The organism is Prosthecobacter gellanilyticus, assembly GCF_007992435.1.
Taxonomy (GTDB): domain Bacteria; phylum Verrucomicrobiota; class Verrucomicrobiia; order Verrucomicrobiales; family Verrucomicrobiaceae; genus Prosthecobacter; species Prosthecobacter gellanilyticus.
On record NZ_BKAG01000016.1, the window covers coordinates 57,672 to 115,342 of the forward strand.

The 57,671-nt window shown below is 60.4% G+C and carries 45 protein-coding genes (2 of these 45 cut by a window edge); 18 read left to right on the forward strand and 27 right to left on the reverse strand.

Features of this window, described 5'->3' with window-relative positions; genetic code table 11:
- Positions 1 to 527: the 5' end (the start) of a phosphoenolpyruvate--protein phosphotransferase gene (gene ptsP, locus BGE01nite_RS12780; RefSeq protein ID WP_146850861.1), read on the reverse strand. It extends 1,234 nt beyond the left edge of the window; only the first 527 of its 1,761 coding nucleotides appear in the window; it begins with the start codon at positions 525 to 527; the stop codon falls past the left edge of the window.
- A gap of 250 nt (positions 528 to 777) precedes the next feature.
- On the opposite strand from ptsP, the gene fbaA reads away from it, so the two are divergent.
- The gene (fbaA, locus tag BGE01nite_RS12785) at positions 778 to 1,809 is read left to right on the forward strand and encodes a class II fructose-bisphosphate aldolase (protein WP_146850862.1); all 1,032 of its coding nucleotides are present in this window, start codon (positions 778 to 780) and stop codon (positions 1,807 to 1,809) included.
- 138 nt (positions 1,810 to 1,947) lie between these two features.
- On the opposite strand, the gene BGE01nite_RS12790 is transcribed toward fbaA, so the two are convergent.
- From BGE01nite_RS12790 to BGE01nite_RS12835, 10 genes are all read right to left on the reverse strand, one after another.
- A complete protein-coding gene (locus tag BGE01nite_RS12790; protein ID WP_146850863.1) occupies positions 1,948 to 2,697 on the reverse strand; it encodes a formylglycine-generating enzyme family protein in 750 nt (249 codons plus the stop codon).
- Between the two features lie 3 nt (positions 2,698 to 2,700).
- Positions 2,701 to 5,541 carry an immunoglobulin domain-containing protein gene (locus BGE01nite_RS12795; protein WP_146850864.1) on the reverse strand — a complete coding sequence of 947 codons (2,841 nt, stop codon included), beginning with the start codon at positions 5,539 to 5,541 and terminating at the stop codon, positions 2,701 to 2,703.
- Between the two features lie 97 nt (positions 5,542 to 5,638).
- Complete coding sequence (locus BGE01nite_RS12800) at positions 5,639 to 8,023, reverse strand: PVC-type heme-binding CxxCH protein (RefSeq protein ID WP_146850865.1); 2,385 nt, start codon at positions 8,021 to 8,023, stop codon at positions 5,639 to 5,641.
- A gap of 167 nt (positions 8,024 to 8,190) precedes the next feature.
- A complete protein-coding gene (locus tag BGE01nite_RS12805; RefSeq protein ID WP_146850866.1) occupies positions 8,191 to 8,394 on the reverse strand; it encodes a hypothetical protein in 204 nt (67 codons plus the stop codon).
- Positions 8,395 to 8,396: 2 nt separating this feature from the next.
- A complete protein-coding gene (locus BGE01nite_RS12810) occupies positions 8,397 to 11,129 on the reverse strand; it encodes a PVC-type heme-binding CxxCH protein (RefSeq protein WP_146850867.1) in 2,733 nt (910 codons plus the stop codon).
- A gap of 209 nt (positions 11,130 to 11,338) precedes the next feature.
- Positions 11,339 to 12,118, reverse strand: coding sequence for an MlaA family lipoprotein (locus BGE01nite_RS12815; protein ID WP_146850868.1), 780 nt, complete (start codon positions 12,116 to 12,118; stop codon positions 11,339 to 11,341).
- Positions 12,115 to 12,693 carry an MlaC/ttg2D family ABC transporter substrate-binding protein gene (locus BGE01nite_RS12820; RefSeq protein ID WP_146850869.1) on the reverse strand — a complete coding sequence of 193 codons (579 nt, stop codon included), beginning with the start codon at positions 12,691 to 12,693 and terminating at the stop codon, positions 12,115 to 12,117. The genes BGE01nite_RS12815 and BGE01nite_RS12820 overlap by 4 nt, the downstream gene beginning before the upstream one ends.
- Positions 12,690 to 13,187, reverse strand: a complete 498-nt coding sequence (gene mlaD / locus BGE01nite_RS12825) for an outer membrane lipid asymmetry maintenance protein MlaD (protein ID WP_146850870.1) — start codon at positions 13,185 to 13,187, stop codon at positions 12,690 to 12,692. The genes BGE01nite_RS12820 and mlaD overlap by 4 nt, the downstream gene beginning before the upstream one ends.
- Complete coding sequence (locus tag BGE01nite_RS12830; RefSeq protein WP_146850871.1) at positions 13,184 to 13,996, reverse strand: ABC transporter ATP-binding protein; 813 nt, start codon at positions 13,994 to 13,996, stop codon at positions 13,184 to 13,186. Before BGE01nite_RS12830 ends, mlaD begins: the two co-directional genes overlap by 4 nt.
- On the reverse strand, positions 13,996 to 14,772 hold the full coding sequence (locus tag BGE01nite_RS12835; RefSeq protein WP_146850872.1) for an MlaE family ABC transporter permease: 777 nt from the start codon (positions 14,770 to 14,772) through the stop codon (positions 13,996 to 13,998). The genes BGE01nite_RS12830 and BGE01nite_RS12835 overlap by 1 nt, the downstream gene beginning before the upstream one ends.
- 146 nt (positions 14,773 to 14,918) lie before the next feature.
- On the opposite strand from BGE01nite_RS12835, the gene BGE01nite_RS12840 reads away from it, so the two are divergent.
- The 3 genes from BGE01nite_RS12840 to BGE01nite_RS12850 all read left to right on the forward strand — a co-directional run bounded on the left by BGE01nite_RS12840 (position 14,919) and on the right by BGE01nite_RS12850 (position 17,373).
- The gene (locus tag BGE01nite_RS12840; RefSeq protein ID WP_146850873.1) at positions 14,919 to 15,467 is read left to right on the forward strand and encodes a dihydrofolate reductase family protein; all 549 of its coding nucleotides are present in this window, start codon (positions 14,919 to 14,921) and stop codon (positions 15,465 to 15,467) included.
- 74 nt (positions 15,468 to 15,541) lie between these two features.
- On the forward strand, positions 15,542 to 16,201 hold the full coding sequence (locus BGE01nite_RS12845; protein ID WP_146850874.1) for an ABC transporter ATP-binding protein: 660 nt from the start codon (positions 15,542 to 15,544) through the stop codon (positions 16,199 to 16,201).
- On the forward strand, positions 16,198 to 17,373 hold the full coding sequence (locus tag BGE01nite_RS12850; protein ID WP_146850875.1) for an ABC transporter permease: 1,176 nt from the start codon (positions 16,198 to 16,200) through the stop codon (positions 17,371 to 17,373). The genes BGE01nite_RS12845 and BGE01nite_RS12850 overlap by 4 nt, the downstream gene beginning before the upstream one ends.
- Before the next feature lie 203 nt (positions 17,374 to 17,576).
- On the opposite strand, the gene BGE01nite_RS12855 is transcribed toward BGE01nite_RS12850, so the two are convergent.
- Entirely contained in the window at positions 17,577 to 19,832 is a 2,256-nt protein-coding gene (locus BGE01nite_RS12855) for a serine/threonine-protein kinase (RefSeq protein WP_146850876.1), read from the reverse strand.
- 411 nt (positions 19,833 to 20,243) lie between these two features.
- On the opposite strand from BGE01nite_RS12855, the gene BGE01nite_RS12860 reads away from it, so the two are divergent.
- Positions 20,244 to 20,543 carry a GYF domain-containing protein gene (locus BGE01nite_RS12860; RefSeq protein WP_146850877.1) on the forward strand — a complete coding sequence of 100 codons (300 nt, stop codon included), beginning with the start codon at positions 20,244 to 20,246 and terminating at the stop codon, positions 20,541 to 20,543.
- 90 nt (positions 20,544 to 20,633) lie between these two features.
- Here BGE01nite_RS12860 and lpxA read toward each other — a convergent pair whose 3' ends face one another.
- Together lpxA and BGE01nite_RS29285 are read right to left on the reverse strand one after the other, a co-directional pair.
- Entirely contained in the window at positions 20,634 to 21,431 is a 798-nt protein-coding gene (gene lpxA / locus BGE01nite_RS12865) for an acyl-ACP--UDP-N-acetylglucosamine O-acyltransferase (RefSeq protein ID WP_146850878.1), read from the reverse strand.
- Between the two features lie 81 nt (positions 21,432 to 21,512).
- Positions 21,513 to 22,232: a hypothetical protein gene (locus BGE01nite_RS29285; RefSeq protein WP_176601359.1), complete on the reverse strand. Its 720-nt coding sequence runs from the start codon at positions 22,230 to 22,232 to the stop codon at positions 21,513 to 21,515.
- 516 nt (positions 22,233 to 22,748) lie between these two features.
- Here BGE01nite_RS29285 and BGE01nite_RS12875 point away from each other — a divergent pair.
- From BGE01nite_RS12875 to BGE01nite_RS12890, 4 genes are read left to right on the forward strand one after another with little or no spacing between them, the layout of a single operon-like run.
- Positions 22,749 to 23,336: an RNA polymerase sigma factor gene (locus BGE01nite_RS12875; protein ID WP_146850879.1), complete on the forward strand. Its 588-nt coding sequence runs from the start codon at positions 22,749 to 22,751 to the stop codon at positions 23,334 to 23,336.
- The gene (locus BGE01nite_RS12880) at positions 23,333 to 26,275 is read left to right on the forward strand and encodes a DUF1549 domain-containing protein (RefSeq protein ID WP_170266765.1); all 2,943 of its coding nucleotides are present in this window, start codon (positions 23,333 to 23,335) and stop codon (positions 26,273 to 26,275) included. Before BGE01nite_RS12875 ends, BGE01nite_RS12880 begins: the two co-directional genes overlap by 4 nt.
- Before the next feature lie 17 nt (positions 26,276 to 26,292).
- Positions 26,293 to 27,603 (forward strand): DUF1501 domain-containing protein, encoded by a 1,311-nt coding sequence (locus tag BGE01nite_RS12885; RefSeq protein WP_146850881.1) that lies wholly within the window; start codon positions 26,293 to 26,295, stop codon positions 27,601 to 27,603.
- A gap of 30 nt (positions 27,604 to 27,633) precedes the next feature.
- Positions 27,634 to 28,677, forward strand: coding sequence for a hypothetical protein (locus tag BGE01nite_RS12890; RefSeq protein ID WP_146850882.1), 1,044 nt, complete (start codon positions 27,634 to 27,636; stop codon positions 28,675 to 28,677).
- 213 nt (positions 28,678 to 28,890) lie between these two features.
- Here the strand turns inward: BGE01nite_RS12890 and BGE01nite_RS12895 are convergent, their stop codons facing one another.
- Positions 28,891 to 29,562: an urease accessory UreF family protein gene (locus BGE01nite_RS12895; protein WP_146850883.1), complete on the reverse strand. Its 672-nt coding sequence runs from the start codon at positions 29,560 to 29,562 to the stop codon at positions 28,891 to 28,893.
- 136 nt (positions 29,563 to 29,698) lie between these two features.
- On the opposite strand from BGE01nite_RS12895, the gene BGE01nite_RS12900 reads away from it, so the two are divergent.
- The 3 genes from BGE01nite_RS12900 to BGE01nite_RS12910 all read left to right on the forward strand — a co-directional run bounded on the left by BGE01nite_RS12900 (position 29,699) and on the right by BGE01nite_RS12910 (position 34,579).
- Complete coding sequence (locus tag BGE01nite_RS12900; protein WP_281292052.1) at positions 29,699 to 29,995, forward strand: YkgJ family cysteine cluster protein; 297 nt, start codon at positions 29,699 to 29,701, stop codon at positions 29,993 to 29,995.
- A 168-nt stretch (positions 29,996 to 30,163) separates the two neighbouring features.
- Positions 30,164 to 31,390 carry a deoxyguanosinetriphosphate triphosphohydrolase family protein gene (locus BGE01nite_RS12905; RefSeq protein ID WP_218032979.1) on the forward strand — a complete coding sequence of 409 codons (1,227 nt, stop codon included), beginning with the start codon at positions 30,164 to 30,166 and terminating at the stop codon, positions 31,388 to 31,390.
- A 252-nt stretch (positions 31,391 to 31,642) separates the two neighbouring features.
- A complete protein-coding gene (locus BGE01nite_RS12910) occupies positions 31,643 to 34,579 on the forward strand; it encodes a M28 family peptidase (protein ID WP_146850886.1) in 2,937 nt (978 codons plus the stop codon).
- A gap of 43 nt (positions 34,580 to 34,622) precedes the next feature.
- Here BGE01nite_RS12910 and BGE01nite_RS12915 read toward each other — a convergent pair whose 3' ends face one another.
- The gene (locus BGE01nite_RS12915; protein ID WP_146850887.1) at positions 34,623 to 36,143 is read right to left on the reverse strand and encodes a DUF1549 domain-containing protein; all 1,521 of its coding nucleotides are present in this window, start codon (positions 36,141 to 36,143) and stop codon (positions 34,623 to 34,625) included.
- A gap of 73 nt (positions 36,144 to 36,216) precedes the next feature.
- Positions 36,217 to 37,344, reverse strand: a complete 1,128-nt coding sequence (gene lpxB, locus BGE01nite_RS12920; RefSeq protein ID WP_170266766.1) for a lipid-A-disaccharide synthase — start codon at positions 37,342 to 37,344, stop codon at positions 36,217 to 36,219.
- Between the two features lie 164 nt (positions 37,345 to 37,508).
- Here lpxB and BGE01nite_RS12925 point away from each other — a divergent pair, with 164 nt between their 5' ends.
- Complete coding sequence (locus tag BGE01nite_RS12925; RefSeq protein WP_174770048.1) at positions 37,509 to 38,537, forward strand: sugar phosphate isomerase/epimerase family protein; 1,029 nt, start codon at positions 37,509 to 37,511, stop codon at positions 38,535 to 38,537.
- A gap of 105 nt (positions 38,538 to 38,642) precedes the next feature.
- Positions 38,643 to 39,077, forward strand: coding sequence for a MotA/TolQ/ExbB proton channel family protein (locus BGE01nite_RS12930; RefSeq protein ID WP_146850890.1), 435 nt, complete (start codon positions 38,643 to 38,645; stop codon positions 39,075 to 39,077).
- A gap of 18 nt (positions 39,078 to 39,095) precedes the next feature.
- Here BGE01nite_RS12930 and BGE01nite_RS12935 read toward each other — a convergent pair whose 3' ends face one another.
- From BGE01nite_RS12935 to BGE01nite_RS12980, 10 genes are all read right to left on the reverse strand, one after another.
- Positions 39,096 to 39,488, reverse strand: a complete 393-nt coding sequence (locus BGE01nite_RS12935; RefSeq protein WP_146850891.1) for a hypothetical protein — start codon at positions 39,486 to 39,488, stop codon at positions 39,096 to 39,098.
- A 67-nt stretch (positions 39,489 to 39,555) separates the two neighbouring features.
- The gene (locus tag BGE01nite_RS12940; RefSeq protein WP_146850892.1) at positions 39,556 to 40,737 is read right to left on the reverse strand and encodes a ribonuclease D; all 1,182 of its coding nucleotides are present in this window, start codon (positions 40,735 to 40,737) and stop codon (positions 39,556 to 39,558) included.
- Between the two features lie 5 nt (positions 40,738 to 40,742).
- Positions 40,743 to 42,239, reverse strand: a complete 1,497-nt coding sequence (gene rho / locus BGE01nite_RS12945; RefSeq protein WP_246145721.1) for a transcription termination factor Rho — start codon at positions 42,237 to 42,239, stop codon at positions 40,743 to 40,745.
- A complete protein-coding gene (coaE, locus tag BGE01nite_RS12950) occupies positions 42,236 to 42,844 on the reverse strand; it encodes a dephospho-CoA kinase (RefSeq protein ID WP_146850893.1) in 609 nt (202 codons plus the stop codon). The genes rho and coaE overlap by 4 nt, the downstream gene beginning before the upstream one ends.
- Positions 42,845 to 42,909: 65 nt before the next feature.
- Complete coding sequence (locus BGE01nite_RS12955; protein WP_308741215.1) at positions 42,910 to 45,417, reverse strand: Amuc_1098 family type IV pilus outer membrane protein; 2,508 nt, start codon at positions 45,415 to 45,417, stop codon at positions 42,910 to 42,912.
- Between the two features lie 96 nt (positions 45,418 to 45,513).
- Positions 45,514 to 46,485 (reverse strand): Amuc_1099 family pilus-like system protein, encoded by a 972-nt coding sequence (locus BGE01nite_RS12960; protein ID WP_146850895.1) that lies wholly within the window; start codon positions 46,483 to 46,485, stop codon positions 45,514 to 45,516.
- Between the two features lie 28 nt (positions 46,486 to 46,513).
- On the reverse strand, positions 46,514 to 47,500 hold the full coding sequence (locus BGE01nite_RS12965; RefSeq protein ID WP_146850896.1) for an Amuc_1100 family pilus-like protein: 987 nt from the start codon (positions 47,498 to 47,500) through the stop codon (positions 46,514 to 46,516).
- Positions 47,501 to 47,504: 4 nt separating this feature from the next.
- Positions 47,505 to 49,238 (reverse strand): Amuc_1101 family PilM-like pilus complex protein, encoded by a 1,734-nt coding sequence (gene mul2B, locus BGE01nite_RS12970; RefSeq protein ID WP_146850897.1) that lies wholly within the window; start codon positions 49,236 to 49,238, stop codon positions 47,505 to 47,507.
- Between the two features lie 51 nt (positions 49,239 to 49,289).
- A complete protein-coding gene (locus BGE01nite_RS12975; protein WP_146850898.1) occupies positions 49,290 to 49,904 on the reverse strand; it encodes an Amuc_1102 family pilus-like protein in 615 nt (204 codons plus the stop codon).
- 96 nt (positions 49,905 to 50,000) lie between these two features.
- Positions 50,001 to 50,954, reverse strand: a complete 954-nt coding sequence (locus BGE01nite_RS12980; protein ID WP_146850899.1) for a UDP-glucuronic acid decarboxylase family protein — start codon at positions 50,952 to 50,954, stop codon at positions 50,001 to 50,003.
- Between the two features lie 175 nt (positions 50,955 to 51,129).
- Between BGE01nite_RS12980 and BGE01nite_RS12985 the strand changes: the two genes are divergently transcribed.
- From BGE01nite_RS12985 to BGE01nite_RS13000, 4 genes are all read left to right on the forward strand, one after another.
- The gene (locus BGE01nite_RS12985) at positions 51,130 to 52,038 is read left to right on the forward strand and encodes a metallophosphoesterase family protein (RefSeq protein WP_170266767.1); all 909 of its coding nucleotides are present in this window, start codon (positions 51,130 to 51,132) and stop codon (positions 52,036 to 52,038) included.
- 53 nt (positions 52,039 to 52,091) lie between these two features.
- Positions 52,092 to 52,799, forward strand: a complete 708-nt coding sequence (locus BGE01nite_RS12990; RefSeq protein ID WP_146850901.1) for an RNA polymerase sigma factor — start codon at positions 52,092 to 52,094, stop codon at positions 52,797 to 52,799.
- Positions 52,800 to 52,837: 38 nt separating this feature from the next.
- On the forward strand, positions 52,838 to 55,948 hold the full coding sequence (locus BGE01nite_RS12995) for a WD40 repeat domain-containing serine/threonine protein kinase (RefSeq protein WP_146850902.1): 3,111 nt from the start codon (positions 52,838 to 52,840) through the stop codon (positions 55,946 to 55,948).
- A gap of 185 nt (positions 55,949 to 56,133) precedes the next feature.
- On the forward strand, positions 56,134 to 57,671 hold the start of the coding sequence (locus BGE01nite_RS13000) for an Ig-like domain-containing protein (protein WP_146850903.1). 2,650 nt of this gene lie beyond the right edge of the window; only the first 1,538 of its 4,188 coding nucleotides appear in the window; its start codon is at positions 56,134 to 56,136; the stop codon falls past the right edge of the window.

The following is a 57,671-nucleotide window of genomic DNA, read 5'->3' on the forward strand; positions in this document are numbered from 1 at the left end:
TCTGAAGGTGTGAGGTCATGCGCCACGATGATGACCGGGTCATCAAACATGGGATGATCCAGCATCTCACCGCGCAGGTGGCGCATCACACGATGGGTCACATCCTTGATGTCCAGATAGCGCTCGCGCAGATAGGAGTCTGAAAGGCCGCGCAGGGCATCCATGTGCTTGCACATGAGACGGTAGTAAACGGCATCCACGCAGATGAGCAGGTCACGCACGGTGCGCTCCACCTGCTTGCGGATGGAGTTGTCATTCAGGATCAGCAGATGCGCTTCAAAGATCTCCGCCTCGCCACTGCCCTGCTCATTGATCATGGCCGCCTGCAGCGCCTCGATCTCGGTCTGCGTGACCTCCAAAGCTTTCCTCCACCGCGCCAGGTCCGCCTCCACCTGATCGGGCTCGATCGGAGTGGCGTCCGGCTCGTCGAAATGGTCCTTCAGCACGTGCACGATGGCATGCGCCACCCCTGGAGACACAGCGAGGCCTTTCCAGATTTGTTCAGCAGCAGAGGGCAATTCGGACATTCAAGAGAGATGATGGAAAGTGGAGGGGCGATTAGCAATCAGGAAACCCGCAGGCTCTTACGAAAACAGAGCGGTTCCGGTCTCTTTGAATACCGAAGTTCGCCCATCTTGTGAGGCTCGAAATGGTCGCAGCGGCGAAAAACCTGCCCCATCTGCCCTCGGAGAACCCAGATGGGGTGAGACAACCCTTGCACCCGGCCCCTTTCTTGCTCCCCTCAGCGGCCCGAACCCCTAACACACTCACTACCAGATGCCCGTCGCCACCCCCGCCCAGTATCGTGCCATGCTTGATGCCGCCCAGAAAGGTGGCTATGCCTACCCGGCCATCAACGTCACCTCCCTGCCCACGATCAACGGCGCGCTGAAGGCTTTCGCGGAGTCCAAGAGCGACGGCATCATCCAGGTGTCCACCGGTGGTGGTGAGTTCGCCTCCGGCACTGCCGTCAAGGACATGGCCCTGGGTGCCATCGTGCTGGCGGAAGCCGTGCACATCCTCGCGGCCAAGTATGACGTCCTCGTGGCCCTGCACACGGACCACTGTCATCCGAAGAACGTGGAGAAGTTCCTGAAGCCTCTCCTCGCTGCCACCAAAGCCCGCCGTGAAGCTGGCAAGGGCAACCTCTTCAACAGCCACATGTTCGACGGCTCCGAGCTGAGCCTGGAAGACAACATCAAGACCTCCACCGAGCTCCTCAAGGAGTGCGCAGCCCTGGACATCATCCTCGAAGTCGAAGCCGGCGTCGTGGGCGGTGAGGAAGACGGTCACGACACTTCTGGTGTGTCCAACGACAAGCTCTACACCACGCCTGAAGACATGCTCGCCGTGTATGAGGCCCTGAACGGCCTTGGCCGCTACATGTTCGCCGCCACCTTTGGCAACGTCCACGGCAGCTACAAGCCCGGCGCGGTGAAGCTGAAGCCCACCATCCTCAAAGATGGCCAGGCCGCCGTCACCGCCAAGTATGGCGCGGCTGCTGAGATGGACCTCGTCTTCCACGGCGGTTCTGGCACCCCTCTCGAAGAGATCCGCGAGACCCTGGACTACGGCGTCGTGAAGATGAACATCGACACCGACACCCAGTATGCCTTCACCCGTCCGCTGGTGGATCACATGTTCAAGAATTACGCTGGCGTCCTCAAGATCGACGGCGAGATCGGCGACAAGAAAGCCTACGATCCACGCAGCTACCTGAAGAAGGGTGAGCAGGGCCTGTGCGACCGCATGAAGGAAGCCTGTGATGACCTCCGCAGCACCGGCCAGACCATCTTCGGCAAGGTCTGATCTTATTTCACTCTAAGTGATCAAAGCCCATGCGTTGAAAAGCGCATGGGCTTCTTTTTGGGGTATTGCGAACCGGAGGCTCGTCAATCCACCAACACCCGAGGCACCTCCCCACCTCCAGACCTCCTGTTAAAAAACTCAGGGCTCCAGGACGATTCGAAAACCCGCGCTGTCGATCCGGCAGCCGGGTGGATCCGGACCGCCATAGCTGGCCCAGATCCTCTCCGGATTCCCCGTGCGCCATGAGGCACCGCGCAGGACCTTGAGCGTGTTCTTCGGCGGATCATACCAGTCCACGCACCACTCCCAGACATTGCCGGAGAGATCGCAGAGGCCATTCGCATCTGCCTTGAAGGAACCGACTGGCGCCGTCGCAGCATAACCATCATTGCAATCACTGATCCAGCGGGCTTCATAGCCCTCGCCGAACTCGCTTTTGCCAAACGCGGTGTCACAAAGATTGGCATCACCCGCCGCGAGAGGTCTTTTCCCAAAGGGATGACGCCCCGGCAGCTGCGGCTGCACCTTCGGTGACACACCGCGAGGCTCCAGGTGCCGCACACCTGCCAGCGTGCTCCATTCCGCATCCGTGGGCAGGCGGTAGCGGCGGCCCTCACGAGCACTAAGCCACTCACAAAAAGCCTGCGCATCCCGCCAGCTCACATTCACAGCCGGATGAGTGTCGGTTTGATGGAAACCCGTCCGCGGCCATTCACGCCTGGTCTCACGAACAAAGACCCGGTAATCACGAACGCGTGTCTCATGACGGCAGACCTGCAGATTCGCTGCCGGAACATGCACCAGCTCCATGCCGAGACTGTTGTGCAACGCTGCCTGCCGGGAAGACGCACAGCTAACCAAAAAGAGGACAAGAAGCAGCCGCCACATCACTCAGTCCGACTGCGCCTCCCAGGTCACCTGCCCTGATTTAATGGGGGTGTTGGCCGGTGTTTCCCCCGGTGCGTCAGGACGCTCCGGCAGCAGATAATAGCCAAACCCCTTGGAGAGACGCTGCACAAACACGCCCATGAACGTCGCCGGACGCGGCGCGCTGCCGACCGGGTCAATGACACTGAATGACCCCGCAAACAGCCCGTTCGCGGGAGTCAGCGAAGTCACCTTCACCTGGTTCGGATTCAGATTCACACTGGTGGCGATCTGCGCTTTGTTCGCGGTGGTCAGCGTGAGTGCCTGCTGAAAATAGAAGGCGGGAATAAGGCCATCGAAAAAAGAAAGGACACAGGCAGGTGGCAGCCCAATGACGATATGATCCTTCACCGGAGCCGTGTAGACCCCGCCGACGACTGTCAGCTCATGCCGCTCGAAACCATCCTTGTAAATGCGTGAGGTGCTGCTCGGCAGGTATTTTTTGATCCAGAAAACGTAGCCATCCAGGTGGTTTCCTGCGATCTGGCTCGAGCCCTGCACACAGCCGGTATTGCCATACAGCAGCAGGCGCAGAGGCACCCGCCCGCCGTAAGCATAGTGACCGCCAGCCGTGACAGTCGTTCCATCCGCCAGCCTTCCGCCCCAGGTCGCCATGCCTGTTTTCGTCACCGACAGCGTGAGGAAACCATGCCCCTGCGGATAGCCGGACGAACCCCTCGGGTCATTGGTGTATCCCCCCGTGATCTCCAGCTCGGCTGTGTAAGCGGTCGTTGCGGCAAAGCCGGGCACCGCATCCGGCCAGGCGTCAAAGTTGAAAGCATTGACGATGCTGTCGTTGTCGAGATTTCCATACATTCCTCCATCCGTGACATCCATCCAGAAGCTGAGAGTGAGCCCGGCGGATTTGATGAGGATCGTCCCTGTGGGATCGCCCGTCATGGGCACCTCCAGCACACCGCCGCTGAAGGGATGCGACTTCGTGCCCAGAGTCAGGCTGCCGCTGAAGACTCCGCCGCTGGTCGTGGTCACGACGAGCTTGCCGCCGAGATTGCCATTGATGCCAGGATCCATGCCGATGATGCCAACGAAGTTTCCCAGCGCCTTGGGCGGCAGCGGCAGGATCTCCATCTTCACCTTCACCATCGGCGAACCAAATTTGTTGGTGACTTTGATGGTGAACTCGAAGGGTTTGCCTGGCGGTGAAGCCTTGGTGGGCTTGCCCGTGATGATGCCCGTGAGTGGATTCATCTTCAAACCAGCGGGCAAGGGCGTCGCGGTATAAATGGTGGGCAGGTGGTCCTCACCCTCCAGGATCGGAATCGGATCACCTGTGTAGGTACCGCCGACAATTCCGCCCCGCAGCAGGGTGCCTTCGGCAAGCTGGATCTGCGGCCCGGCATTGTACACACGCACGCGTTTCGCACTGGTGGGCAGCGTGCGGTTGCCCAGCCGAACCACACAGCAATACTCGCCGCGATCTCCAATCATCGCGCCCTTGATCGTCAGCGTGGCCGTTTTTGTGCCCTTGATGCTGCGCAGAGCGGAAACACTCTCATCCTGGATGTCTTCGCCCGCCTTCTGCCACTGGTACAGCAGTCCCGCGCCTGCGGTCACAGCCTTCAGAGTCACTGTGTCTCCCTGCGCGGCGATGACGTCCGGTGATGGAGCGGTATCCACCACGGCCAATCTGGCTCCAGCACTGATGACCGAGCCAACACCATTCTTCACAAGCACGCTGTAGGTGCCGGCTAGCGCCAGCGTGGCATCAAAGCCATAGCTGTTTGAGTTCGGTGCCGTTTTGATTTTCACACCGTCCTTCCGCCACTCGAAAAGCAAGGTGGGTGCGCCAGCGGCAGGAGCGTAGAAGCCGGCATTGTCACCCGCCGCCACCAGCACGGAGACAGGCTGTGGATCGATCAATGGCAGGCCCGTGACATTAGCCGCCAGCACCGTGAGAGCCACTGCATCACTGGTCGTGCTGCCCAGCCCGTTGCTCACGACCACATTGTAAGTCGCTGCGTCGGCCTTTTGCGCGGAGGCGATGGTGAAGCTGGGGGTGGTCGCTCCCACAATCGGTTTGGTTCCCTTTCGCCATTGATAGGTCAGTGCATGGGCCCCAGTGGCACTCACACTGAAGGTCGCCGAAGCGCCGACAGCGACGGTGCGCGGTGCTGGCTGAGTCACAATGGCAGGCGCGCCACCAAACACCTGCACCAGGACCGGTCCCCCAATGGCATCACCGACGAGGTTCGTGACCACGACATCATAGTACCCCGTGTCCGTGGTCTGAACATTGGTTCGCGTGAGCGTGGTCTCCGTGGCGGACTCGATCGGCACCAAGTTCCGCCGCCACTGGCAGGTGAAAAGCGAAGAGGATGAAACCTCGATCGAGAGCGAGAAACTGCCTCCGGCGCTCGCGGTGACATTCTCCGGACCCGAGGTGATTTCCGGAAAGTTACGATCGATGGTCACATGACTGCCATTCGTGGTGGTTGATACCGGCGATCCAGGGTCACCTTCCAGATTGCTGTAGCTGATGACAAAGCTGACGGGACCTGAGGGATCCTCCTCACTCACAGGAATGGTGGCCGTCCACTGCAGGCCGGAGCCATTGGTGTTCGCCGACTTGCCGAGAATCAGCACGTCCGGTGTCTGCAGCAGCTGATCCGCTGTGAACGTGAGAGCGATGGTGTCTCCCGTCGTCGCATACAGTCCGTTTCCACGAGAGGAAGCGATGCTGACCGAGGTGAGCTGCGGCGGAACGACGACCTGTGCCGAAACATTCACTCCTGGCAGCAGGAGCAGCCAGAGCAGCGACACGAAGTGAAAAAGGCGGCAGGCCATAAAATCGTGGCCCGAGTGTCTCCGGTTCTGTTTCGCGGAGCAATGCTCATTTTTGATGCCGTGGGTGTGGGCGTGTAAATGTTGCGTCAGGGCCAGTCTACCGTCCGGTGATCTTGGCGAGCAGGTCGGCAGCTTCCTGCGGAGTGATGACACTCTCCAGTCCTTCCGGCATGAGGGAGGTGGTGAGGGTTTTCATCTCGCGGATGGAGGCGCGGGGTATGGGCATGTCCACGCCGCCGGGGAGACGCAGGCTGATGCTGGCGGGTGTCTCGGCACTGATGAGGCCTGCGATGGTGGTGCCATCGGTGCGGGTGATCTGCGTGGCGGCATTGCGCGTCTCGACCGCGCGGTTCGGATCAAAGATGGCTTCGAGAATCTGATCCGCGGGCTTGGCGGCGATGGTGGCGAGGTCGGGTCCGACTTCGACGCCTTGCCCACCGAGCTTGTGGCAGGCCATGCAGGCTTTCGCGAAGACGGCTTGGCCTCTACTGGCATCACCACGCAGGGCGCTGACCTCACTGACATAGCGCTTCACGATTTTCTGGCGATCGGCGTTCGTGTTGGTGATCATGGGCACGGTTGCGACGGGCTTTTGATCCGTCTTTTTCGGGAACCACGACTCCAGTTCCTTTGGATCAATGTCATTACTGCCTGCGGCGACCAACGATGCGCCGCGCACCTGTGGGAAGCTGGACTTCATGAGTGAGATCAAAGCAGGACGTTGAGCTTCATCGAGCAAGGATGCGGTCCATGCGGCTTGCAGACGCACATTGAGAGAAGCTTTTACATCACTGGCGATGTCCACCAAAGCAGGCACGGCAGACTTGTCCTGCTTCTCCAAGAGCAGACGCTGGGCTGTATCGCGTGTCCAGCGATGAGCGGAACGCAAGGCGCTGACTGGCTTGGCGAGCGAGGCGACTTCACTCTTGATCGATGTGGGGCCGCTGAGGCGGTAGATGCGGCCTTTGTCTTCTCCAGCACGCACATCGAGACCGCGCACAATATCGGTCGGAATCCACTCGGGGTGCTCGAGCACAAGGCGGTACATGTCGACAACATAGATGGCACCATCGGGGCCGGGCCTTGCCATGGAGGGACGGAACCAGTTGTCAGCACTGGCGAGGAACTCGCTGTCTTTGTCATCAGGATGACGCGCGCTGGTGATGGGCAGTGCGGTGAGGTCTAACAACTCGCGATGCACAAGGTTGTTGGCGGGCTCGCAGATGAGCAGCGTTTGATCCTTGCCATCAAGCCATGGCATGGGTGAGCAACCGGAGGTGAGTGTGTTCACGGCAGCGGCCCAGTTGAAGCGGCGCACGGGCGGGCTGACGGGATAGACCGTTTTCTCCTCATTCGTCACTGCGCGCACCGTGGCGGCAATCTTGTCAGGATGCGCTTCCATCCAGCGCATGGGCAGGAAGTAGTGCCAGGCGATGGTGCTGTTGTTGTTGCCGAACCAGTTGCCGAAGTCGTCGCGCCACTTGCCATATTGCGTGCGGCCGAGTTCGCGCTCGAACTTGCCGGTGATAGGATGGAAGCGGAAGTCGTTGGTGCCGAGCTTGATCTTCTCCTTGGTTTTCTCGACGATCACGTTGCCGCCGCTGTCGCCATTGGCACCGTAGATCCAACCATCGAGTCCCCAGCAGAAACCGTTGATGAGATGCTGAGGATTGCCGGCGGTGAAACCAGAGTACCAAGTCTCGCGCTCATCACAGCGGCCATCGCCATCGGTATCGCGGGCATAGAAGATGTCCGGGATTCCACTGACAAAGACACCCCCTTTCCAGCAGATGAGGCCGGTGGGATGCAGCAGACCATCAAGGAAGAGGGAGGCCTTGTCATACACGCCATCACCATCGGTATCTGTGAGCACTTTGATGCGGCCCGCTTGAAGGTCGGAAACCTTACCCTGGCTGATCTTGCCGTCGTTGGTCTTCTCGCCTGGAGCAAAAGGGTAGTCGCCCATCTCCACGACCCAGGCGCGGCCTTGCTCATCCCAATCAATGAACACCGGATCCTGCACCAGAGGCTCATGGGCGACGAGGCTGATGCTCCACCCCGGCTTGGTGCGCATGGTCTTCAGCGAGTCTTGCGGCGAGAGAGGGGCCGGACCTGGAACTCGTAAGAGCTCGCTTTTGGTTAGGCGTGTTTTACCATCGGCGGTGATGAGGGTGCCATCGCGGAAGATCGCGCCGTCAAGCAAGGGCAGGCTGTTGGCATCCCCCGCCCTGCCTTCACGCAGGACGTTCGACCAGCCGCGATCCCACTGGACGTTCTTCTTCTCCACCGGGTTGAAGATGAAGACGCCGTAGCCGCTGGAATTGGAGATGATGAGGTCTTCGTGGCCGTCTTCATTGAGATCCGCGAAGATGACGCCGCCATGCTTGGTTAGGTCAGGGAGAGGCGCGATCTTGGCAGCTTCTTCCAACGTGAGACCGAAGGCGGTGGTGCTAAGGAGGAGGGAGAGGGCCAGGATGCGCATGCTTTCAATACGTCATTGGCGTGGCGAATGTAGCGGACGCGCGGCAGCGCGGTGTGCGCAGAGAATGTATTGATCCTCGAGAGCATGACATTCGCACGCTAGCGGTGTCGACGATGCACGGTGGCCCGTGCATCTCTGCCACCGCACTCCGGGACGCTTCGCGACTTCTAGGCGCCCGGCTTTGAAATACTCTCAATGCACTCCCGGACGATGCGGAGGCATTCGTCGGGACTCGCGGGCATCGGAAGAGTGAGGGGATGATCCTTCACGCGTAGATGGCGGAGGTCGCCTTCACGGCGGACGTGCGTGACTTCGATGCCGTGGGAGGCGAAGAAGCGCACGACGTCCTGATTGCTGGCGTAGCGGCTCATGTTTACTCGGCCTGACGGAGGTAGGCGACGATGTCTGCCACGTCCTGGGCGGTCATGCCGAGCATGGTGGCGCTCATCATGAGGGAGCGGTCCATCTTCTTGCGATTGGCGATCTTGTTTCTGGCCACGAACTGGGTCTGACCGCCCATGCTGCGGACGATGAAGATGTCACCTTCGCTGAGGATCATGCCGTCGATCTTGGTGCCGTCTTTGCAGGTGATGGAGACACCGTCAAAACCATGCGCGATGTCCTTGCTCGGCTCGATGAGAGCCTGGGCGATGATATCACTCGGCTGGCTGATGCCCCAGCCCTGGAGGTTCGGGCCGAACTCAACACCCTGGCCATTCAACTGATGGCACATGACGCAGCGAACGACGAGTGACTGACCGTGGGCGATATCGCCTTTCAGCTTCATGACTTCCTCCACCTTGATGGTGCTCGGGATGGCAGGCGGTGTCTCGATGGTGACCAGCTTCACAGCATCTGGATCGAAGATGCCCTGCTTCTTCAATTCGGAAGCGATGCCGAACTCAGCCCAATCATTGGTGCTGCGGTTGATCAGCCACCACATGGCATCTTGATGGATCGGAGCCGCCTTGTCCTTGGCAGCGGCGAGCATGGCCTGCGCGGCGCTGGCATCTTTGATGAAGGCGAGGGTATCGACAGCCAGCTTGCGCTCAGCCGGAGTGAGCTTGTCACTGGTGGCGCGGACCTGAAGGTCAGACACGGCTTCGACAGGATGCAGGCGCCAGGTGAGGCGGGCGAATTTCTCCGTCCAGTCCAGCGGGTTGCCATCGAGAATCTCCTTCAGCTTCAGCCAGACAGGGCCTTCCTTGCCGGTGCAGCCAAGTCCCCAGGCTTCGAGGTAGGAGCGGTCCTTGCCATCGTAGCGCTTGGCGAGTTCGATGAGGATGTTCTGGCTCTGCGCAGCGGGCACATCACGCATGGCCACGGCGACCTCGGCACGCACAGCAGCAGAGGCATCGTGCACCATGGCGCTGATGATATCGAGCACATCCGCATTGGCGGCGCGGAGGGCGCGAAGAGCCACAAGACGCTGGTGGGCCTCATCCGACTCGAGCCAGATGCGGACGCGCTGGGTGCCAGCCTCGCCAAGCTGAGCGAGCAACCAGACGGCCCGGGCAGCGACATACGGATTCTTGTCTTCCAGCAGAGCACCGACTGCCTTGGAGGAAGCGGCACCTTTTTCCTCCAGACGTGTGAAGGCCACGTGACGGACGTTCGTGGCGGGAGACTTGAGAGCAGCGATCTGGCCTTCGGGACTTTCGAGATCGAGCTTCGGCGAGACGGGCTTTGTGCCTTTGGCGATGACACGGTAGATGGTGCCGCTGCAGGTTTCATCTGTGTCCATGTGGCCACCGGTGCGCTTGTCAAACCAGTCGGCGATGTAGATGGCGCCATCGGTGCCGACGCAGACATCACTCGGACGGAAGAGCGTGTGGCGCTCGTCGGACATGTTGTCCTTGCCGCCGACGAAGTCGCTACCTTTGAAGACACCGGTGGTGTTCGTGGTGCAGAAGTCGAAGCGCTCCAGCTTCATGGCCGCGCCATCAGGCTTCGGAAGATAACCAAAAACAACGTTACGACCAGTCTCGCAGCTCAGCAGCATGCCATTCCATTTGGAATCCAGCGCGCCGTTTTCATAGAAGGCCATGCCGGTGGGTGCACCGCCGCCATAGACATCGCCCGCAGGCAGGCTGCCGGGATCATCCTGACGCCATTCAGCGGTGGGAATGTCCTGGCCGGGGCGCTTGTCAGCGCGCCACTGGCGCTTGCCATCGGCAGAGAAGAAGCCGAACTGGCCGCCTTCGATGAGATGGCTCACGCGGCAGGCTGGCGGATCATCATTGTCATTGAGATACATGTCTCCGAAGGAGTTTTTCACGCCTTCAAAGCTGTTGCGATAACCGAAGCCGAGAACGCGCGCACCGTGGCCGCTGGGGTCGATGCTGGCCGTGAAGCCGCCGACGTAGACGTGGCCGTCATCACTCTTCTCGCCGGTATAGGGGTTGTTCAGGTAAGCGCCGCCGATGCGGAAGGTGGTGCCGCTTTTGTCGGTGAACATCGCGCCACAGTTGCCATTGCTGAAATACCAGCGGCCATCAGGTCCGGCGTAAACGCTGTGCAGGCTGTGGTCATGCTGCTGCTGCTCGAAGCCATTGAGGAAGATCTCGCGCGTGTCGACGGCGGGATCAAACTTCAGGTCGCGGTTCACATCCACATACTTGATGATGTTCGGCGCATTGGAGACGAGCACTACGTTATCAAACACCGCCACGCCGAGCGGGCACTCGAGCTCCTTTTCGCGCACAAAGACATGGCTGCTGTCAGCCTTGCCATCACCATCGGTGTCCTGGAGCACGCGGATGGCATCACCCTCGCGGCTGCGACCACTGTGACGGCGGTAGTTCACACCTTCCGCGACCCAGATACGGCCCTGGGCATCCACATCCATGTTGGAGGGATTGTAGAGCATGGGCGAGGTGGCCCAGACGCTGATCTCAAAGCCTTCAGGAACCTTGAACATGCTGGTGTCCAGATGCTCTGGCGTGACCTTGGAAGCATCGAACGCAGGCTGGCTCAGGTCCGGTGTGAAGGCTGGCTTGCCCACGGCATAGTTGGAAGGCTTTTTGGGCTTGTCCGGAGCGGCAGAAAAGACCGTGGCGGAGAGGCCAGCGGCGATGACAAGCAGGGCGGAGGTGGGGCGCAGCATGAGGGGGCGATGATGGAGGGGCGCAAAGAACGGGCAAGTCAGAGTTCATCTTGCCCGGCGGGGTGTTTGTTTTGAAAGTGGACTATGGCGGGACGGAAACCCCGGATTTTTGACCCCTGAGAACAACGAGGGACATAGAGGCGTGAAAAGAAAAAGACCGTGGCCTGATGACCACGGTCTTTTTGAAATCACGTTGAGGTTCTGCCAGCTTACTGCTCAGCCGCGGCGTTGCGGTTCTGGATGTAGGTGCTGCGGACGGCCGTGTAGGGGTCGATGGCGTTGGCGGTTGCCTCCTTGTAGAGATCGAGCTGGCCAGGCATGGCGCGGATGGTATTCCCGGTCGGCGGGATCCAGGCCCAGTCATCGGCATCACCCGTGAAGACAAAGCCCCAGTTGATGGGGTTCAGCACATAGTCTCCGCCGGAACCCACCGCCTCACGCAAGGTCGTCGGGCCCATCACAGGCACCACGATGTAGGGTCCATGGCCCATGCCCCAGGTGGCCAAGGTTTGGCCAGTGTCCTCAGCAGGCACGTCCTTGAGGGAATCGATCTTGTCCGAGACCTTGAAGAGGCCGCCGACACCGGCAACGGTGTTCACGCCGAACTTCTGCGCCTCTTTGCCAGCACGTCCGAACTTGCCCTGCAGGCCGCTGTTCACGAAACGCACGGGGAACTTCACGTTCTCATAGGCGTTGTCGATGCTCTTGCGGACAGGCTTGGGGAAGATCGTGGTGTAGGTCTTCGAGATGGGTGTCATCACCCACTTATAGAACTTGTCGTTGAAGGCGAAGGTGGCGCGGTTCAGCCCTTCGAGAGGATCACTGACCACAACGGTGTCACCGTAGTCATCGAGCGCATCCGTGCCGCCCGAGGCCGGTGCCTTGGCCGCAGCCCCGGGCTGTGAGGCCGAGGCTGGAGGAGTGTTTTTCGGCGTGGCACAGGAGACGAGCCCCAGGGCCACGAGCGGGAGGAAATGATGCAATTTCATGAGGGACGGGAGACGGATTGTTCGAGCGAGCGAATGACGGCCTCAGCACCGCCTTGCTTGAAACTGGCATCCAACTGGGACCGGTAGTTCGCCACGAGGCTGACACCTTCGATCACCACATCTGCAATCCTCCAGCCACCGATCTGCTCCATGCGGTAGATCACGGAGTAACGGCTGCCTTTGTAAACGAGGGTGGTCGGGACATCGACGCGACCGGAGGCCGGGTTCGTCGCGGCCTTGTAGTCAATGGTCGCGGTCTGACCCGGAGTGAACTTGTTGCTATAAGTACGGATGACCAGGGTGGTGAAAAGATCCGTGGCCTTCGCCTGCTGCGCGGAGCTGAACTGCTTCCAACCCACGCCAACCGCGCGGCGGGTCATGGTCTCAAAGCTCACCCGGCGCTGCAGCACGGAACGCGCGCTGGAGGCGAGGGCAGAGCGGCTGGAGGCTCCGTTGGCGATGCCCAGCACCTCATCAATGGTGGAGCGGAGGGTGGCCTGGGCTTCATCTGCGGCAGCTCCGTGAGTCAGGAGAGGAGCAGCCAGGATCAGGGCGATAAACGGGCGGCGGTTCATGGATTGGGTGTTTTTCCAGGGGCGGGCTCAGCACCCTCCGCAGCGCTGTTTACGCTACCGAAGGCCATTTTGCCAATTAGAGATTCGATATCGACGGAAGATTCTGTCATAGTGATCTGCGCTCCTGCCGCTAGATACGTCTCATCCGCGCCCGGGGATAACGCGACATATTTGTCGCCGATCAGGCCGGTGGTTTTGATGGAGGCCATGGAGTCGGTGGGCAGCTTCAAACCGTCCATCACACGCAGCGTGGCGATGGCGCAGTAATCCTCCGGATTCATGCGGATGGCATCTACCCGGCCGACGGTGACACCGGCGATGAGGACGCTGCTGCCCACATTCAGTCCGCCGGCATTGGTGAAGCGGGCCTCGATGGTATACGTGGGGCCGCTGACCATGGAACCAGCACCGACTTTGACCGTCAGCCAGACCACTGCGGCAAGACCGAGGAGGACAAAGAGACCGACGAGGAATTCCAGCTTGGATGCTTTCATGAGTTCAATGGGAGAGGTGCGCTGCTCTGGCGCAGGGCGGCAATGGACCGACTGAGAGCAAGGGTGCTGTCACGGAAATCGCAGACAAACCTGTCGGTGGAGGTAGAAAAAGCTTCGGGTGTGCCCGCGAAGCGCATGGAGCCGCCATCCAAAAGTGCGACATGATCACTGATGACCAGCACCTCGGCCACGTCATGGGTGACGATGACAGCGGTGAAACCAAACTGGCGCTGGTACTTCACGATCATCTCAAACACCGCATTCCGGCGGAGGGGATCGAGACCGGCGGTGGGCTCGTCAAAGAGCACAAGCTCAGGCCGGGTGACGATGGCGCGGGCCAGGGCGAGACGCTTTTGCATGCCGCCGGAGAGCTGGCTGGGGTAGCTGTCCGCGTGGGTATCAAGCTCGAGCTGCTTCAGCGCCTCTAGGCTGCGTTTGCGGACCTCCGCAGCGCTAAGATCGGTCGTCTGCTCCAGCGGCAGCTCGACATTTTCGAGCGCGGTGAGGGAATCAAAGAGCGCGTTGTGTTGAAACAGGAAACTGCAGCGGCGGCAGAACTCAGCGCGGGCGGCAGGCGCATCCACATCGAGCGCCTTGCCATCAAAGTGGATCGTGCCGGCATCGGGACGCTCGACTCCCGCGAGACACTTGAGGAAGACGGACTTGCCGGTGCCGCTGCGGCCTAACACGGTGACCACGCGGCCATGGGGCACATGAAGGTCCACACCAGTGAGCACGGCATTGTCACCAAAGCTTTTCGTGATGCCCTGGACCTCAAGCAGCATGGATGATGGAGAGGCGGTGCTCATCACAGCAGGAAGGAGGTGATCACGTAGTCCGCCGCGAGAACGGTCACACAGGACAGAACCACCGCACGGGTGGTGGAGGCGCTCACGGCACGTGCGCCGGTGGCGGTCTTGCAGCGGTGGGCATTGAAGCCGTTGTAACAGCAGAGGGACACAGTGAGCAAGCCGAAGACCGCGGCTTTGACGAAGCACTCCATGACGTCATCCGGCTCCACCGCACGCTCCACGGAGGCCCAGTAGACGCCGGGTTCGAGGCCTAGAAGCATGGAGCCCGAGAGCCAGCCGCCCCAGAGCCCGACAGCCACAAAGAGAGCTGTCTGCATGGGATAAACGAAGAGCGCGGAAATGAGGCGCGGCGTGATGAGGTAACCGTGGCTGCTGACGCCCATGGTCTCCAGCGCGGCGATTTGCTCTGAGTTTCGCTGAATGCCGAGTTCGGCGGCGAGGGCTGAACCCGCCTGCCCTACCAGCATGAGTGCCGCAAGCACGGGGCCGAGTTCGCGAACCAGACTGAGTGAGACCAGAGCACCGAGCAAGCTTTCCGAACCGAAGCGGTTCAGCACGTGGTAGCCCTGCAGTCCGAGCACCAGTCCGGTGAAGGTTCCCACAATCAGAATGACCGGCAGGCAGCGGGCACCCTGCTCAAAAGCGGCACGCAGCACCCGCCGGAAAAGCTTCCGCGTGGTGAGAGCGCTGCGGAATGACTGCGCCGTGAAAACGGCAAAGTCACCCAGCCCGCGAACGAGAGAGAGAGAATGTGCGCCAACTGAACGAACCATGAATCGGGAGGACTGATCAAGAGAACTGGAAATCTGGCGTGGCATTAACCACGATGCAACCTGCGTGAGAGATTGTTCTCCGCTGTCTCTACCGTATTAAGAACGGTTAATTACATCTGATCTGCCTTTTTTGTTACTCCACAATCATGCGCCCCCTCCGCTATACCATCAATGTCACCGTCGACGGCTGCTGTGATCACATGGCCGGCATCCCGTGCGAAGAACTGCATCGCTACGCCGCCGCAGGCATCGAGCGATCTGATGCCATGCTCTTTGGCCGGGTGACTTATCAGATGATGGAGACGGCCTGGCGGCTGCCGATCACCTCGTGGACGATTCCTGAATGGATGGAACCCTTTGCCCGCACCATGGATGCAGCGAAGAAATACGTGGTGTCCAGAACGCTCAAGCAGGTCGACTGGAACACCGAACTCCTGCATGGCGATCTGGCCGAGGCCGTGCAGCGGCTCAAACAAGAACCCGGAAAGGGCATCGCCGTGGCCGGCACCCAGCTGGCCCTGGCACTGACGGAGCTAGGCTTGATTGACGAGTACGAGTTCATCATTCATCCCCGCATCGCCGGACATGGACCGACGTTGTTTGCGGGGCTCACGAAGTACGTGGATCTGCAACTCGTCGACCATCAGGACATTGGTGCCGGTCTGGTGGTGATGAAGTATGCGGTGAAGAGGTAGGCCCGCTTTCCAGATTGGCCTTTCGTTATTCGGGCTTCGTCATTCGTCATTCTCATGCTATCCCGTGCGCTCCCATGCCCGGCATCACCGTCTCCAACCTCCACTTCGCCTATCCCGGCAGCCCGTTTCGGCTGCGGGTGGAAGGCTTGGAGGTGGCCGAGGGTGGATCGCTGGCACTGCTAGGTCCGAGCGGGGCAGGCAAAACGACCCTGCTTAGGCTGATGTCAGGACTCGTGGAGCCTGAGAAAGGCACCGTAAAGCTCGGTGACCAAACGCTGACCGGCCTGAGCGAGGCGCAACGGCGTGCCTTCCGGCTGAGCCAGATCGGGCTGGTGTTTCAGGACTTCGCGCTGCTGGATTACCTGACGGTGGAGGAGAACGTCTTATTGCCGCAGCGCTTCCGTGGTGGAGCAGCCTTGTCAGAGGTCGCACTGGAACTGGCGGAGAAATTGGAGATCCGGCCGCATTGGAAGAAGCTGGCGAGCCAGCTTTCGCAGGGTGAGCGGCAGCGCGTGGCCATCGCTCGTGCGCTGGTCCATCAACCACGCTTTTTGTTCGCGGATGAACCCACGGCTTCGCTGGATGCAAAGCGGCGGGAGATCGTGATCGAGCTGCTGCAGGACTACAGCCGAAAGCACGGGGCATGTCTCGTCATCGTGACGCATGACACGGATTTGATCCCGAGGTTTCCGCAGCACGCGCGTGTGGAGGATTTTACTTCTTCATCCTCATGATCGCGCCCTCACTCCAGCTCGCGTGGCGCTATGTGGCGCGGCATCGATTGCAGACCCTACTGTTGGCGGGCGCGCTGGCGCTGGTCACGGCGCTGCCGTTGTGTTTACGCGTGCTGGTGCAGGCGACGGAGACGGCGATGCAGGATCGCGCGATCACCACGCCCCAGCTTCTCGGTGCACGTGGCAGTGCGCTGGACCTGATGCTCACGGCGTTGTACTTTAAAAGGCAGCCGCTGCCGGCGATTCCGATGCATCATCTGGCAGAAGTCCGGAAGGAGAGGCTTGGGGACTGCATCCCGCTGGATGTGCGCTTTCATGCGCAGGAGGCCCCGATCATCGGCACAGAGATCGACTACTTCCGTTTTCGCAGACTGGAACTGGCGGGTGGCAAGATGATCACGCGCCTGGGCGACTGCGTGATCGGCGCGCGACTGGCAGCACAGCGAAGTCTAAAGCCTGGAGATGCCATCTTCTCCACGCAGGAACAGGTCTTTGACATGGCGGGTGTGTATCCTCTGAAAATGCGCATCACCGGAGTGCTGACAGCGAATGGATCTCTGGATGATGATGCCGTGTTTGTGGACCTGAAGACGACCTGGCTCATCTCAGGGCTGGCGCATGGGCATGATGAAGTGGCCGAGAACAAGGAGGCTGTGCTGAAGCAGGAAGAAGGCAACACGGTCGCGAACGCCAGCGTGCGCATGTTCAACGAAGTGACGGAGAAGAACCTCGGCACCTTCCATTTCCATGGTGACAATGGCGAGTATCCGCTCAGTGCCATCATCATCGTGCCCAAGGATGCGAAGTCCGAGGCGATGCTGGCGGGACGCTACCTCAAGGACAAGAGCCCCGTGCAGTTGATTCGCCCGCGTGAGGAGTTCGCGGCACTGATGAGCACGCTCTTTGAGATGCAGACGCTGGCGCTGAGCGTGCTCGCGGTCACGCTGGGAGCAGCGCTGGCCATCGCGGCGCTGGTGTTTGCGCTGTCCTTCCGCCTGCGCCAGCGGGAGTTCGCCACGCTGGGTGATCTGGGGATCTCACCCGGGGCGCTGATCCTAACCAAAAGTTTTGAAGTCGGCATCATCGGCGGCGTGGGACTCGTCATGGCGGGAGTGATCACCGTGTTCGTGCAGATGAACGCGCATGCCTGGGTGAGGCTGATGCTGGCGTGAGAGAGATTCAAAAGTGTTTTCGAGCCGGAGGCTCGGCGGCTGGTAGCCGGTGATGAAGCGCAACCGCGGAGCGGTGGAGCGTGAATCACCGGAAAGATGGCGTCATTGCATATTTTGTTTCCGCGTCCCGGGAGTAAACCACCTTGTGAAAAACTTGTAAACCGAACAAACTCGCATGGAGCGGATTCATCCGCTCACTTCCATCACTTCTTGGCAGCAGGCGCGGTCGGCTTCGGAGCGGTCACGCCATGCATGTAGTAGGAGTGAAGGACGGTGCCTTGAAGCTGCTGGAGGTTGTTCAGCGGCGGGACGGAGGCATAGAGCAGCACATCCGCGAGCCAGCCGGAGAACTGATCCGCGCCTGCGTTGGCAGCGCCGATCTGCAGCTTGTAGAGCGGTGCCTTCGGCGCGCTCGCGGTGCCTTTGACCTCATTGGTCTTGCCGGTGGCATCCTTGACCCGCAGAATGACCTCGCCGGAGCCCGCATCCCAGGTCACCGTGACGGTGAAGGCGATGGTGGGATTCACATCCTTGGTGGTGAGGGAGGCTGAGGAATTGCCATCACCACGAACCGCAGCCACAACACGCTTTTGGTTATCCACACTGACCACCACTTCGTTGCCGCCATCGCCGGAGAGACGCATGATGTTGGTGGGGAGCTTTCCTCCGTCTGCCTGGGCGACGAAGGAAAGGGTCATGCCCTTGGGCTGCTTCGGAGCCGCCGAGCCAAAGGGGAACTGGTTCTTCTCCCCCCCCGGGTCATTCATCTGCATGGCGCTGCCCTTGCCGCTGCGCGCATGGAAGTCGAGCACCGAGCGGCCGCCATTCGGACCGGCGACATTCGCCGGAGTGGATGCCCAGACGCTGCGCCGCGGCCCCATGTCAGCCTTGGGATCCAGGGCGCGGAGATAATTATCTTTCCCACGCGGAGAGAGGTCATGCCACTGCGTGACGATGTCCTTCTCAGACGCGCCTTTGCCGTCCGCCTTCTTCAGACCGGTGTTCGCCACCAGATGCAGGCAGAGATCGGCATCCGCAGGCGGATAGGCGCGGTCCATGGGCAGCTCGAAAGCGGTCTTGCCGGAATCATCGTTAGCCACGCTGGGAGCCGGACTCGGCGTGCGCTTTTCCTCGCCAGCTCCGCGAGTGAGGAAAAAGGCGGCCGCGCCGAGGGCGATCACACCCGCCGCGACGAGGGCGATTTTGAGTCCGTTCGATCCGGAGGATTTCGCAGCCGCATGTTTCGGCGGAGCGGCAGGACCGCGATGACCGCCGACGAGCCGAGTACTGCCTACCGGTTTGGAAGGCGTGCGCCGTGCGGCGGGGCTGCTGCTGGAGGAAGGTAGCTGCTGGGTGAAGCCACCCACCTCGATGATGGGTTCCGCCACTGGAATGGCCTCCAATGGCACGGGCTCCGTGGCATAGGCGGCCTGAACCTGCCCCGTCTGATACACGGGCGGCACCTGACCCGTGCCATAAGCAGGCACCTGCCCGGTGGAATAGTACATGGGCTGCACCGGCACGGAGCTGGTGGTGGGTGTGGCCATCGGCACACCGCCCGTGCCATACTGAGGATACACCGGCATCTGCCCGTAACCCATGGGCATCCAGGGCATGATCTGCGGTGCCGAGGCCATCTTTTCCCAAGCACGAAATTCCTCGATCGCCTGCTGGGCATTCACGGGGCGGTCCTCTGGCTTGCAGGCCATGAGGCGCATGACCCAGGCACCAAGCCAGGGCGGCACATGCGGCGCCACGATGTGCAGGGGCACCAGATCGTGGTTGATGTGCTTGTCGATCACCGTGGCCACGGAGTCACCATCAAAGGCTTTGCGGCCGGAAAGCGCTTCATAGAAAACACAACCCAGGGAGTAGAGATCCGTCTTGTCATCCACTGGTCGCCGGGTGAGCTGCTCCGGCGCCATGTAGTGGATGGACCCCATCACCGTGCCGCTCTGATCTTCCGTCTGCTTGCGCGCACGCATGCCGGCACGGGCGAGACCGAAGTCGATGATCTTCGACTGCATTCGGCCGCCGGGCAGACGCTCGACCTTGATGTTCTCCGGCTTGATATCGCGATGCAGAATGTGGCGCTGATGCGCGCCAAGCAGAGCCTCAAGAGCCTGGTTCGCCAGTTCCTTGAAGTCATCGTAATGCAGCGGGCCGCGAGCGACCACATCCGCGAGGTCCTCACCCTCCAGCAACTCCATGACCATGAAGAGGCCCTCGGCATCACTGGCCACGTCAAAGATGGTCACGATGTTGGGATTGCGCATGGAGGCCAGCGCATCCGCCTCACGCCGCAGGTCAGCGGTGAGCTTTTCATCACCACTGATATCGTTGGCGCTCATGAGGCGCTTGATGGCAACCCAGCGCTTCAGCTCGTTGTCGTAGGCACGATACACGGCCCCCACGCCACCTGCGCCGAGCTGCTCATAAATCTTGTATCGTTCCGCCATCCGTTTGTTGAGGAGTGATTGAATTCATTCAAGGAAAACCTGAATGCTGCTTCTTTGGCAAGGAGGATATACGTTTGAGAATGGAAAATTAACCCCAATTGATCTCTGAGACCGCTCTCGGAGACACATTTCCTCGGCATGGACAAGCAATGCCCGGAGATGAGGGGAGCAAGGGGCACCTTCGGCGGCTTGAAAAATGTTGAGGTTTTCAGAGCCACCAAAGCCCCCCCATGAGCCAGCCTGCCAAAAACAGCGTTTTTCACCCAAGAAAAGGCGACCTTTAAGCTTGACGATGAACGTTTAATGAGGGGTAAAAGTGGCCCAAAATAGCAATCTGGCAAGGAAGTTGCTTGGCATGGGTATAACCAGGGGTATGTCCCCTGCCCCAAACCTAACCCCCCTAAAAAACCCATGATGCTCTACCTTAGCCGCGCCTTTGTTGAATTCGGTCCTTTCCCGACTGATGAGATGACCAGTTTCTACCAGCGAGGCCTCCTGAAAGACAGCGACTACGTCCGCGCTGAGAACACTGACAACTGGCTGCACGTCAACGAGTGGGCTGACTCCCTCCCTGCCGCTGAAGCCCCTGCCGCGCCTGCGCCGAAAAAGCCCGCCGCGAAGAAAGCCGCGCCAGCACCAGCGCCCGCCCCTGAGCCTGCCGCTCCTGTGGCCAAAAAAGCCGCCGCGAAGAAGGCCAAGAAGGTCGCCTGATCCCAAAGATCAGCGAAATCTCGCCTCATGCCCCGCCGGATCTTCCGGCGGGCAGGGTGACACACCGTCTCTCGATCTGGAGATTCGGAATCAATCCTCCAGATCCACCTCACCACGCCAGGGACAGATGCCGCGCTTCGATGGAGCGCTGACAAAGTCCAGCAGGCGTGAGGCGGGTTCGGACCACTCGCGCTCACGGGCGATGGCGAGTGCCTGAGAGATGTTTTTGCCAGAGCAGAAGAGGAGCTTGAAGAGATCCTTGATGGCGGCGCGTTGCTCGGAGGTGAACCCCTGGCGACGGAGGCCGATGATGTTCAGGCTGGTGATCCGGTTCGTACGCATGGCGGCGCAGAAATGCGGGATGTCCTTGCCGAAACTACCGTTCCCCTGGATCACGCACGAATCACCGATGCGGATGAACTGGTGAAACACGGCGCCGCCGCCGATGAAGGTGTTGTTTCCCACCTGGATGTGTCCGGCGAGCAGGCAGGCGTTCGCGAGGATGTTCTTGTTTCCGAGCTGCACGTCGTGCGCGAGATGCGCGCCGACCATGAGGAAGTTCCCTTCCCCGAGGCGTGTGGCGCTGCCAGGCTTGCTGCCACGATGGATGGTCACATGCTCGCGGATGACATTGCGCGGCCCCAGGATCACGCTGCTGTCAGTCTCCGTCTTGAAATGAATGTCCTGCGGATCCGCGCCGATGACAGCCGCACGACCGATGACGCAGCCTTCGCCAATCTCCACACGGCCCACGATCTGCGCATGCGCCTCGATGCGGGCGCCTGCGGCGATCTTGGCCGGACCATCAATGATCACATAGGGTCCGACCTCGGCACTGGGATCAAGCTCGGCCGAGGAATGAATGACGGCGGTGGGATGGATGGGCATGGTGGAGACGGCAGTCTATTCGTCCGCCGTCCGGCGCTCGCAAACGGATTCCACCACCGGTTTCGACGATGACATCAGCCATCACTCAGGCTCGCGCATGAGCTGGAGGACTTTGGCGCGATCCACAGGAGCAGCAGGCTTTGGTGCAGCCGTAGCAGCAGGTTTCGGAGCGGCAGGCTTGGGCTTCGATGCAGCAGGCTTTGGCGTCGTGCGCTTCGGCTGGGCGGAACGAGGTTTCGGAGCTTCCTGGGGCCGAGACTGCGGCAAGGGTGCCACGGTAAAGGCGCTGGGCTGGCCAGTGGGCACCGGGGCTGCCGAAGGCGGAGGAGTGACTCTGACAAAGGAAGACTCTTCCGAAGATCTGGCGGGCCCGCCAGCCTGCCTGACGAGGTGATGCCCCTCAAAGCGGAGAAACACGCCATCAATGAAGATCTTCGAGGTTTCCGTGGTGGCTTGATAGAGGAGACCACCTTTTTTGACGACCGATATGCCGCGCAGCTCAGCCTCGTTGGCATTGAGGAAAATCTCAGGCGCTGTCGCGATGATCGCCGGCACGCTGTCCTTCACCAGCAAGGCACCACCGGTGGCGAGGTAGGTGGGATTTCCCTGCGCATCGCGATCCGTGCGGATGCTGCTGGCATGCAGCGTGGCGATGCCGAACTGGCGTGAGGTCTTGTACTCACTCTTCAACTTTGCGGCATCGTAACTGAACTCGATGGGTTCGGGAGCCGTCGGCAGAGACTGGCACGAGACAATGGCAGCAAGCGCCACGGGGATGAGGCAACGGTGAATGAGGGACATGGGGGGATGGGCAAGATACGCTTGGGAAATACCATCCCGCCACTTCGGAATGTAAGGATTCGTGAGGGAGGCGCAGGAGGCCAGCCCACTCCACCGCGATCCACTCGGATTGACTCGGATCCCGCTCAAGGCGGCCACCTTGCTCCGAAAGTGGAGCCCGCCTCCGCCAGCTCCATCCACGCCGTCCACCGCAGATCGGATCCAGTCGGATTGACTCGGATCGCCCCCCTTTCCGTCTCGTCATTGGTCTCCTCTTTCTGAAACCACAGTAAACAACCGTCAACCACAGTAAACAACCGTAAACGGCTCCGTTCCTTGGTCATTGAGTTTTGGTCATTGGTCATTCCCCACATAGCCCCTCACTCTCCACCACACCCGCCCACCTCCAAAGGGACCCAAGCGGACCCTTTGGACACCGTCCCTCGGCCATTCTCACCAGCGCTCCCTTTATTTATTTTTGCCAAGCCATGCCTTTTTCTGCCACACTCAGGAGTCGGTCGTCCATAAACACTCTGAATGGCCACCACCTCCCATCCACTCGATGCCGCCTCCGCTCCGGACGAGTCCCTGACGCGTCAGGCGCTGGACGGAGATGACGATGCCTTCCGCGCGCTGCTGGCCAGGCATCTGCAGCCGCTGCGTACCTACCTGGCACTGCGCGCGCCCCTGCCGCAGGTGATTGATGAAGTGGCGCATGACACCTTTGTGTTTGCCTATCAGCATCTGGAGGATTTCCGCACAGGTTCGCTGCAGCCCTGGCTGCGCAGCATCGCGCACAATCTGCTGCGCGATAAACTGAAAGCCTATGCCCGGGAGTCGGCGAAGCAGGAGCGCTACCTGGATCATCTGCGTCTTGAGCTGGCACAATCCACCAGCGATTCAGCAAGCGAGCATCATCGCGCAGACCAGCTTCGTGTCTGCCTGGGCAAACTCCGGCACAGCCAGCAGGAGATCCTGGACCTGCGTTATGGTCATGAGCTGAGTAGTGATGAGATCGCGCGCCGCACAGGCCGCAGCACATTGGCCGTGCGCACGCTGCTCATGCGGCTGCGGCAGCAGCTTCGTCAATGCATCGAATCTCAACCCACGGAGGCCCTGTCATGAAACCTGAGGAGATCATCGACCAAGCACTGCGCGACGAGCTGACCGAAGCGGAGTGGCAGGCGTTGCAGCAAGATGCGGAGGCACTCGCTGAACTGAGGCAGCAGATCCAGATGGATGCCGTGCTGCGCGTGGCTTTGGCGTCGAAGGACAAGAGCGAATGCCTGCAGGAAGCCATCATGGCGAGTGTGGCGACTCAGTCCGGTGAAGCGCTGATGGAGGAGATCGAAAAAGCCACGATCGGGCATCGTCGTGGCGCGCGGCGGAGACTTGGTAATCCGCTGACGCAGTGGCGGACCTTCACCACCACACGCTGGAAGCAGATGGCAGCGGCGCTGGTGCTGGGATCCATGCTCGGCAGCCTCGCCTGGCCTGACATGGTGGATCAGTTGGGACTGGGAGAGATCGTCGCGCAGCGCACGGGCACGCCGGTGCCTGTGCCCGGAACGGTCACCCCTGAAGCACCAGCACCGATGGTGGCGCAGCAACCGCCCGAACCAACTTTGCCAAAAGAAACACCTCCCGTACCGCTGGAAGTGGCGAAGGTGGAGACGGCACTGAAGATGCCGGTGATCGAAGAGCCCGTGAAAGCGCCTGAAAAGGTGAAGGAAGCTCAGACACCCGCTCTGGTTGCCAAGACTCCAGCCGAGCCTGTGCCCGCGGTGCCCACACCTGCTCCGAGAGCACCGGAAATGCAGGAGAGCGCCCTGCCCACGCCGATGCGCCTGACTTCGAAGCCATCACCCGACGCCTCGGGTGATGCCGCCTTGACGGTGCAAGGAAAGGTAGACTTTGAAAAGCATGTGCTGCCGCTGCTGAAGCGCTCCTGCTTTGAATGCCACAGCAGCACGCAGAAGAAGCCGAAGGGAGACATCCGCCTGGATGATCTGGCCGCCATTCGCGAAAAGAGCCGCACGGACAATCTGGTGTTCCCGCACAAGCCGGACAAGAGCAGCCTGATCCGCAGCATCACCCTGCCCAAGGATCATGAAGATGCCATGCCGCCCGAGGGTAAAGGCACACCGCTCACACCGGAGGAGTCGGGCCTGGTCCATCGCTGGATCGAGGAAGGCGCGGACTTTGGTGAGTGGACTTCGGAACGCGCTCGAGAAGTCAAAGTGTCCACGGAGAGTGAATCAGTGAATCCCGCACAAACACTGAAGACCGCGCAGCGCATTGATGAACTGATCCGCCAGGATCTGGAGAAGCGCGGACAGACCGTGCGCAAGCCCGCGCCAGATCTCATCTGGGCACGGCGTGTGCATCTGGACCTTGTGGGGCGCATCCCGACCACGGATGAGATCCAGGTCTTCATGGCGGACAAGTCACCTGACCGGCATGCCAAGCTGGTGGACCGCTTGCTGGCCTCGAACGGGCACGTGAGCCACATGTTTAACTTCTGGACCGCCCTGCTGCGTGCACGCGATCAACTGGATGGTGATGTGAAGGGCTCTTTCTACCTCGCCTGGATCAAGCAGAGCATCCGGGATAACAAACCGTATGACCAATGGGCGCGTGAACTGCTGAGCCCGGAAGGTTATGGCTGGCGCGCACCGGCAGCGGGATATTATCTGCGTGATGGTGCCAACCGCGCGGCGAACATCGAAAGCACGGCGAGCCTTTTCCTCGGCCTGCAGATCTCCTGCGCGCAGTGCCATGATCATCCCTATGACCGCTGGACGCGGAAGGACTATCATCAGTTCATGGCCTGGACCTCCGGCATCCAGATGGGCACCCAGGCAAGCAAGGTGGGCCAGGTGGAGTCTGAGGAAATCAAGAAAGCCGTGGAGCGCTATGACAGCATGGCCATGAACCGCATGGATCCTGAGCGCCGCGCCAAGTATGCGCGCATCAGCAGCGCCTTGGAGAGCCTGCAACTGGCCGCCGGTGGCGCCGGTGTGACGAATGGTGAAGGCACCGCCGCAAAGCTTCCGGATGATTATCAATACAAGGATGCGAAGCCAGGTGACCTCATGCCTGCGGCAGTGCTGTATGGAGAGCCTCCCACTCCAGGTCCGCGGCCTGCGGACACGCTTGCGGACTGGATCACCGCACGTGAAAACACGCGGTTCAGCCTCGCCCTGGCAAACCGCCTGTGGGAAAAACTTTTTGGCCTGCCCTTCGCAGGCTCGACCGAGCAGGTGAAGGAGATCGCTGACTGCGCCAATCCCGACCTCGCGCAGTATCTGGTGAATGTGGTGCGGGACTCGAAGTATGACCTTCGCCAGATCCTGCGCGTCTTCTGCCTGACACAGGCTTATCGCAGTGAATCATCCGTGCAACCTCAGGAAGCCACTGAGGTAACCAACTATGCGTTTGCAGGTCCCGTCCTGCGTCGTCTGCAGGCGGAGCAGGTGTGGGACAGCATGATGGCACTCGCCGTGCCGAAGCTGGATGAGAACCTCGACTTTGACCCACCGGGCGTGAAGGAACTGGAGAAGGCCGTGACTGCCACCAAGGCCAGCGAGGTCACCACCGTGGCTCGCAAGATGGCTACCGATGAGGAGAAAGCGATGACCGCCGAGCAGCGGCGCGCACGGCGCATGGGTGAGATGGCGCAGGAGTTTGCAGGCGGCGGCTTTGAGCGTGCCTCGGAACTGCCGCAGCCGACACCAGCGGGACACTTTCTGCGTCTCTTCGGCCAGGGGAACCGTGACTTCATCGGTGACAACTGGAGCGCCACCACAGTCCCGCAGGCGCTGCTGATGCTCAACAGTGACTTCTTTGATCATGTGGCCCGCTCGGGCAGCCCGCTGAACACAAGCCTGCGGCGCTACATGAATGCGCGTGATGTGGCCCGCGGAGCCTTCCTGGCCATCCTGACACGCGAGCCTGAAAAAGCGGAACTCGAAGCCTGCATCGAGATTTTGGGCGAGTCCCGCAATCCGAAGTCGATCGCCCGTGCGCTACTTTCCACCGCTGAGTTCACCTTTCAAAAGTAAAATAGCCCTTCCCTGCCATGAAAAACGAACTGTTGCGCCTCGATGAACCCAGCCGCCGTGCCTTCATGCAGCGGCTGGCGAAGACCTGCCTGGGAGTCAGCCTGATCCCTCGCGCCGGACTGGCTGCCGCGCCTAACCAAACCTCTGGCAATCTGGAGAAGCATGCGAAGCATGTGATCTATCTCTACATGCGCGGAGGCATGAGCCACATCGACACCTTTGATCCGAAGCCGAACGCACCTGCGGGTTATCAAGGCCCCGTGCGCACGATCCAGACGAAGGCTCCTGGACTGCAGCTTTCCAACTTCTTCCCCCTGCTGGCGGAGCAGGGGCAGAAAATCGCCGTGGTGAGATCCATGACCCACACTCAAGGCGCGCATGAGGAAGGCTCTTACAAGGTGATGACGGGCTTCGAGACCTCCGTGTCCATGCGGCATCCGGCACTCGGTGCCTGGGTGGCCAGGCAGGTCGTGGATGGCCACTCCACGCTGCCACCCTACATCCGTCTCGGCGGCCTGGCAGGACATCCGAGCAGCGGCTTTCTAGATGCGCGCTATGCGCCGGTGCCCGTGCTGGATCCGAGCAAGGGCATCGAGCACACGAAGCTGCAAGGCGGTGACTCCATGACCGCGCTGCGACGTCGCACCAGCCTCGCGGATCGTCTTAATCAGGGCTTCATGCAGAAGTATCCGACGGATGACGTGAAGGCGCATGTGGATGTCTATGCAGATGCCGTGAAGCTGATGACGAGCAAGGAGCTGGATGCCTTTGATCTCAGCCAGGAAAAGAGCCAGGTGGTCGAAGACTATGGTGGCGGCGACTACTTTGGTCGTGGTGTGCTGCTCGCCCGCCGCTTGGTCGAGCGCGGCACGAAGTTCGTCGAGGTGGAGCTCGGCGGCTGGGACACCCACACGAACAATTTTGCGCAGGTCGAAGGCTTGGCCAAGCGTGTGGACCAGAGCGTGTCGGCCCTGCTCGCAGACCTGGAAGAGCGTGGCCTGCTGGAAAGCACACTCGTGGTCCTGACAACCGAGTTTGGCCGCACTCCAAAGCTCAGTGGAGACGGACGCGATCATCATCCGATCGCCTTCTCCTCCATGATCGCAGGCGGACAGGTGCGTGGCGGACAGGCCTATGGCAAAACGGATGTCTCGGGCACTCGCGTGGAAGAGAATCCCGTGAGTGTGCTCGACTTCCACTCGACCATCGGAACCCTGCTGGGCATCCGCACGGATGACATGGTATCCGCAGGCTCCGCGGGGAACTTTAACATCCATGGCGGCAATGGTGCGCGGCGTGGTCGCACGATCACGGAGCTCATCGCTTGATCACCGGCTCATCCACCTTTCCTCACGCTCATGATGCTCCGTTCACTGCTCTTCGTCATCACGGCTTCCATCGCATCGCTGGTTGCCCAGACGGCGCCGGAAAAGCTCACGTATTTTGACGAGACCACGATGCGTCATCTGACGCTGGAGAAGGCTGACTTTGGCAACACCAATGTGACCGTGCGCTTCGCCGGTGATCCTGGATCCATGGGCATCTGGACGGGCAATGGGCCGAGGAAGGACAAGTCGCTCACCTTTGCACGCATCGCGGGTGAGGGAGAAGATCGCGGCACTTACTTCACGGCTGAGATCAGCGAGTCGAAGGTGGTGATCGGCTATCGCGAAGGTCAGAAGCAACCGCAGGATGCCGGCATCAACGGTCTCTACAAACGCGCCAGCGAGGCGAAGCTGCTGCAGCTCTACAAGAAGGAGTTTCAGGCCGCGAATGACCGACTGGTGGCTTCGCTGAAAAATGCCACCAAGACCTGGGCACCCGCGGATCGTCCAGCTCTTCTAATCTGGAAGGATCAGTGGACAGCGTTGCGGCAACGTTGGTTGGACTTGGCGATGCCCAAAGCAGCAACAGTGGCGGAACCGAAAACCGAGTCACGCTTTGCACCCGCGAAATCTGCCGAACCAACCGCAGAACATTGGCTGCAGATGGCGCAGTCCACAGCGAGGGCGTATTACTTCATCGAGACCATGCCAGACCCGAAAACAGGCTCCGGCTGGGACGGTGAGTATGATGACCTCGGCGGCGGTCATGCCAGCCTGCGCCTGGGCAAGGATGGCAAGCTGCGCGTGAGCCTGAGTTCCGCGCGCAAAGAAGGCCAGGATGCTTCTCAGATCGATGGCACGGCTCCACCCGAGAAAGTCATCACCAGCAAAAGTGGCGAGATGACCGCCGAGTTCACCTTCAGCGATGGCGAGGCGACCGTGAAGACCAAACCCGCCACCTTCAAGCTGACCAAGATCGGCCGATACCTTCAAATCGAAAGCCAGGACGCCACGCCCTATGTCGGCAATGGATGGTATGATGGGATCTATCGCGGAGCCCCGGTGCCGCAGGGATAGTGATTCATTGGAGCGCGGAACTCCGATTCCGCAGCAAGGTGGAGCGGTGAGTAGATCTTACGATTTACCGGCGATTGTTTCGTCCAGCTGAGGTTTGGAATGATATCGCGGCTCTCAGCGCCGTGTTCGATCAACCTTGGAAGAAGGTGTGGAGTCTTGCGTGCGTTCGTCACGGCTGCGGAATCGGAGTTCCGCGCTCCGCTGACGGCCACCTCACGCCATCACCCGCAGCTCAGTGGCTTGAGGACGCATGACCGCAGCAGTAATCTGAGGGAGATTGACCAACTCAGGCGTCACCGGCAAATGGCGCGTGGCCAAGGCCCACTCCAGGCGGAGATACTCGGCGATGGCACTCGCAAAGCTGAGCTGGAAGAAGTCAGCCACAGCAGCCCAGACGGTGAGGAAATGGCCGTGCGTGGTGCCATTGTCGCAGGCGGTGCGGTAGTGGCCGAGCAGACCCTGATAGCGGGCCTTGTTCGTGGCTTTGAGCAGGAGTCGGCCAGCCTCCACGCTGCTTTCAGCTTCCTCGGCACTCAGCACCTTGGAGAAGGCAGCATCGGCGGCGAGCAGGGCTTGGAGATTGGAGCTGTGCACCGCTTGCCAGACCTCGCGAAAATGCGGGGCGAGGGTGGAAGCGAGCAAACCTTCGGTGAAGCGAGCCCACTCCTGAGCGATCAACTTTTCCGAGGCAGGGCGCGAGGTGGCCCAGTGCACATGATCCCGGCGCTGGCGGATGCTGGAGAGCAGCCACTGCACCCAATCCAGGCCGCGAGCCCAGTCTTCCAGGGCTTCGGTTTCGGTCTCGTGAGGGTCGGCGAGGACGGTCAGCGAACGCAGCGGCGGAGTGGCTCCTCCCGCGGGCAGGCGCGGTTCGGTGTCATCCATACGTTGCAACAATCGAAACATCCGTGGAGTATCGTGGATCTGCTGAAATCCTGCGAATGATAAAGTTTCCATGGCTGCAATTGCATCACTTGACATACCCTCTTCTGACAACGCCGCGACGCCACGCTATCAATGTATGCGTTGCGGAAATTGCTGTCGCTGGCCGGGGGATGTGAACGTGACGCCGGAGGAGGTGCCGGTCATCGCGAAATACCTCGGCATGGAGGAGGCGGACTTCATCGAAAACTGCACGCGGCTGAACGCCAATCGCACGGGCCTTTCGATCATCGACAAGCCGAACGGCGAGTGCCTCTATCTGGAAGGCCTGAACGTCTGCCGCATCCAGGCCGTGAAGCCGCACCAGTGCTCCGGGTTTCCGAATGTGTGGAATTTCCCCGGCTGGCGGGAGAAGTGCGAGGCCATTGAAGTTTAAGCAAGAGTTCTCGGTTCGCCGTTCCCAGTTCTCGGTTGAGGCTTGGCTCTCTGCTCTATGCCCTTTGCCATCCCCCGCAGAAGCGTCTTGGCACGGGTGGAATCACCGCTAGCATCGGGGCTTCTGATGGCTGCGAACCGATTTTACTCCCCTTTTGACTCTGAGACGATGAAGCCCCGACCGGCTTTCCCGGGGGAGTATCGGAATGCATTCCAGATTGATCGTGACCGGATCATCCACAGCAGTGCCTTTCGGCGGCTGCAAAACAAGACGCAGGTCTTCCTCTCCGGGGAGTATGATTTCTACCGCACGCGGCTCACCCACAGCATCGAGGTGGCGCAGATCGGGCGCAGCATCTGCGGCTGGCTGACCCAGCAGAGCGAGGTGTTGGGCGAGGACTGCTTCATTGATGCGGATCTGGTGGAGTGCGCGTGTCTGTCGCATGACCTGGGGCATCCACCGTTTGGTCACACGGGCGAACGAACATTGCATCGCTTGATGCAGCCGTATGGTGGCTTTGAAGGCAATGCGCAAACGCTGCGGTTGCTGACACAGACCCTCTTTAATGAGGGGCGTGATGGGATGAACCCCACGCGAGCACTGCTGGATGGGATCCTAAAATACAAGACGCTGCATGTGGAGGCAGGCGGTGCGCCGAACCACTACCTCTATGATGACCAGGAGTGCTGGCTGGACTTTACTTTGGGAGGCCAGGCTTTCCCGCCGGAACTGATTCCCGGAAAAATGCGCAATGGCTTCAAGAGCATCGAGTGCCAGATCATGGACTGGGCGGATGACACGGCCTATTCGCTCAATGACATCGCGGATGGCATTCATGCAGGCTTCATCACGACGACGAGCCTGGAAAACTGGGCAGCGAAACAGCAGCTCAATGCCGATCAAGCGGAGCACGTGGACTTTCTCTGCAAGGCGATCCGCGAGAAGCGTGTCGAGGGCCGGCTGAACCGTGAGATCGGCAAATACATCCGCGCCACGAAGCTGGTGCCAGAAGCGAGCTTCCTGAGCGCGATGACGAAGCGGCATCAGTATCGCCTGGAGATCGATCCAGCGATGAAGGCGCAGTCGAAGCTGAACAAGAAGATCTCTTTGGACATCGTCTTCCTGAGCCCGCAGCTCCAGCAGCTCGACTACAAGGCGGACGTCATCTTGACGAAGATGTTCGAGGTGCTGCGCGATCGCTACATCGAGCCGAACGGCTCCAAACTGCACCTCATGCCAGCCACGCAGGAGCAGGAGATCGAGAAAGCACCGGATGCCGCCACGCGTGCAAGACTCGTATGCGACTGGGTGGCCAGCATGACCGATGCCTTTGCCTTCCGGACCTATCGTCGCCTGTTTGATGCCAACTTCGGCTCGATCACGGACTTCGTGTGATGCAGCAGTGTGGTCAGCGGAGAGTTATTGACCACGAATGGACACTGATGGTCACTAATGACCAAGCCATCAGAGGGCTTGGATCAGTATCAGTGCTTATCAGTGGCCATTAGTGGTAAAAAGATCAGGGGGACTGCGACGGGTTGAGGTTTGCGCTAATAACCAGGGTGTCCGAGAGGTTGATGAGGGGTGCAATTCGTGTCCATTTCGGGTTCGAATGCTGCCTTTGCCTGCGTATTGATCTTTCCTGCCATGCGTTTGATTTCAGCCCTTTGCCTTGCCGCCACCAGCCTCGTCTCTGCCCAGACGGAGGCGGATCTTTTGAAGAATGTCCGCCAGCTGACCTTTGAAGGTCGCCGGGCTGGCGAAGGCTACTTCAATGCGGATGGAACCAAGATGGTGTTCCAGTCGGAGCGTGAGGCGGGGAATCCGTTTTACCAGATCTACCTGATGGACCTGGAGACAGGTGACCAGGAACGCATTTCCCCCGGCATGGGCAAGACGACCTGCGCGTGGATTCACCCGGACGGCAAGCGCATCATGTTCGCGAGCACACATTCCGACCCGAACTCGAAGGACCTGCAGGATGCGGAATACAAGGAGCGCGAGACGAGCAAGGTGCGCAAATACTCCTGGGACTATGATGAGCACTACGACATCTGGGAGTACACGCTGGCCACGAAACTCTTCAAGAACCTGACGGACACCAAGGGTTATGATGCCGAGGGCGACTGGTCACCGAATGGCACGAAGATGGTCTTCGCGAGCAATCGCCGAGCCTATGACAAGGAGCTCTCGAAAGAGGACAAGGAGCGGCTGAAGATCGACAAGCAGTACTTCATGGACATCTACATCGCCGATGCGGATGGCACGAATGTGAAGCAGCTCACCGATGTGCCGGGCTATGATGGCGGACCGTTTTTCAGCGCCGATGGCAAGAAGATCTGCTGGCGGCGCTTCACGCCGAAGGGCGATGTGGCCGAGGTGTGGACCATGAACATCGACGGCAGCGACCAGAAGCAGATCACCAAGCTGGGAGCGATGAGCTGGGCGCCGTATTTCCACCCGAGCGGCGAGTATCTCATCTTCACCACGAACCTCAACGGCTTCGCCAATTTCGAGCTCTACATCGTGGATGCCGCCGGCAAGCGCGAGCCCGTGCGCGTGACCACTACGGATGGTTTTGACGGCCTGCCGGTCTTCACCCCAGATGGCAAGAAACTTGCCTGGACCAGCGGTCGCACCGCAAATGCACAGAGCCAGATCTTCATGGCGGAATGGAATCATGAAGCCGCGAAAAAGGCCCTGGAAACCAGCGGCCCCGCCAAGGAGGACAAGGTCGCCAAGACCGCCCAGGCACCGGACGCAAGCCTAACCAAGGGTGAGATCACTCCGGAGGACATGCGCCAGCATGTGACGTATCTCGCGAGTGATGAACTGGATGGTCGTCTGACCGGCACGGAAGGCGAGAAACTGGCCACGCAGTATGTGGCAGATGTCTTCAAGAAGATCGGGCTGCAACCCTATGGTGATGAGGAGTGGTTTGAACCCTTTGAGTTCACCGCAGGAGTGGCTTTGGGCGAGGGTAACAAGCTCGTGCTCACCGGTGGTGATGCCGCTGAGCTGAAGGCGGATGTGGACTGGCGCCCGCTGTCGTTTTCCCAGCTCGGTGAGATCAAGCCGAGCAGCATTGTCTTTGCCGGATACGGCATCGAGACACCGGATGAAGCCACCGGCAATGATGGCAAGAAACTGGAGACCTACAGCAGCTACGCGCACCTGGATGTTAAGGACAAGTGGGTCATGGTCCTGCGCTATCTGCCCGAGGGCATCAGCAAGGAGCGTCGCGATGACCTGGTGCGCTATGCGAGCCTGCGCCACAAGGCGCTGGTGGCCCGGCAGAAGGGCGCGAAAGGGCTGATCTTTGTCAGCGGGCCTAACAGCAAGGTTGCCAACCAGCTCGTGCCCATGAGCTTCGATGCCTCTCTCGCGACCTCCGGCGTGGCAGCGATCAGCATCACCGATGCGCTGGCGGACAAGCTGCTCAAACCGGCCGGCAAGACGATCAAGGAACTCCAGGACAAACTGGACACCGGAGATCTCATGGGCGGTATTGACTGCGCAGGACTCACCCTGGCGGCGACGATCGACATCCGTCAGGAAAAGAAGACCGGCCGCAATGTGCTGGGCGTGCTGCCTGCGAAGGACAAGCCTGATCCGCATGTGGCGCCGCTCATTGTTTGCGCGCACATCGACCACCTCGGCAGCAAGGGCGGCGGCAACTCACGCGCGAAGGGCGATGACCTGAACAAGATCCACCACGGCGCGGATGACAACGCCAGCGGTGTGGCCGGTGTGATCGAGATCGCCCAGTATCTGGCGGACCAGAAGAAGCAGGGGAAGATCAAGCTGACGCGTGATGTGATCTTTGCCGGATGGAGCGGTGAGGAGCTGGGCCTGCTGGGCAGTAATCACTACGTCGAAGCTTTGGCGAAGATGTTCCGCGGCGATCCGAACGGCAAGCTGACCGGCATGTTCGCCGCCTGCCTGAACATGGACATGATCGGCCGCTTTCAGAAGACGCTGGTGCTTCAGGGCGTGGGCTCCAGCTCCATCTGGGCCAAGGAAATCGAGAAGCGCAACGCACCGATCGGCCTGCCGATCACGACGCAGAACGATGCGCACCTGCCGACCGACAGCACCACCTTCTATCTGCGCGGCATCCCGACGCTGAATGCCTTCACCGGCAGTCATGAAGACTATCATCTGCCGAGCGACACAGCGGACAAGATCGACTACGAGCACGCGGCAAAGATCGCGAAACTCATGGGCCTGATCGCCCGCGGTGTGGCGACCTCGGACACGAATCCGGATTATGTGACCATGGAAGCCCCTAAGAACCAAGGCACCCGTGGCGGCATGCGCGCCTATCTGGGCACCATCCCCGACTATGCGCAGGGTGACACGAAGGGCGTGAAGCTCAGCGGTGTCTCACCCATCGGACCTGCCGCGAAAGCAGGCGTGAAAGGTGGCGATGTCATCGTGAAGCTCAGCGGCAAGGATGTGCTGAACATCTATGACTACACCAGCCTCATGGGCGAGCTGAAGATCGGCGCCGAGACGACCATCACCGTGCTGCGTGACGGCAAAGAGGTGGAGCTGAAGGTGACACCGGGGTCTCGCGAATGACGCGGGACTTTTGATTCATGATTCTTGAATCCTGATTCAGGAATCAAGGGATGAACATGAACTCCTTGGTGTTCAGGAGCGCCCAGGCAATGTCTTCGGGGGAGGCCGTGTTTTCGGCGATGGAAGCGAGCTCCTGCCCGGAGGGTTTGCGACCTAACAAATTTAAAAATAAGTCCTCAGCGCTGCCTGCTTGAGGGGATTTGGGGTGGATGGAGCCACCATGGATCATGAGACGGGCAATCTCATGGGAGATCGGGGTGGAGCTGGAGGCTGCCCACTCACGATTGCCGCGGCCCAAGAAATGAAGGGGATGAGCAGCGGGCGAGACTTGGGAAAGTTCACCCGCGTTCTCCGCGGACAAAGTGCTCCAGATGACTTCGGCAGGAAGGCGGCGGATATGGGGAGCGGGAGCGAGGTAGCAGCCGTTCCAGCTCACATTGTAGGCGATGCTAGTGCGCTGGTAGGCCTCTGTGCAAGCGAGGATACGCTGAAACTCACCGATGCGGCCGCCTGTGCGGAGGAACTCATCCGTAAGCGCTTTGACAGGGATGGAAGATTCGTCGGGACTGTAGAGCTCGGTATCGATCCAGGTGATGTTCTGGCGCGTGCCTTCACCGAAGCAGTTGCTGCTTATTTTGCCGATGACCTTCGGGTGCACATCATGCCATGGTGTTGCTTCAGACACACCTCCCAGAGCAGGATTGATCAGCATGCCGGGCATGCCGAACATGTGGCTCCAGAGGCGCAGAGCAGCCACCCTGGCATAACGATGGCTAGGTTCATGAATGATCCAGCCGGCAACCAGCTTGCGTGTCTCCTGCCCCTCTGCAATCGAAGGCAGTTTGTCGCGAGTCAGCGGCAGCAGCTTCGGCTTCACGACGTCTCCGGGACTGGCATCATTATAAGCGTAGTCCTTCGGCAGCTTGAACTGGCCAGCCTTGTCCGGTGACACAAAGCAGGCCGCAAATTCATAAGCCTGGCGCTGGGTTGCGTCTGCGTAGGGGTGATCATGGCAGAAAGCACAATGCAGATCTGTCCCAAGCACAGCAAAGGCAACGGCGGATCCTGAACGCAGTGGGTTGTCTGCGTCCCGGCGGCTGAGATAGGTGCCGCTGACCATGTGCTGGATGACTTGATCAAAGGGCAGATCATCACGCGCTGCCTGCCGCAGCCAGGAGACGGTCTCCGCATCGTCTTCGACACGAAAGAGCTCGGCCAGCATCTGGAAGCGAGCTTCGGCAGCAGCGGGCTCTTTCACCAGAGCATCGGTTAGGCGAGCACGTTTGCCGGGACTGGAGTCGGCGAGGAAGGCGCGTGCTTCTTCCGCCCTGGGCAGGCGGCCCGCGAGGTCCACACAGGCCCGGCGGAGGAAGGTGGCATCATCCGCAGCGGACGGCAGCGTGGGGAGCGGTGTGTGATTCGGCTTCTGCCGGCTTTTCTGAACGAGATCATACTCGGCCATCAGAGCGGCATCGATGCGGGCCTCGGGGCTTTGTCTCTTCTGCAGAAGAACAAGAGCCAGGGCCAGCAAGATCAAGATACCCAGCGGCAGGCGAGTTTTCATGCTGACCTAACGGGCAGAGCCACGACACGATTAGAGTCGAATCACAAGAGTGACTCTTGGCTGCGCGTGTCAGCTATTTTTCCATTGTCGCGATCACCGCTTCGGCGGCACGGCGATAGGCTCCGCCTTCACCGAGGGTGGCGACGACATCCGCGAGGTCTTTTTCCAAAGCGGCGCGGCGATCGTGATCGGTGAGCAGGCTCGCCATCTCAGCGGCGAGTGAATCACTGGTGAGCTCGGCCTGCACGAGTTCACGCACGACATCACGTTTTGCGAGAATGTTCACGATGCCGATGCGCTCGATCTTCACCACCAGCTTCGCGGCCATGTAGGTGAGCTGGTTCACGTGATAGACCAACGCATACGGCAGGCCAAAACAGGCGGCTTCCAGTGTGGCAGTACCACTTGCCACAGCGCCGACCTGACAGCGCTGCATCAGATCATAGACAGTGCCGACTTCGATCCAGGCTTTCGCCTCCGGCATGGCCGCAGCCTCCGCCATGTCACGCATCTGCTGCGCGAGGCGCTCGTTCGCGGCGGAGGCCACAAAGCGCGCGTTGGGCACCTGCAGACGAATGGCCTTCGCGGCCTGAAGCATCGTGGGGAAAAGCTTCCTCACCTCGTTCAGGCGGCTGCCAGGAAACCAGCCCACGAGATTCGGTTCGCGCTTCCACTCCCGGCGCAGCGAATGCACGCGGTCCACCATGGGATGCCCGCCGAAGACGGTCGGCAGGCCGCTCTTCTCATAGAAATCTTTTTCGAAGGGGAAGATGCAGATCATGAGGTCCAGCACCTTGGCCATCACTTTCACACGACCTTTCTTCCAGGCCCAAACCTGCGGGCTGATGTAGTAGATGATCTTGCCCGTGTAGCCACCGGCGCGCACGGCCTTGGCGAGGCGCAGGTTAAAACCCGGGTAATCCACCAGCACCACGGCATCGGGTCGCTCACGCAGGATCTGCTCCGTGGAGGAGGTCATCTTGCCTTTGAAGTAGGAGTACATCTTCAGCACCTCCCACAGGCCCACCACACCCGCCTTCTCCACCCAGTCCTCGATCCCCTGCCCTGCGGCCTCGCGCATGCGCTGGCCGCCGAGTCCGGTGAAACGCATCTCCGGTTGCAGGGTCTGCAGTTCGCGGATCAAACCGGAAGCATGGGTGTCCCCGCTGATCTCTCCGGCAATGATGTGAAGATGGGGCATGAAGGAAATTTCGGGGGGCTGAAGGGGAACGGCACGATACAAAGCCATCACCGGGAAGGGTCAACCCACACAGAGGCTTTTTTTTGGTGCGTTCCTAAACGGCGTGTCTATCATCGCGCCGCTTCCACGAAAAAAGCACCCCAGAACTCTGCGCAACCACCATCATGAGCAACTCCGCACCCAAACTCCATAACGCGATGTGGCCCGGCCTCGTCGGCAAAGGCGACGGCGAAGGCCAGGAACCCCCGATCAGTCTCGAGCACATGCTCGACCTCACCGCCGCTGCGGACGTGAACGGCCAGAAATTTGAGGGCATCGACTACTTCCTTTTCCATCCGCACACCGACCCGAACGCCAGTGATGACGAGATCAAGCGCATCGCGGATCTCATCGCCTCCAAAGGTTTCGTCGTCGGTTCCCTCGTGGCGCCTGTGTGGCCCGGCACCGTGGGTGACTCCTCCATGGGTGATGACGCCCAGCAGCAGAAGTTCCTCGATGCGGTGAAGGTCGCCTGCCGCATCGCCAAGGTTTTCAACAACCACGGCATCCGCAAATACGGTGTCATCCGCATCGACTCCGCCGAGTTCGGCATCGCCAAATGGCGTGAGAACCCGCAGGCCAACACCGCTCGCATCATCGACACCTTCAAGAAGGCCGCGCAGATCGCCAAGGACAATGGCGAGCGCCTCGCCGCTGAAGGTGAAATCTGCTGGGCAGGCATGCACTCCTGGAAGGACATGCTGGATGTGCTGGAAGGCGTGGGCATGCCCGAGTCTCTCGGCTTCCAGGCTGACCTGGCCCACACCTACCTCTACACCCTCGGCTACAATGCTCCTGAGCATGCCCTTCTGAAGGAAGGCTACAGCGAGGCCGAGTTCTACGCCGCTTATGAGAAGATGACGGATGCTCTGCGCCCCTGGACCATCGACTTCCACGTGGCTCAGAACGACGGCACCGTGCACGGCGCCGGCAGCCACGACAAGACGGGCAAGCACTGCCAGGCGGATGATCCGAACGGCAAGCTCGACATCGTGAAATGCGCTGGCTACTGGCTGAAGGACGCTCCTTCCCGCGGCATCAAGCACATCTGCTGGGATGGCTGCATGTTCCCGAACGCCGTGCTCGAAACACCGAAGACCTGGAACACCATCCTGGACACCATGATCAAGGTGCGCAACTCGCATGGCTGGTAAGCCGCGACACTTCCGCATCATTGGTTAGCTCATCTTTAGCCCCGCTGGTCACCCGGCGGGGCTTTTTGTTGGCTTGACCTCGGGATCTCTAACCGGTCATGATGCATGTCTATTCTCCCGCCTATGGACACTGGCTCTTTGCTTGATCTCTCTCTGCCTCCGGACAGCCCGAGCAACACGCCTCTCCGCCCCACACGACTGGCCAAATGGGGAGCATGGCTGCAGCTGGCACCGTTGATCGGAGGCTTTTTCACCTCTTTCGCCATGGTGAGGGTCTTTTCCCACATCAGTGCCACGGGTGAACTGCGCGACAAGGAGGCAGGCGACCCCGCCAAATTGAGTGAAGGCATCGGCTGGGCCTTGATGGGCACTCATATCGGTCTTGTCGTGAGCCTGGTCGGTTGCATCCTGCTCTGCCTCGCGATTTTCAAGCAGGGCAGCCAGCCGCTATGGGTGAAGATTTTGTTCGGCATTTCCACCATCCCTGCCCTGGCCGCTCTTCAGATGCTGGTCTTTCTGCTGGCTCGAGCAACGGCCTGAGACATCCCGCAAGCGGTATCATGGCCGTCGCGGATGCAGCCCCTTCACCAGCCAGACGACCAGCAGGAAGACGGAGATCAGCACCAAGCTGGTGATGTTTTCACGCCATGAAGGCGGGAACACAAGGACGTAGCCCGCATCCTTCACCAGGGCCGCGAAACTGGAGACGCAGAAGGGCATGAGGAAGAGACGAAACATGACCCATGGATCCATCCTCACGCGCGGCCCGACGGAGGACTGCGTGCTGATGATCAGCGCCAGGCCGATGATGCCACTCAGGCCCAGCGAGGTTAACCAAATGCGTGGCGTGGGATCAAAGTGATTCACCACACTCAACGACCACCAGATGAAGTAGCACCAGAGGATGGTACGGCCTGTGGAGAGATTCTGCAGGTAGCGGAAGAGAGGCATGCGGGTCGGGTGGAGACTGGTTCCTCATGCCTGAAGAAGCGTCAACCGTGCCAGACAAGCCATTGCATCAATCAGCTGGCTCCGTGCCATTCCTGCCAGCAACAGAAACCTCCGACATGACGGGACGCAGGAGGGCTTCCTGCCATTCCATCAGCGGGTTCTCCGTGGCCGGGTCGACAATGAGCTGCTCAAGGTCACTGCGTGAACCGAGCAGGCTGCCTTCGACATCAAGGCCGAGGGCGATCTCATCACGCTTCGTGCAGAGCTTGTCCACGGCATCGCGCTGGCTGTCGGTCATGCGGCTCTTCACGCGCTTCAGGCGCTGCGGCCATGAGGCCTGACCTGCACGGAAGACAGCGGCGACAAGGTCATGAAACTCTTTCTTCCAGCGGGGGCGCCAGCCTCCGGGAGGATTCATCACGCCACCGAGCTCGAAGGCCTCCGCGTAGGAGACCATCTGCTTGTTCGACATGATGCGGTAGCATGGGATGTCACGCTCCTGGGCGATGCCCTCACGCCACTCCCACATGGCCTTCAAGATGGCGAGGCCCTTGGCATTCAAGCGGCCGCTGCCCTGCACACGCCAGGGGTCTTCACGCGGTGCCATGCTGCGCTGCGCCACTTCCTTCTGAAGGGCTCCACAGCTCTGCTCAAACCAGGACACGCGGTTCTTGGACCGCAGGATGGCCAGAAAATGATCCGCCACCTGGAGGAGGTAGCGCACATCATCCACGGCATAGGAAAGCATGTGCACTGGCAGCGGACGGCGGCTCCAGTCCGCCTTCTGCGGGGCCTTGCAGATGGTCAGGCCTAACACATTTTGCAAAAGAGCAGCCAGGCCGAACTGGCGTGCGCCGGCGAGACGGGCGGCAATCTGCGTGTCACGGATCATGCGCGGCTCCCAGTTGTAGGTCCGGCGCAGCATGGTCAGGTCATAGTCCGCGCCATGGAACCACAGCTCATAGCGGTCCAGCAGAGCCAGCAGCGGGCTGACATCGGCAATCGCCAGAGGATCCACCAGCGCGAAACGGCCACCACAGGCCACCTGCAGGAGGCAAAGTTTCTCGTGGTAGTGATGCAGGGAGTCCGCCTCGGTGTCCAGGCACACGCGGGTTTCGCCCGTGGCCTGGAGATGCGCCTCGCTGTCCTTCACCCACGTCTCAAGATGCTCCGGGGTGGAGATGAACTCGAAGTCTGCGACTGGCGTGACTTCCACACTTGGAGTTGGGCTGCTGATGACCTCGCTCATCGGATTCACTTCAAGCCGGTCAGCAGGATCTCGGCGTTGTTGCCGGTGCGGTTAATGTTACGGATGAGAAGCTCCAGGGCCTCCGTCGCAGGCACCTGGGCGAGCTGACGGCGGATGGCCATGATGCGGCGGAACTCATCGGGATGGTAAAGCAGGTCGTCCTTGCGGGTGCCGGACTTGAGCAGGTGGATGGCGGGGAAGATGCGGCGCTCGGCGATCTCGCGATCCAGCGTGGCCTCCATGTTGCCCGTGCCCTTGAACTCCTCAAAGATGACCTCGTCCATCTTGCTTTCCGTCTCGATGAGCGCGGAGGCGATGATGGTCAGGCTGCCGCCTTCTTCCACGTTACGTGCGGCACCAAAAAACTTCTTCGGCTTCACGAGCGCCTTGGTGTCCAGACCGCCGGATCCCGTGCGGCTGCCTTTGCCGCTGCCCATCATTGAATTGTAACCGCGGGCCAGACGTGTGAGGGAATCCAGCAGGATCACCACATCTTTCCCCAGCTCGACCAGGCGGCAGGCGCGCTCGCGGACGAGCTCGGCAAGCTGGCAGTGGCGCTTCGGACTCTCGTCAAAGGTGCTGCTGTAGATCTCGCAGCCAGAGACGGACTCCTCGAAATCCGTGACTTCCTCAGGACGCTCGTCCAGCAGCAGGATGATCAGCGTGATCTCCTTGTGGTTATGCACGATGCACTTGGCGATGTCCTTCAAGATCATGGTCTTGCCGGAGCGGGGCGAGGCATTGATCAAACCACGCTGGCCTTTGCCCAGCGGGGCCATGAGGTCCATGATGCGCGCGGACACCGGGCAGGGCTTCGGCGTTTCCAGAATGATGCGCTGCTTCGGGAAGGTGGCGGTCAGTTTGTCGAAATGAGTCGGCGACTGGTAGTTGTCGATCTCCAAGCCATCCACATGAGTGATGCGGTCGATCGCGAGGTACTTGTCCTTGTCCTTCGGCGCACGGGCGATGCCACGGATGCTGTTGCCAGGACGCAGGCCGAATTTGCGGACCAGGAAGAGGGGGATGAAGACATCCTCCGGCAGCGCATTGAAGCTGTATTTGGGATAACGGATCAGGCCGAAATTCTCCGTGCCGATCTCCAGCACACCTTCCACCAGCACCCGGGTGCGGTGGTCCGCCATCCAGGAAAGCACATCATAGATGAGCTGGTGCTTCGTGCGGGCGGCATTGATCTTGTAATTCACGCTGGCAGCCAGTGCCTGAAGTTCGGCCAGGCTCATGTCATGGAGCGAGTTCAGCGAGATCTCGACCGGGAAAGGCGGCTCTGGTGGCGGTGAGGAAGGGCGCTCCTGCAGAGCTTCAGCACCAGGGGTATGGGTGGCGTTGCCAGCATCCTCTGAAACAGCGGCCCCCGAGCCTTCAGCCCCGGAAGTTACGGGAGAAGCAGCGGCCTCGTCTTGAGAGGAAGCGGGAGCGCTGCGGGAGCTGTCTGCGGTCGTTACGGACATCTCGGAGGGTGCGGGTTGGTCGGTGGGATTCATGCTTGCCTTAACTGTCTTGCCAGTGTCAGCGCCTGGGCCTCCAGGGCGGTCAGGTCACCTTCATTCCAGATGACCGTATCCGCTCTTTCGACCTTGGCTTCGATGGGCCACTGAGACCTGAGAATGCGCTCGATCATTGCTTCATCGAGGCCTCGACGTTCCATCAACCGCCTGGCTTGCATCGTGCGGCTGGCAGCCACCACAATGATCAAGTCTGCTTCTACTGTGGCCCCTATTTCATAGTAAAGCGGCACCTCCGCAAGGAAAAGTTCAGCCCCCGCCTCCCGGGCGGCCTTCCGGCCGGTCTCCAGGTCCGCCAGCACGGCAGGATGGGTGATGCCCTCCAGCTTCAGACGGGCTTTCTCATCCTGGAAGACAATCTCGCGCAAAGCAGCGCGGTTGACTTCCTGCCCGCTTTCAGCGGCCGTGAGCACCTGCGGCCCAAAAGCCTTGAGGAGAGCCGCCTGGACGGCCGGAAGCTGCAAAATGCGGGCCACGGATTCATCCGAGGAAAAGCGGCTGGTTCCAGGGACCAAAGCGCACAGTTTTTCCGTGAGAGTGCTTTTCCCACAGCCGACACCACCAGTGACAATCCAGGAGATCATATCCAAAAAAAAGAAGGCAGGAGATTTGCATCTCCTGCCTCCAAGTGAAGCGGTTTTGTCAGGGATCAGTTACCACCGACGGAAGGCAGCAGCGTTGGATCAGCACCGTCTGTTGGAGCCACCACAGTCGTCTGCTTGATGCGCTGGCCAGCAGGGTCGATGAGCGTCGCGGTGACGAAGATCATGAGGTTGCGCTTGAAGTGGTCTTCCACTTCGGAGCGGAACAGACGGCCGAGGATCGGCACGTCACCCAGCACGGGGAGCTTGTCTTCCACGTCCTGCACGTCTTCGCGGATCAGACCACCGAGAGCGACGGTCTGACCGTCCCACACCGTCACCGAGGTCTTCACCTTGCGGGTGGAGAAGATCGGCTGGTTGATGACGTTCGGCGTCAGTTCCACGCGGGAGGCTGGCTGAAGGATACCACCGATGAAGCTGGCTGGAGTCACGCTGTAGATCGGGCTGCCGTAGTTCACGAAGCCATCGAATTCGGTGACTTCAGGAAGCAGGTTGAGATCAATCGAACCGTTTTCACCGATGACAGGGTCAACTTCCATGCGAACACCCACAGGGCGCATTTCGAAGGCTGTCGGAGTCGTGGGAGTCACAGGAATAGCTGTGGCACCACCACCGTTGATACCACCACCCGTGTTACCGCCGCCGACGTTGGTCGGGATCTGTGGTGGATCGAACTCCGTTGGATAGATGAATTCGCGAATCACTTCCACGGTGGCCTGTTGACCGCCCTTGGTGGTGACGCTCGGAGCGCTCATGAGGTCCACGCCCTTCTTCTGAGCCAGCGCACGGATCACAACGCCGAACTGAGGATCGGTGAAGATACCAGCGACGGAGAGGATGCCAGGAGCGACGGTGTCAGCCGTGGCGTCCACAGGAGTGAACAGGGAGTCGATGCTGTCACCGCGGATGGCACGGGTGCCAGTGCGCAGACCGCGGGTCACAGGAGACACTGCACCGCCAGTGACCAGATCGGCCACGCTGCCAGAGTAGGTCACACGACCACCCCAGTTACCATTAGTGCCGCCGCCGACGACGACGTTGTCAGCCGTCATGCCGAGGCCGCCAAGGAGCCAGTCGAAGCCGAGTTCGTCGGTGTTCTTCTGGGTCACTTCCACGAACTTGGTTGTGATGTAGACCTGCTTGGTGACCTGATCCTGGATGGACTCCACAAAGGACTCCACAAGGTCAAGGTTAGGCTGGGTGTTCTTGACGATGAGCTGGGAGGTCACCTTGTTGAACACAGCCGTGGCACCTTCAGGGAACGGAATGCCCTGGCCTTTCAAGATGTCGAGAGCACTCTGGCGGCTGATGAGGCCAGAAACACCTGCGGCAGGAGCACCGCCAGCTGCAAACGGATCGGCAGGAGCTGCAGCAGGGGCGGCATCGCCTGTGCTATTACCCATGGTTCCGAAATCCGGCGGCACTTTGTAGATGCGGGTGAACTGCTCAGTGGTCGTCTCAGTGACTGGGACGATCAGCACGGCGAAGGGCTCAACCTTGAACTTCATGCCAGCGAGCTCAGTCACGTAACGGAGGGCTTCCGTCATCGGGACATCCTTCAGGTCGAGGCTGATGGAAGCCGTTGGTGCGTCAGCACCAGCCTTCAAGATGATGTTCACGCCTTTGCGGGCAGGGTCGGTCTCAAACACGTCCAGATCGCGGCTCTTCACGCGGAGGAACTCCACGGCTTCCTCGATGCTGGCGCCCGAGAACTGAACCTGCGGGAAGACGATCTTCTGCATCTTCTGGCTCAGATAGACAGTCGGGGCCTTGTTTCCGCCGCCTGAGCTTTCCATCTGCAGGCCCTTGACGGCTGGCTTGTGCTCCCACGCCTCATTCACCATGTTCAGCATGCGGGCACGCTGGTGGTCATAAGAGCTCTTGAAATAGTCACCGCGCTTGCGCTCGGCCAGCTCCATGCCACGGCGGGCAGCGGAGTTGTAAGGGTCGATGCGAAGGACGTCCTCGTAGGTTTCGAGGGCTTTGTCATAGTCACCGATTTCAACGGCGCTAGCGCCGACGAAAAGGCCCTGCTTCACCTTGCCCACGTTTTCCACGTGCTCAGCGGTGAGAGCTGGCGGCCAGCGATCTGGATCATCCAGCTGGGCGATGAAGATCAGAGCCTTCTTGTGACCAGGGACAGAGGCCAGAGCCTCGGCCAGCAGTTCACGGGCCTTCACATAGTCGCCCTTGGCAGCCTTCTCACGAGCGACCACGACAGCGCAGTCAGCAAACTTGAGGTTGGCGAGATCGCGCCAGTCTTGAATGAACGGAGCGTTCGGAAGCTGGTCAAAGATTTCCTTGGCAGCACGATACTGGGCCAAAGCACCCTCATGATCACCCTGGGCAAAGAGCTCGTCACCACGTTCCATGGCTTTCTGTGCATCCTGGATGCGGGCCAAGCGGCGGGCAATTTCGCGCTCGGCAATGCCAGGGACGCTACCAGCGCCGGCACCGCCTTCGCCTGCGTAAACGTGCAGGTTCGCCATTGGAAGGGCGGTCGCTGCAACCATCAGTGCAATTGGGTGTTTAGTCATTCGTGAAATCTGGGACATAAGAGAGGTCAGGAGAGAGAAATTTGGCCGGGAATGGGCGTGTTTATCAGGTTTAAGTGAAATATGGCGAGATGTTTTTTCTCTTTTGGTGCGTTTTTAGCCTTTTTTGACCGTAAGGGGTTCGCCTTTCGTTTGAGTGCCGTCGACAGGGACGATGGTCGCCTGATTTTCTTCGATGGAGAGCACCTTGAAAGTCACGCCAAGGCCCGGAATCTGGAAGGTTTCACCTTCACGCACCTTGCGCACTTCTGGCGTGCCGATGCGGAACTCGAACTCAGCTTCGTAGTCAGCCAGATTGGTCTCCTTGCCCTTGATCAAAACGAACTCACGCTTGGTGGAGATGTCCAGGCACTTCAGCTCGGACACGTCAGTCTCCAGACCGGTGGTGGGGTTCTTATCCGTCTTCTGAGCGAACTCCAGCGCCTTGAAGCGGGCAGGACCTGTCCTGTCGAAGCCGAACTCATCACCAGGAGAGACGAACTTGCTGGCCTTGGGATCAGGCTTCATGCGCTGCACCTGGTAGGGCGGCGAGCTGCTGTTCAGCTTGATGATGTAGTCATGCGTGATGCGTGACTTCAGGAAGAGCTTCTGCGTCACCGGTGGGTGAGAGGCGGCATCACGCGGATCGGTCTTTTGCTCGAACTCCTCCAGATTGTTAAAGCCGTCATTGTCCGGGTCAAGATCGCCGATGTTGGGGGACTCGATGCTCGGCAGGTCATTCTTCACCAGGTACTCGTTCGTCATGGGCGGACGAAGCACCGGATCAGCCACCTGCAGGTCGAAGAGCTGGTCACCCTTTTGCAGCAACAGCACCGACTTGTTCAGGGGCACTGGCTTGCCGTTGATGACAGGGGAAACCCAGGTGACCTTTTCCTGCAAGCGCTGGAGGATCATCTTCACGCCGTCCGTGGGAGGCGGGTTCATGTTGCTCTTGGGCGCCACGGTCTTGAGAGCCAGCCGGTCAGACAGGCTCTGGCTGTCATAGATCGTGTAACCCACGGCGCCAAACGCCAGCAACGCCGCCAGGATCAGGATCGTTTTTTCGTAATTGCCGTTCTTTTTCTGCATGGTCTGGAAAGGGGGGAAGAGTTCAGACTCAGTGACCGGCTGCAGCGGTCTGCGGGTTCAGGAATTTGACGAGATCAATCTCGATGTAAGCGCGGAGAGTCTCACGACCCAGCACCACCATGGAGTCAACAGGAGCCGGCTGGATGCCTACAGGAGCAGGCTTCGCAGCAGCGCCGTCAGCACCAGGGGCGGGAGCTGCACCTTCCTCAGGCGCAGCGGCGGGTGTCAGGGCTGTCCGCACCGGGCCTACCTGCACTTCATTCTCGATGCGCACCAGACGGGCCACCGTGAAGAAGGGCATGTCAGAAGGGCTGGTCAGACCGCTGAGCAGAGCCTGGAGACCAGCCTGATCTGTGCGGACGGTGAGACGGACCTGACGACGCTCCGTGATGCTCACGGGAGCTGCGGCAGCTTGTCTCTGCTGGCCTTTGGCATTGCCTTTGGGCCTGGCAGCCGGCTGCGGCCTTGCGGGTTGATCACCCTTCTCGGAGGCCAGCAACGAGCGATCCAGCATGTCCACCGTGCGGATGCCGCTCTTCAGCGCCAGACGGACGATGGAGTCCACGGAATCCAGGTAGGTGGAGAGCTCTGCGGCGACCTGGTCATTCTTTGGCAGTTCGCTGGTATATTGATCAAAGCCGAGATTGAACTCAGCGGGAAGATGCCCGGAGCCATCTTTCTTGATCTCAGCCACCTTGGTCTTCAGCTTGGCTTGAAAATCGGTGTTGGTTGTCGGCTTGTCATCAGGCTGCAATTTATACAGCACCAAGGAAAGCTGGCCGACAGCCTTTTCATAATCACCCACCAATGCCTGTTTCTGGGCCAGATTTTCCGGCGTGGGAGCCAGGCTGGCGCTCTTCAGGTTGGCAAGGCTTGTGTTGACGGAGTCAAACTGCTCCTGGGAGGCAGAAGCTGCCGACCAGGTGTTGAAAAGAACGACGCCGAGTCCCACCACTCCGGCCCCTGTGAGGCCGAGGATGGCGGCTGGCACTTTGTTGTCTTGGATCCAGCTCATTAGGTCAATCTCTGAATTTCATGGGCTGCTTGAGGGGCAGCGTGATGTTGAAAGTGTAGGCGTAACGGTCTTCCTCAATACCGCTCTGAGCACTGACGTACTCAGCGTTCTTGGCCTCGAAGTTCTCGATCGCAAACCAGGGCAGTTTGGCGAGGGCGGCCGCGTATTTGTACACGATCTGCTCACCCTGGTCGTTTTTGCGATACAGTCCCTGGATCTTGATGGAATAGACCGGCTCGGTTCCTGCCGCCGCCTCGTCCTTCTTCTCGGACTTGGCCTCCTGTCCCACCAAGGAAGGTGTGATGGACTGGCCATTCTTGAGTGGCTCGACGACTGTCAGCCAGATCATGTCGTTTTCGAACACCCTGTTGAGGTCGGTCAAAAGACGAACCCAATAGGAGCGCTCTGCCACGGCCTGCTCAAGCTGGGAGCTGAGAGCCGCATACTGAGTCTGTTTGGCATCCAGCGCAGCGATCTGGGAACCGATGCCTTGCAGCTTCTGGTTCTCCACATTCATCGTGGCCAGGCGTTCCTGGATGACACGATCCGTGTTTTGATAGTAGACAATGCCAGCGCCAAGAGCACCCCAGGCAACCAAGGCGGCGAGCAGCAGCGCCGGTGTCCGGCGGGCGGCATCACGGGCATTGGCCACGGGTGTGGGGACGAGTTCCACCTCACTCGGCGAGCCGCCGGAGGAGCGGAGGGCCAGACCCACAAGTTCACCCAGGAAGGGGGAGTCAGCATGGGCGACGTCAGACTTCAGGCTGCGATCCACCTGCACGCCGCGAAGAGGATTGAAGATCTCGACCGGAGTCTTGAGCTTCTCTTCGAGGAAGGAGGCCATGTTGCCGAGCAGCGCACCACCACCGGTGATGAAAACACGCTTTGGCTGGGAACCGCCCTGCTGGCTGCGGTAGGCCGTGATACGGCGCATGACCTGCGTGTGCAGATTGCTCGCGGCATTGCGGATGACCTTGGAAAGCGCGGCGATCTCTGGATCAGCATGATCCTGGACAGCCCCGCCAGGAGCCACGAAGCCGCGAGCGCATTTCTGTGCCTCGGCATCGCTGAAGCTGATGTTGAACTCCTTGGAAACCGCAGAGGTGATGGAAGCTCCACCCACCAGGAAGTTGGCGATGAAGAAGCGGCCCTGCTCCACGAAAACGAGGTTGGTCGAACGAGCGCCGAGATCGATCAGCACGGCGGGCTCATCAACATCCGGATAGCTGTAGCGGAAGGCATTGTAGAGGGCGAGCGGAGCCACATCCACACCGCTGGTGGAGACCTTGGCGGACACCACCTGCTCATGGATTTCATTCAAGGCATCCGACTTCATGGCCACGATGACCACTTCCGTCTCACCGCTGCCTTCGCTGGCAAATTCATAATCCCAGACCACTTCATTGATCGGGAATGGCACGTTCTGGCGGGCCTCGAACTCGACGATCTGCGCCACGCGATCTCCCTGCACGGGAGGCAGTTTCACGAAGCGGTTGAAGACCGTATGACCGGCCACGGAGAACCAGACGGCGGAATTTTTGATCTTGAGACGTTCCACCAGCTCCTGAAGTCCGATCTTGAGCTGAGGAATGCGGGTGGCGTCCACAGTGGGATCCCCCGGCATGTCCACGAACTCATAACGCTTCAAAACGAGGTCGCCCCCGGATCGGGAAAAAATGGCTCCTGAGAGACGCTGGGAACCCAGGTTCAGGACCGCGATGCTTTTGCTGTCTGCCATGCTAAAAAGTGGGTTGAGGCCTTGCTTGGAAGTGAATCCGGCCGCTCCTGATTACTTGGACTTGGTGGGAAGGTCGTAGTCACCCCACAGAATATCAAAGGGGGTCTCCTTGCGAGGAAGCACCACATTTTCAGTGGCCTCAAAGGCGTCGGTCTTCTCCCACCATTTGCCAGGAATGGAGGTCTCACCTCCCACCACCTGACCATCCACCACGATTTCAATGGCAGAGGCCTTCACATCAGAAGCTGCCGTGAACTGGTCCTTTTCCAGGATGCGGCGCAGCGTGGAAGGAGTGATGTAGGCCAGCGCATGGCAGCGCTCACCCGCAGGCACATCCACATAGTTGATCGTTCCCTTGAGAAGGTGGTACTTGTTGTCCTTCGTCTGGGCATTCAGGGCGACATAATAATTGACCGTCATGGAGGACAGGCTGCCATTACGTCCGCCAGCTGCTGGAGGAAGGGTGATCTGCAGTTCCGTGTCAAACTCCAGCCATTCTTTCGGACGCCAGTTCCTGTTCGGCGTGTTGCCAGCCTGGAACTGAGGTGTCTGGATGTTGATCACCTTGGGGGCGCTCACCTTGACTTTGACAGCAGGTGCGGTTTGGGCCTGCAAACCAGACAGCCCAAGAGAAAGGGCCGCGAGAACGAGGATGGATGACTTCATAGGAAAGGGGGGGTGGTCACAGACTGGGTTGGGTCGGTTGGGCCGCAGCTCGGTCTTGTGAATTAATGATGTTTTATTCGTAAATCGCGCCGGGCATCAAGACTTGATTGCAAGAAAGTCACGAAAATAGGCGATCGTCCGAGTGATCCCGTCTTCGAAGTCCACCTTTGGCTCCCAGCCCAGGAGCGTACGTGCGAGGGTAATATCTGGCTGCCGCACCTTGGGATCGTCCGTGGGCAGTTCCTTGTGGATGATCGGCTGCTCGATGCCGGTGTGCTTCAGGATGGCCTTGGCAAACTCCAGCACAGTCATCTCGCGCGGATTGCCGATGTTCACGGGCTCATGGTAGCTGCTCTGCGAGAGCTTGTAGATGCCGTCAATGAGGTCGGAGACATAACAAAAAGAACGTGTTTGCGAACCGTCTCCGAACACCGTCAGCGGGCGGCCCTGCAGAGCCTGGCCGATGAAGGCAGGCACCACGCGGCCGTCATTCAGGCGCATGCGCGGGCCGTAGGTGTTGAAGATGCGGACGATCTTCGTGTCCACCTTGTGGGCGCGGAGGTAGCCCATCGTCATGGCTTCAGCGAAGCGCTTGGCCTCATCATACACGCAGCGCGGGCCCACCGGGTTCACATTGCCCCAGTAGGTTTCCTTCTGCGGATGCTCCAGCGGATCACCATATGTCTCGCTGGTGGAGGCCACGAGGAAGGTGGCGTTCTTCGCCTTCGCGAGGCCTAACGTATTATGCGTCCCCAGAGATCCCACCTTCAGGGTCTGGATCGGCAGCTCGAGGTAATCGATCGGGCTCGCCGGAGAAGCGAAATGATAAACGAGGTGCACCTCACCAGGGATGTGGATATGCTTCGTCACATCCTGCTGGATGTACTCGAAGTCCGTGTTGCCTTCCAGATGCTTGATGTTGCGCAGGTCGCCGGTGAGCAGGTTATCGATGCCGATCACCTTGTACCCTTCCGCGAGCAGACGATCAGAAAGGTGGGATCCGAGGAAGCCGGCGGCTCCGGTGACAACAGCTGTTTTCTTGGCAGACATGGGTACGTATTGGGGCAAAAGAGGCGCGAGTCTGGGACTTTTCCCCCAGGGGGGCAAGCCGGATTTCCCAACTTCTCGACCGGCGGAAAACCGCTGCCTGATACCACGAACGGGCCAGCAAAACACAAAGGAGTGGACAGCCTCCCCTGCCCTGTGGCGTTCTTTCCACCCCGCCATGCCCATTTCCTTCCCCCCGCTTTCCCGCCGTCAATGGCTCAAAGGTTCCCTCGCTGCCGCCCTCACCCCGGGTGTGGTTTCTGCGGCTGCGGAGCACAATCCCGAGCTCTGGGTGCTGTTTTCCGACCCGCACATCGACGCCGATCTGAAGCTGGAGGCCCGAGGCGCCGTGATGGCGGAGAATCTGACCCGCTGCGTGAACCAGGTGCTGAAGGTCGGCCAGAAACCTTTCGGCGTGCTGGTGAACGGTGACTGCGCCTACCTGGACGGCAAGCAGACGGACTATGATGCCTTTGTGAAGCTCATCGAGCCGCTGCGCGACTCCGCCATCCAGGTGCACTGCACGCTGGGCAATCACGATGACCGGAAGAATTTCATCGGCGCCATGACGAGCCCCCAGGACCCGCGCCCGGTGGAGGGGAAGCATGTGGAAGTGCTCAGCAGCGCCACCATGAACTGGGTGCTGCTGGACTCCCTGCAAGAGGTGAACAAAACCCCCGGTGAGCTCGGCGAACTCCAGCTCGGCTGGCTGGACCGCACCCTGGCCGCCTGCCCGAACAAGCCCACGGTAGTGATGTCTCACCACAACCCGCAAGGCCCGCTGGCCGAGGGCAAGAAGCCCACGGGCTGTGTGGATAGTGACGCCATGTTTGCCATCCTGGCGAAGCACAAGAAGGTGAAGGCCTTCGTCTACGGCCACACCCACACCTGGGAGCACAAGAAGCATGAGGCGACTGGCATCCAGCTCATCAATCTGCCACCCGTGGCTTATGTTTTCAGCCAGGAGAGACCCAATGGCTGGGTCACCGCGCGTGCCACGCCTGAAAAGCTGGTGCTTGAGCTTCGTGCTCTGAACCCGGCCCACAGCCAGCATGGTGAGAAAGTGGAGATCCTCTGGAACGCCTGAGCCTGCTGACTGCAAACTGTTCACCGTCTACCGCCCACCGTTCACTGCTGCCCATGTCCTTCCCCGACACCCGCTGGTCCATCCTGGAGATCGCCACGGCCAGTGGCGATACCGTCGCCCGGGCAGCGCTGGATGATCTCTGCCAGCGCTACTGGCAGCCGGTGTTTGCGGTCATCCGGGGTCGGGAGGCCTCCATTGAGACGGCACGGGATCGCACGCAGGCCTTCTTTGCCTCGCTGCTGGAGAAATCCACGCTGCGCCGGGCTGAGAAAACCCGCGGGCGGTTTCGCACCTTCTTGTTAACCGTGCTCTGGCGCTTCCTGCGGGATGAGCGAGAGCGCGACTCCGCTGAAAAACGCGGCGGTGATACGGAAAACTATGCGCTGGAGGAGGTGGAGAACGAGCTGATCGCCTCGGAAAACCCGCTGGCTGAGACCCTGGACCGCGAGTGGGCGCTGATGATGCTGGAGCGCGCTGTGGCGGCCGTGCAGGCGGAAGTGGTGACTTCCCGTGGTGAGCCTGCGTGGCAGGTGCTGCGTGCCTTTTTGCCCGGCAGCACAGACACTCCGGACCTCGTCGCGGCGGCGAAAACGCTCGGCATTGGAGACAGCGGCGTGCGCACAGAAATCCACCGGCTGCGCAAACGCTGCCGCGAGGCGCTGCGGCGCGAGCTGATGAGCACTGTCTCATCTCCCGATGAACTGGATGACGAAATCGCCTATCTTGGCCGCGTGCTGAGGCGCGAACTGGCATCTTCGTGAAACACCGCTGCGCATTCTCCCAATCCTACTCATGAGACATGCCGGACCCGACCGCCAGTCACCTCTGCCCTGAATGCCACACACCGCTGCCTGCCGGACGGTTGGAGGGCATGTGCCCGGCCTGCTTCTTTGATTCCGCAGGTGAAGGAGATGATCTGGCAGGGCTGCATCGGGGAGACGAGATCGCCCGCGGCGGCATGGGCATAGTTTATGAGGCGCAGCAGTTTGAGCCGAAACGCATCGTGGCCCTGAAAATGATGCGCCCGCAGTGGGCGGAGAACGAGCAGGCGCGTGAGCGCTTCCGCCGCGAGGCCCGTGCCATGGCCAGCCTGGAGCATCCGGCCATCCTGCCCGTGTATGATGTGGGTGAGAGTGATGGCCTGCCCTGGTTCACCATGAAGCTCGCCGCCGGTGGTTCGCTGGCCTCGCGCATCCGTGGTTATGCTGGCCGCTGGAAACAGACCGCCGATCTCATGGCCCGTATCGCCCGCGCCTTGAGCTTCGCCCATGAGCGCGGTGTGCTGCACCGGGACGTGAAGCCGGGGAACATCCTCTTTGATGCGGATGACCACTGCCATCTCGCAGACTTCGGTCTGGCGAAACATCTTGTCATCGAGCCTGAGGACTTCTCGCTGACTCTCGGCGCGGAGGTGCTCGGCACGCCTCATTATCTCGCGCCAGAGCTGGCTTCTGGCGAATCACGAACCGCCACCACGGCGAGTGATATCTACAGCCTCGGCGCGGTGCTTTACGAGCTGCTCTCCGGCGTGCCGCCGTATCAAGGCACCAGCCTGCCGGCCCTGCTGCGCCGTGTGGCGGATGAAAAACCACGCCCGCTCTCGGAATTCCAACCGCCGCGTGATCTCCGCGCCATTTGTGAGAAGGCCATGTCGCGCGAGCCTGAGCAGCGCTACGCCACGGCCCGCGAGATGGCGGATGACCTGGAGCGCTTTCTACGTGGCCAGAGCGTGCAGGCCTGCCAGCCGGGGTGGATCGAGTCCGCCTGGCGTTGGTGTCGCAGGCATCCTGCGGTCGCCGCCCTGCTGGTGGTCGTGTTCGCCCTGCTCGCCACCTTGGCCATCGGCTCTTCCCTGGCGGTCGTGCATATCAGCAAGGCCTCCCGTGAGGCCATGGCAGCCCGTGACAAGGCAGAGACCAGCGCACGCCGGAGCACGCTGTCTTCCGCGGAAGGTCTGCGCCGCGCACGCCAGCCCAGGTTTCGCGTGCATGCGCTGGACCGGGTGATCGCAGCAGCATCGCCAGATGAAAGTCCGGAAATGCGGGTGGACCGTCGTGCCGAGGCCATCGCCAGCCTGGCCTTCCCCTATCTGCATGAGCATGACATGCCCCAGCATGAGCCGGGCTGGAGTCTCGCCAGTGTTTCATCCGGCCAGGAGTTTCATGCCTGGCGCGGCAAAGAGGGCTGGCGCGTGACCAGCGGTCGTGACGGGCGCATCATCTCTCATTCACCGCAGCTCAGCCAGCCTCTTTGTCTGAGCCGCAATGGTCAGTGGCTCGCTGCGCAAGCTCCGGAGGGCAAGAGCTGGCAGCTTTGGGATCTCTCAAAACCCGAGGCACGGCTCGAAGCCACCCTTCCAGGTGTGCCGCAGGACCTCAGCGATGATGGCGGGCTCATCGCCTTCTATCATCAGGGTGAAAAGACGGGGCACATCATCGCCGAGGTACGCGAGACGGCCGGAGGCAAGCCGCGCTTCCATCTCGATTTCCCGCAGGTCTCTCTCAAGATGCGCTTCAATGCCGAGGCCAGCTTGTGCGCCATCGCACCGAGCTCGTACCTGAATGACTCTGACTTCCCGTACTCGGTGAGGCTGCATCGCTGCACGGATGGCAGCGTGGCCCGTGAGATGACCGCAGGCATGGCGAACTGCATCTGGTCTCTGGCCTGGAGCCGTGATGGCAGCCTGCTCGCAGCGGGCGAGCGCGGCGGCCGTGCGGTGATCTGGAGCACGAAGACAGGTCAGGCGCATCATTTGTTACGCGGCACAGGCTCGGACATGTGGCTCATGGCCTTCAGTGAGGATGGCCGCCACCTCGCCACAGTCAGTGATGACCGGCTCATGAGTGTGTTTGATGTCGTCAGCGGTCTGCCCATCGGTCGCGGTTACGAATGGATCCCGCACGGAGTGCCTCAGATGAGCTGGTCAGCCTCGCAGCCAGACGTCTTCGGCCCCATCTCCGCAGATGCCAAGAACATGTATGTGCGCGTGGGAGACTGCGCCTTTGACACCTTCTCCGCGCATGATTCGAATGGCCGCGCGCTCGGCATCGCCGTCTCTCCCGGCGGGCGCTGGCTGGCCGTGGGTGACTCGCGTCATGCGCGCCTGTGGGACCTGCATCAGCGCAACAGTCACAGCATCTTCGCGGCGGGTTTGTGGAATGACTTCACCTTCTCGCCAGACGGTCGCTGGCTCTATGGCGCGGGCGAGCATGGCGTGGTGAGATGGGAGATGAACAACGAGGGTGTGATCACCTCCACGATTCATGAGTTGCTGCCGCCTGGCCGGCATAACAGCCTCTCGCTCGATCCCACCGGTCAGGTGCTCGCGGCGGAAACAGCGAACACAGGCCAGGTCAGTGTTTTCCAGTCACCCAGCACAGAGGCCGTGAAGCGTGACATCCCGCGGGCGAAAAACGGCGCGTGGCTTTCCCTCACCACGAAAAGCGGGCTCGTCGCCGCCGCATCACGCTCAGGCGTGGAGGTGTGGCATGCAGAAACCGGCAGGCTGGTGCATCAGCAGAAGAAGCCCGCGCTCTGGGCCACCTTCAGCCCGGATGATCAATGGCTGGTGCTGGGTCGCGAACGCTATGAAATCTGGCGCACCTCAGACTGGCAGCATGTGGACACGCTGGACATGCGCACCATCGATCCTGATCAGGCGCACTTCACCTTCAGCGCGGATGGCAAGTGGCTGGCCACCGGACATCCCTTTGGCAAAATCTCTCTCTGGTCCGTGCCGCAGTGGAAGCGCTTCGCCATCCTGGAAAGCCCGAACAGCCAGCCCGTGGGCCGGTTTGTCTTCACCCCGGATGCCAGCAAGATCTACATCGCCAGCACCAGCGGAGTGGTGGAGGCCTGGGACCTGCGCCTGCTGGATGAAGAGTTGAAAAAGCTCAAGCTGGAGTGGTAAACAGGGTAAAGTTGGCAGACGAATGGGGGCAGGCGAATGCTCTGATGTGTTTCAATCATTCGCCTGCCTCTATTCGTCTGCCCTTTCAGCAGCCTCCCCACCCGACAGAGGATTTTCACTGAAAGTGTATTTTCTTTGAAACGCTGATCCCGGCATTCCCAAGCAGTGGGTTGAATCCCCCCATCATGCCCGCCTTTCGCTTCATCGCTCTCCTCTGCCTGCTAGGCCTCGCCGCGCAGGCTCAATTGCCGTCGTTTCATGCGCCCGCGCAGTCCACGGGCTCCATCACGGTCAAGCTGCACCCGATGGAGAACGTCACGACAGGCACACCGACGCTGGTGACCTTTGGAGTGCCCTTCACCCGGGGCTCCATCACCTCCACCGGACTGAACACGGTGCGCGTGCTGCACAACGGCACGGAGATCCCGGCCTTTGTGGAGCAGCTCACACCGTGGCGGCACCTAACCAACAATAGCATCGACGGCCAGTCGGTGCGCGTGGCGCGCATCCAGATCCGCCACAGCTTCAGCGCGGCCTATCCGGCCTCTGAAGACATCACGGTGCAGTGGGGCAGCACCGCACGCACGCAAAGCATCCTGACGTTCACAGACCCGCTTTCCGCCTGGCACACCGTGACTTCGGGCACTTACGTCGCGGCCGATGGCGTGCAGGAACCGGATGTGTATGCGCTGCTGCCGAAGAGCATGCTTTCCCAAGGGGTGCTGAGCCTGCGCCGGAGCGAGCCCTTTGCGGATCACATCCCGGAAGCACGCGACAACCCGAACATCACCGATGCCACCGAGCACTGGCCCGGTTATGAGGAAGCAGATCGCGCCTTCAAAAACTTCTTCTACACCAACATCAACCAGGATGATCCGCTGGTGACAGGTTATGAGAGCGGCCAGCTGGTGGACTACAAGAATGAGTCGGAGCCCTGGCTCTATGATCGCAGTTCCACTTTCTTCCAGCTCTACATCAAGACCGGCTTCCTGCGCCCGCTGCGCGAGGCTGTGCGTGCCACGCAGTTCTACAAGACGAAGCTTTATGGAACTGCTGTGGCAGATCCGTACCGCGGTGTGTTTCGCCTCAAAGCACCGACGCTGGGTGATGTGACCGCTGGCAATACCTCCATGTATTCCTATGCGGAATGCTTTGCCTATGATCACTGGCTCACCGGCCATCCGGGCGATATCGAACCCGTGCGCTGGGTGGTGAACACGCATGAAGGCCTGACCGAGCAAACACGCTGGAGCCCGACCGCAGGTGAGTGGACGGAGCGCCACACGGCTTTCCGCACCTTGGCAAACATCGTGGCCTTCGAACTCACCGGCGAGTCCGCTTTCAAGCTGAGAACGCTGAGCCAGATGGGTGACTACATGTGGCATCAAAACGGCGCGGATGGTCAGGTGCCCGCGAATCGTCAGGACGGCGGTCTCTACCACTACGGCAGGCAGCATGGTGATGGCGTCTTCACCGAACTGATCGGCTCACCGTGGATGCTGTCGCTCCTCATGGATGCAATGCTCCGTGGTTATGGCATCTCCGAAGATCCCGCCGTGGCGAACTTTATTCGTCGTGCGGCGAAGTTCCAGGCCGTGGCGACTCATTACAATGACGACCACATCTATGAGTACTCTGGTGCGCTGAGGTACCCTTATTACCTCTCGCGCTTTGATGGCGCTCCGGATGCCGCCGACGGTTATGACAACTCCTCCATCGAGCA

What these genes read in the sequence shown, in the direction of transcription:
- rho (WP_246145721.1), bottom strand. Translation starts at nt 42,239, where the DNA reads ATGAATCCCACCGACCAACCCGCACCCTCCGAGATGTCCGTAACGACC.
- BGE01nite_RS12820 (WP_146850869.1), bottom strand. Translation starts at nt 12,693, where the DNA reads ATGAACCGCCGCCCGTTTATCGCCCTGATCCTGGCTGCTCCTCTCCTG.
- BGE01nite_RS12925 (WP_174770048.1), top strand. Translation starts at nt 37,509, where the DNA reads ATGAGCAACTCCGCACCCAAACTCCATAACGCGATGTGGCCCGGCCTC.
- BGE01nite_RS12980 (WP_146850899.1), bottom strand. Translation starts at nt 50,954, where the DNA reads ATGTCTGCCAAGAAAACAGCTGTTGTCACCGGAGCCGCCGGCTTCCTC.
- BGE01nite_RS12860 (WP_146850877.1), top strand. Translation starts at nt 20,244, where the DNA reads ATGATGCTCTACCTTAGCCGCGCCTTTGTTGAATTCGGTCCTTTCCCG.
- BGE01nite_RS12940 (WP_146850892.1), bottom strand. Translation starts at nt 40,737, where the DNA reads ATGAGCGAGGTCATCAGCAGCCCAACTCCAAGTGTGGAAGTCACGCCA.
- BGE01nite_RS12955 (WP_308741215.1), bottom strand. Translation starts at nt 45,417, where the DNA reads ATGTCCCAGATTTCACGAATGACTAAACACCCAATTGCACTGATGGTT.
- BGE01nite_RS12815 (WP_146850868.1), bottom strand. Translation starts at nt 12,118, where the DNA reads ATGAAATTGCATCATTTCCTCCCGCTCGTGGCCCTGGGGCTCGTCTCC.
- BGE01nite_RS12900 (WP_281292052.1), top strand. Translation starts at nt 29,699, where the DNA reads ATGCGTTGCGGAAATTGCTGTCGCTGGCCGGGGGATGTGAACGTGACG.
- BGE01nite_RS12800 (WP_146850865.1), bottom strand. Translation starts at nt 8,023, where the DNA reads ATGCGCATCCTGGCCCTCTCCCTCCTCCTTAGCACCACCGCCTTCGGT.
- lpxA (WP_146850878.1), bottom strand. Translation starts at nt 21,431, where the DNA reads ATGCCCATCCATCCCACCGCCGTCATTCATTCCTCGGCCGAGCTTGAT.
- coaE (WP_146850893.1), bottom strand. Translation starts at nt 42,844, where the DNA reads ATGATCTCCTGGATTGTCACTGGTGGTGTCGGCTGTGGGAAAAGCACT.
- BGE01nite_RS12965 (WP_146850896.1), bottom strand. Translation starts at nt 47,500, where the DNA reads ATGAGCTGGATCCAAGACAACAAAGTGCCAGCCGCCATCCTCGGCCTC.
- BGE01nite_RS12975 (WP_146850898.1), bottom strand. Translation starts at nt 49,904, where the DNA reads ATGAAGTCATCCATCCTCGTTCTCGCGGCCCTTTCTCTTGGGCTGTCT.
- BGE01nite_RS12840 (WP_146850873.1), top strand. Translation starts at nt 14,919, where the DNA reads ATGCGCCCCCTCCGCTATACCATCAATGTCACCGTCGACGGCTGCTGT.
- BGE01nite_RS12835 (WP_146850872.1), bottom strand. Translation starts at nt 14,772, where the DNA reads ATGGTTCGTTCAGTTGGCGCACATTCTCTCTCTCTCGTTCGCGGGCTG.
- BGE01nite_RS12875 (WP_146850879.1), top strand. Translation starts at nt 22,749, where the DNA reads ATGGCCACCACCTCCCATCCACTCGATGCCGCCTCCGCTCCGGACGAG.
- BGE01nite_RS12890 (WP_146850882.1), top strand. Translation starts at nt 27,634, where the DNA reads ATGATGCTCCGTTCACTGCTCTTCGTCATCACGGCTTCCATCGCATCG.
- BGE01nite_RS12960 (WP_146850895.1), bottom strand. Translation starts at nt 46,485, where the DNA reads ATGCAGAAAAAGAACGGCAATTACGAAAAAACGATCCTGATCCTGGCG.
- BGE01nite_RS12935 (WP_146850891.1), bottom strand. Translation starts at nt 39,488, where the DNA reads ATGCCTCTCTTCCGCTACCTGCAGAATCTCTCCACAGGCCGTACCATC.
- BGE01nite_RS12790 (WP_146850863.1), bottom strand. Translation starts at nt 2,697, where the DNA reads ATGTGGCGGCTGCTTCTTGTCCTCTTTTTGGTTAGCTGTGCGTCTTCC.
- lpxB (WP_170266766.1), bottom strand. Translation starts at nt 37,344, where the DNA reads ATGCCCCATCTTCACATCATTGCCGGAGAGATCAGCGGGGACACCCAT.
- BGE01nite_RS12805 (WP_146850866.1), bottom strand. Translation starts at nt 8,394, where the DNA reads ATGAGCCGCTACGCCAGCAATCAGGACGTCGTGCGCTTCTTCGCCTCC.
- BGE01nite_RS12905 (WP_218032979.1), top strand. Translation starts at nt 30,164, where the DNA reads ATGAAGCCCCGACCGGCTTTCCCGGGGGAGTATCGGAATGCATTCCAG.
- BGE01nite_RS12915 (WP_146850887.1), bottom strand. Translation starts at nt 36,143, where the DNA reads ATGAAAACTCGCCTGCCGCTGGGTATCTTGATCTTGCTGGCCCTGGCT.
- BGE01nite_RS12985 (WP_170266767.1), top strand. Translation starts at nt 51,130, where the DNA reads ATGCCCATTTCCTTCCCCCCGCTTTCCCGCCGTCAATGGCTCAAAGGT.
- BGE01nite_RS12990 (WP_146850901.1), top strand. Translation starts at nt 52,092, where the DNA reads ATGTCCTTCCCCGACACCCGCTGGTCCATCCTGGAGATCGCCACGGCC.
- BGE01nite_RS12885 (WP_146850881.1), top strand. Translation starts at nt 26,293, where the DNA reads ATGAAAAACGAACTGTTGCGCCTCGATGAACCCAGCCGCCGTGCCTTC.
- BGE01nite_RS12850 (WP_146850875.1), top strand. Translation starts at nt 16,198, where the DNA reads ATGATCGCGCCCTCACTCCAGCTCGCGTGGCGCTATGTGGCGCGGCAT.
- BGE01nite_RS12830 (WP_146850871.1), bottom strand. Translation starts at nt 13,996, where the DNA reads ATGAGCACCGCCTCTCCATCATCCATGCTGCTTGAGGTCCAGGGCATC.
- BGE01nite_RS12910 (WP_146850886.1), top strand. Translation starts at nt 31,643, where the DNA reads ATGCGTTTGATTTCAGCCCTTTGCCTTGCCGCCACCAGCCTCGTCTCT.
- BGE01nite_RS12930 (WP_146850890.1), top strand. Translation starts at nt 38,643, where the DNA reads ATGTCTATTCTCCCGCCTATGGACACTGGCTCTTTGCTTGATCTCTCT.
- BGE01nite_RS12810 (WP_146850867.1), bottom strand. Translation starts at nt 11,129, where the DNA reads ATGCTGCGCCCCACCTCCGCCCTGCTTGTCATCGCCGCTGGCCTCTCC.
- BGE01nite_RS12895 (WP_146850883.1), bottom strand. Translation starts at nt 29,562, where the DNA reads ATGGATGACACCGAACCGCGCCTGCCCGCGGGAGGAGCCACTCCGCCG.
- fbaA (WP_146850862.1), top strand. Translation starts at nt 778, where the DNA reads ATGCCCGTCGCCACCCCCGCCCAGTATCGTGCCATGCTTGATGCCGCC.
- BGE01nite_RS12845 (WP_146850874.1), top strand. Translation starts at nt 15,542, where the DNA reads ATGCCCGGCATCACCGTCTCCAACCTCCACTTCGCCTATCCCGGCAGC.
- BGE01nite_RS12855 (WP_146850876.1), bottom strand. Translation starts at nt 19,832, where the DNA reads ATGGCGGAACGATACAAGATTTATGAGCAGCTCGGCGCAGGTGGCGTG.
- mlaD (WP_146850870.1), bottom strand. Translation starts at nt 13,187, where the DNA reads ATGAAAGCATCCAAGCTGGAATTCCTCGTCGGTCTCTTTGTCCTCCTC.
- BGE01nite_RS12880 (WP_170266765.1), top strand. Translation starts at nt 23,333, where the DNA reads ATGAAACCTGAGGAGATCATCGACCAAGCACTGCGCGACGAGCTGACC.
- BGE01nite_RS29285 (WP_176601359.1), bottom strand. Translation starts at nt 22,232, where the DNA reads ATGTCCCTCATTCACCGTTGCCTCATCCCCGTGGCGCTTGCTGCCATT.
- mul2B (WP_146850897.1), bottom strand. Translation starts at nt 49,238, where the DNA reads ATGGCAGACAGCAAAAGCATCGCGGTCCTGAACCTGGGTTCCCAGCGT.
- BGE01nite_RS12795 (WP_146850864.1), bottom strand. Translation starts at nt 5,541, where the DNA reads ATGGCCTGCCGCCTTTTTCACTTCGTGTCGCTGCTCTGGCTGCTCCTG.
- BGE01nite_RS12995 (WP_146850902.1), top strand. Translation starts at nt 52,838, where the DNA reads ATGCCGGACCCGACCGCCAGTCACCTCTGCCCTGAATGCCACACACCG.